This is a genomic window from Actinoplanes sp. NPDC021490 (genome assembly GCF_055562135.1).
Window position 1 is genome coordinate 54435 of sequence record NZ_JBVHFW010000006.1, and the last position, 55372, is coordinate 109806.

56 protein-coding genes and 1 pseudogene (2 of these 57 only partly in view) are annotated in these 55372 nt (G+C 69.2%); 28 read left to right on the plus strand and 29 right to left on the minus strand.

Annotated elements, in window-relative coordinates; translation table 11 throughout:
* Nucleotides 1–1391 carry the 5' portion of a hypothetical protein gene (locus ACZ3I4_RS18110; protein ID WP_465383086.1) on the minus strand. The gene continues 1318 nt to the left of window position 1, outside the view, so the window shows 1391 of its 2709 coding nt (coding positions 1–1391); the start codon lies at nt 1389–1391; its stop codon lies off the left edge, out of view.
* A gap of 165 nt (nt 1392–1556) precedes the next feature.
* Nucleotides 1557–2933, minus strand: a complete 1377-nt coding sequence (locus ACZ3I4_RS18115; protein ID WP_465383087.1) for an FAD-binding oxidoreductase — start codon at nt 2931–2933, stop codon at nt 1557–1559.
* A gap of 208 nt (nt 2934–3141) precedes the next feature.
* On the opposite strand from ACZ3I4_RS18115, the gene ACZ3I4_RS18120 reads away from it, so the two are divergent.
* The 3 genes from ACZ3I4_RS18120 (at nt 3142) to ACZ3I4_RS18130 (ending at nt 6742) form a co-directional block, all read left to right on the plus strand.
* Nucleotides 3142–3495, plus strand: a complete 354-nt coding sequence (locus ACZ3I4_RS18120) for a YciI family protein (protein WP_465383088.1) — start codon at nt 3142–3144, stop codon at nt 3493–3495.
* On the plus strand, nt 3492–4658 hold the full coding sequence (locus tag ACZ3I4_RS18125; protein WP_465383089.1) for an RNA polymerase sigma factor: 1167 nt from the start codon (nt 3492–3494) through the stop codon (nt 4656–4658). The genes ACZ3I4_RS18120 and ACZ3I4_RS18125 overlap by 4 nt, the downstream gene beginning before the upstream one ends.
* Before the next feature lie 200 nt (nt 4659–4858).
* Nucleotides 4859–6742, plus strand: coding sequence for an adenylyl cyclase (locus ACZ3I4_RS18130; RefSeq protein ID WP_465383090.1), 1884 nt, complete (start codon nt 4859–4861; stop codon nt 6740–6742).
* A gap of 159 nt (nt 6743–6901) precedes the next feature.
* On the opposite strand, the gene ACZ3I4_RS18135 is transcribed toward ACZ3I4_RS18130, so the two are convergent.
* Nucleotides 6902–7657 (minus strand): serine hydrolase, encoded by a 756-nt coding sequence (locus ACZ3I4_RS18135; protein ID WP_465383091.1) that lies wholly within the window; start codon nt 7655–7657, stop codon nt 6902–6904.
* Between the two features lie 65 nt (nt 7658–7722).
* Here ACZ3I4_RS18135 and ACZ3I4_RS18140 point away from each other — a divergent pair, with 65 nt between their 5' ends.
* Together ACZ3I4_RS18140 and ACZ3I4_RS18145 are read left to right on the plus strand one after the other, a co-directional pair.
* Nucleotides 7723–8253 carry an RNA polymerase sigma factor gene (locus ACZ3I4_RS18140; protein WP_465383092.1) on the plus strand — a complete coding sequence of 177 codons (531 nt, stop codon included), beginning with the start codon at nt 7723–7725 and terminating at the stop codon, nt 8251–8253.
* On the plus strand, nt 8250–9005 hold the full coding sequence (locus tag ACZ3I4_RS18145) for a hypothetical protein (protein ID WP_465383093.1): 756 nt from the start codon (nt 8250–8252) through the stop codon (nt 9003–9005). Before ACZ3I4_RS18140 ends, ACZ3I4_RS18145 begins: the two co-directional genes overlap by 4 nt.
* Here ACZ3I4_RS18145 and rho read toward each other — a convergent pair.
* Nucleotides 9002–10087, minus strand: coding sequence for a transcription termination factor Rho (rho, locus tag ACZ3I4_RS18150; RefSeq protein WP_465383094.1), 1086 nt, complete (start codon nt 10085–10087; stop codon nt 9002–9004). The genes ACZ3I4_RS18145 and rho overlap by 4 nt on opposite strands.
* A 387-nt stretch (nt 10088–10474) precedes the next feature.
* On the opposite strand from rho, the gene ACZ3I4_RS18155 reads away from it, so the two are divergent.
* A complete protein-coding gene (locus ACZ3I4_RS18155; protein ID WP_465383454.1) occupies nt 10475–11332 on the plus strand; it encodes a hypothetical protein in 858 nt (285 codons plus the stop codon).
* Nucleotides 11329–12855 carry a hypothetical protein gene (locus ACZ3I4_RS18160; RefSeq protein ID WP_465383095.1) on the plus strand — a complete coding sequence of 509 codons (1527 nt, stop codon included), beginning with the start codon at nt 11329–11331 and terminating at the stop codon, nt 12853–12855. The genes ACZ3I4_RS18155 and ACZ3I4_RS18160 overlap by 4 nt, the downstream gene beginning before the upstream one ends.
* A gap of 293 nt (nt 12856–13148) precedes the next feature.
* On the opposite strand, the gene ACZ3I4_RS18165 is transcribed toward ACZ3I4_RS18160, so the two are convergent.
* Together ACZ3I4_RS18165 and ACZ3I4_RS18170 are read right to left on the minus strand one after the other, a co-directional pair.
* Complete coding sequence (locus ACZ3I4_RS18165) at nt 13149–14018, minus strand: hypothetical protein (RefSeq protein ID WP_465383096.1); 870 nt, start codon at nt 14016–14018, stop codon at nt 13149–13151.
* Nucleotides 14019–14096: 78 nt separating this feature from the next.
* Nucleotides 14097–14378, minus strand: coding sequence for a hypothetical protein (locus ACZ3I4_RS18170; protein WP_465383097.1), 282 nt, complete (start codon nt 14376–14378; stop codon nt 14097–14099).
* A 230-nt stretch (nt 14379–14608) separates the two neighbouring features.
* On the opposite strand from ACZ3I4_RS18170, the gene ACZ3I4_RS18175 reads away from it, so the two are divergent.
* Nucleotides 14609–14983, plus strand: a complete 375-nt coding sequence (locus ACZ3I4_RS18175) for a hypothetical protein (RefSeq protein WP_465383098.1) — start codon at nt 14609–14611, stop codon at nt 14981–14983.
* A gap of 246 nt (nt 14984–15229) precedes the next feature.
* Here the strand turns inward: ACZ3I4_RS18175 and ACZ3I4_RS18180 are convergent, their stop codons facing one another.
* Nucleotides 15230–15988, minus strand: a complete 759-nt coding sequence (locus ACZ3I4_RS18180) for a hypothetical protein (RefSeq protein ID WP_465383099.1) — start codon at nt 15986–15988, stop codon at nt 15230–15232.
* Nucleotides 15989–16342: 354 nt separating this feature from the next.
* On the opposite strand from ACZ3I4_RS18180, the gene ACZ3I4_RS18185 reads away from it, so the two are divergent.
* On the plus strand, nt 16343–17017 hold the full coding sequence (locus tag ACZ3I4_RS18185) for a hypothetical protein (RefSeq protein ID WP_465383100.1): 675 nt from the start codon (nt 16343–16345) through the stop codon (nt 17015–17017).
* Nucleotides 17018–17534: 517 nt separating this feature from the next.
* On the opposite strand, the gene ACZ3I4_RS18190 is transcribed toward ACZ3I4_RS18185, so the two are convergent.
* Nucleotides 17535–17933, minus strand: coding sequence for a hypothetical protein (locus ACZ3I4_RS18190; RefSeq protein WP_465383101.1), 399 nt, complete (start codon nt 17931–17933; stop codon nt 17535–17537).
* 260 nt (nt 17934–18193) lie between these two features.
* Nucleotides 18194–18769, minus strand: coding sequence for a hypothetical protein (locus ACZ3I4_RS18195; RefSeq protein WP_465383102.1), 576 nt, complete (start codon nt 18767–18769; stop codon nt 18194–18196).
* Between the two features lie 337 nt (nt 18770–19106).
* Here ACZ3I4_RS18195 and ACZ3I4_RS18200 point away from each other — a divergent pair, with 337 nt between their 5' ends.
* Together ACZ3I4_RS18200 and ACZ3I4_RS18205 are read left to right on the plus strand one after the other, a co-directional pair.
* Nucleotides 19107–19769, plus strand: coding sequence for a DUF6461 domain-containing protein (locus tag ACZ3I4_RS18200; protein WP_465383103.1), 663 nt, complete (start codon nt 19107–19109; stop codon nt 19767–19769).
* 185 nt (nt 19770–19954) lie between these two features.
* Nucleotides 19955–20383 (plus strand): hypothetical protein, encoded by a 429-nt coding sequence (locus tag ACZ3I4_RS18205; protein WP_465383104.1) that lies wholly within the window; start codon nt 19955–19957, stop codon nt 20381–20383.
* Between the two features lie 125 nt (nt 20384–20508).
* On the opposite strand, the gene ACZ3I4_RS18210 is transcribed toward ACZ3I4_RS18205, so the two are convergent.
* Both ACZ3I4_RS18210 and ACZ3I4_RS18215 read right to left on the minus strand, forming a co-directional pair.
* The gene (locus ACZ3I4_RS18210) at nt 20509–20643 is read right to left on the minus strand and encodes a hypothetical protein (protein WP_465383105.1); all 135 of its coding nucleotides are present in this window, start codon (nt 20641–20643) and stop codon (nt 20509–20511) included.
* Nucleotides 20644–20899: 256 nt separating this feature from the next.
* A complete protein-coding gene (locus tag ACZ3I4_RS18215; RefSeq protein ID WP_465383106.1) occupies nt 20900–21268 on the minus strand; it encodes a VOC family protein in 369 nt (122 codons plus the stop codon).
* 93 nt (nt 21269–21361) lie between these two features.
* Here ACZ3I4_RS18215 and ACZ3I4_RS18220 point away from each other — a divergent pair, with 93 nt between their 5' ends.
* On the plus strand, nt 21362–22342 hold the full coding sequence (locus tag ACZ3I4_RS18220) for a helix-turn-helix transcriptional regulator (protein ID WP_465383107.1): 981 nt from the start codon (nt 21362–21364) through the stop codon (nt 22340–22342).
* Nucleotides 22343–22478: 136 nt separating this feature from the next.
* Here the strand turns inward: ACZ3I4_RS18220 and ACZ3I4_RS18225 are convergent, their stop codons facing one another.
* From ACZ3I4_RS18225 to ACZ3I4_RS18235, 3 genes are read right to left on the minus strand one after another with little or no spacing between them, the layout of a single operon-like run.
* Complete coding sequence (locus tag ACZ3I4_RS18225; protein WP_465383108.1) at nt 22479–23141, minus strand: DUF4190 domain-containing protein; 663 nt, start codon at nt 23139–23141, stop codon at nt 22479–22481.
* A 23-nt stretch (nt 23142–23164) separates the two neighbouring features.
* Nucleotides 23165–24259, minus strand: a complete 1095-nt coding sequence (locus ACZ3I4_RS18230; protein WP_465383109.1) for a glycosyltransferase — start codon at nt 24257–24259, stop codon at nt 23165–23167.
* Nucleotides 24252–25181: a glycosyltransferase family 2 protein gene (locus ACZ3I4_RS18235; RefSeq protein WP_465383110.1), complete on the minus strand. Its 930-nt coding sequence runs from the start codon at nt 25179–25181 to the stop codon at nt 24252–24254. The genes ACZ3I4_RS18230 and ACZ3I4_RS18235 overlap by 8 nt, the downstream gene beginning before the upstream one ends.
* 272 nt (nt 25182–25453) lie before the next feature.
* Here ACZ3I4_RS18235 and ACZ3I4_RS18240 point away from each other — a divergent pair, with 272 nt between their 5' ends.
* Nucleotides 25454–26320, plus strand: a complete 867-nt coding sequence (locus ACZ3I4_RS18240; protein WP_465383111.1) for an MEDS domain-containing protein — start codon at nt 25454–25456, stop codon at nt 26318–26320.
* Nucleotides 26321–26322: 2 nt separating this feature from the next.
* On the opposite strand, the gene ACZ3I4_RS18245 is transcribed toward ACZ3I4_RS18240, so the two are convergent.
* On the minus strand, nt 26323–26874 hold the full coding sequence (locus ACZ3I4_RS18245) for an NADAR family protein (RefSeq protein ID WP_465383112.1): 552 nt from the start codon (nt 26872–26874) through the stop codon (nt 26323–26325).
* A gap of 75 nt (nt 26875–26949) precedes the next feature.
* On the opposite strand from ACZ3I4_RS18245, the gene ACZ3I4_RS18250 reads away from it, so the two are divergent.
* Entirely contained in the window at nt 26950–27093 is a 144-nt protein-coding gene (locus ACZ3I4_RS18250) for a hypothetical protein (protein ID WP_465383113.1), read from the plus strand.
* A 32-nt stretch (nt 27094–27125) separates the two neighbouring features.
* On the opposite strand, the gene ACZ3I4_RS18255 is transcribed toward ACZ3I4_RS18250, so the two are convergent.
* On the minus strand, nt 27126–27983 hold the full coding sequence (locus ACZ3I4_RS18255; protein WP_465383114.1) for a sulfotransferase domain-containing protein: 858 nt from the start codon (nt 27981–27983) through the stop codon (nt 27126–27128).
* 137 nt (nt 27984–28120) lie between these two features.
* Here ACZ3I4_RS18255 and ACZ3I4_RS18260 point away from each other — a divergent pair, with 137 nt between their 5' ends.
* Nucleotides 28121–29206, plus strand: coding sequence for a type III polyketide synthase (locus tag ACZ3I4_RS18260; protein ID WP_465383115.1), 1086 nt, complete (start codon nt 28121–28123; stop codon nt 29204–29206).
* Nucleotides 29203–30681 carry a fatty acid desaturase gene (locus ACZ3I4_RS18265; protein ID WP_465383116.1) on the plus strand — a complete coding sequence of 493 codons (1479 nt, stop codon included), beginning with the start codon at nt 29203–29205 and terminating at the stop codon, nt 30679–30681. Before ACZ3I4_RS18260 ends, ACZ3I4_RS18265 begins: the two co-directional genes overlap by 4 nt.
* 338 nt (nt 30682–31019) lie before the next feature.
* On the opposite strand, the gene ACZ3I4_RS18270 is transcribed toward ACZ3I4_RS18265, so the two are convergent.
* A complete protein-coding gene (locus tag ACZ3I4_RS18270; protein WP_465383117.1) occupies nt 31020–31466 on the minus strand; it encodes a GNAT family N-acetyltransferase in 447 nt (148 codons plus the stop codon).
* A gap of 415 nt (nt 31467–31881) precedes the next feature.
* Here ACZ3I4_RS18270 and chvE point away from each other — a divergent pair, with 415 nt between their 5' ends.
* From chvE to mmsB, 3 genes are read left to right on the plus strand one after another with little or no spacing between them, the layout of a single operon-like run.
* Nucleotides 31882–33009, plus strand: a complete 1128-nt coding sequence (gene chvE / locus ACZ3I4_RS18275; RefSeq protein WP_465383118.1) for a multiple monosaccharide ABC transporter substrate-binding protein — start codon at nt 31882–31884, stop codon at nt 33007–33009.
* Nucleotides 33009–34541, plus strand: a complete 1533-nt coding sequence (gene mmsA, locus ACZ3I4_RS18280; protein WP_465383119.1) for a multiple monosaccharide ABC transporter ATP-binding protein — start codon at nt 33009–33011, stop codon at nt 34539–34541. Before chvE ends, mmsA begins: the two co-directional genes overlap by 1 nt.
* Nucleotides 34538–35773 (plus strand): multiple monosaccharide ABC transporter permease, encoded by a 1236-nt coding sequence (mmsB, locus tag ACZ3I4_RS18285; RefSeq protein ID WP_465383120.1) that lies wholly within the window; start codon nt 34538–34540, stop codon nt 35771–35773. Before mmsA ends, mmsB begins: the two co-directional genes overlap by 4 nt.
* Nucleotides 35774–35972: 199 nt before the next feature.
* Here mmsB and ACZ3I4_RS18290 read toward each other — a convergent pair whose 3' ends face one another.
* Complete coding sequence (locus ACZ3I4_RS18290) at nt 35973–36836, minus strand: alpha/beta fold hydrolase (protein ID WP_465383121.1); 864 nt, start codon at nt 36834–36836, stop codon at nt 35973–35975.
* Nucleotides 36837–37138: 302 nt separating this feature from the next.
* Nucleotides 37139–37261: a hypothetical protein gene (locus ACZ3I4_RS18295; protein WP_465383122.1), complete on the minus strand. Its 123-nt coding sequence runs from the start codon at nt 37259–37261 to the stop codon at nt 37139–37141.
* A 178-nt stretch (nt 37262–37439) separates the two neighbouring features.
* Between ACZ3I4_RS18295 and ACZ3I4_RS18300 the strand changes: the two genes are divergently transcribed.
* Complete coding sequence (locus ACZ3I4_RS18300; RefSeq protein WP_465383123.1) at nt 37440–38372, plus strand: alpha/beta fold hydrolase; 933 nt, start codon at nt 37440–37442, stop codon at nt 38370–38372.
* Here the strand turns inward: ACZ3I4_RS18300 and ACZ3I4_RS18305 are convergent.
* Nucleotides 38369–39061: a TetR/AcrR family transcriptional regulator gene (locus ACZ3I4_RS18305; protein WP_465383124.1), complete on the minus strand. Its 693-nt coding sequence runs from the start codon at nt 39059–39061 to the stop codon at nt 38369–38371. The two genes, ACZ3I4_RS18300 and ACZ3I4_RS18305, sit on opposite strands and share 4 nt — an antisense overlap.
* A gap of 86 nt (nt 39062–39147) precedes the next feature.
* Here ACZ3I4_RS18305 and ACZ3I4_RS18310 point away from each other — a divergent pair, with 86 nt between their 5' ends.
* Together ACZ3I4_RS18310 and ACZ3I4_RS18315 are read left to right on the plus strand one after the other, a co-directional pair.
* Nucleotides 39148–39993, plus strand: a complete 846-nt coding sequence (locus ACZ3I4_RS18310; protein ID WP_465383125.1) for an NAD(P)H-binding protein — start codon at nt 39148–39150, stop codon at nt 39991–39993.
* 156 nt (nt 39994–40149) lie between these two features.
* Nucleotides 40150–41775, plus strand: coding sequence for an alpha-amylase family glycosyl hydrolase (locus ACZ3I4_RS18315; protein WP_465383126.1), 1626 nt, complete (start codon nt 40150–40152; stop codon nt 41773–41775).
* Here ACZ3I4_RS18315 and ACZ3I4_RS18320 read toward each other — a convergent pair.
* Entirely contained in the window at nt 41721–42512 is a 792-nt protein-coding gene (locus ACZ3I4_RS18320; RefSeq protein WP_465383127.1) for a HEAT repeat domain-containing protein, read from the minus strand. The two genes, ACZ3I4_RS18315 and ACZ3I4_RS18320, sit on opposite strands and share 55 nt — an antisense overlap.
* 126 nt (nt 42513–42638) lie before the next feature.
* On the opposite strand from ACZ3I4_RS18320, the gene ACZ3I4_RS18325 reads away from it, so the two are divergent.
* Nucleotides 42639–44930: an ATP-binding protein gene (locus tag ACZ3I4_RS18325; protein WP_465383128.1), complete on the plus strand. Its 2292-nt coding sequence runs from the start codon at nt 42639–42641 to the stop codon at nt 44928–44930.
* Between the two features lie 51 nt (nt 44931–44981).
* On the plus strand, nt 44982–45347 hold the full coding sequence (locus ACZ3I4_RS18330) for an STAS domain-containing protein (RefSeq protein WP_465383129.1): 366 nt from the start codon (nt 44982–44984) through the stop codon (nt 45345–45347).
* Between the two features lie 9 nt (nt 45348–45356).
* On the opposite strand, the gene ACZ3I4_RS18335 is transcribed toward ACZ3I4_RS18330, so the two are convergent.
* Complete coding sequence (locus ACZ3I4_RS18335) at nt 45357–46994, minus strand: GMC oxidoreductase (protein ID WP_465383455.1); 1638 nt, start codon at nt 46992–46994, stop codon at nt 45357–45359.
* A 52-nt stretch (nt 46995–47046) separates the two neighbouring features.
* Here ACZ3I4_RS18335 and ACZ3I4_RS18340 point away from each other — a divergent pair, with 52 nt between their 5' ends.
* Together ACZ3I4_RS18340 and ACZ3I4_RS18345 are read left to right on the plus strand one after the other, a co-directional pair.
* A complete protein-coding gene (locus tag ACZ3I4_RS18340; protein ID WP_465383130.1) occupies nt 47047–47805 on the plus strand; it encodes an alpha/beta fold hydrolase in 759 nt (252 codons plus the stop codon).
* A 69-nt stretch (nt 47806–47874) separates the two neighbouring features.
* Complete coding sequence (locus tag ACZ3I4_RS18345; RefSeq protein ID WP_465383131.1) at nt 47875–49302, plus strand: flavin-containing monooxygenase; 1428 nt, start codon at nt 47875–47877, stop codon at nt 49300–49302.
* On the opposite strand, the gene ACZ3I4_RS18350 is transcribed toward ACZ3I4_RS18345, so the two are convergent.
* From ACZ3I4_RS18350 to ACZ3I4_RS18365, 4 genes are all read right to left on the minus strand, one after another.
* Nucleotides 49299–49925, minus strand: a complete 627-nt coding sequence (locus ACZ3I4_RS18350) for a hypothetical protein (protein WP_465383132.1) — start codon at nt 49923–49925, stop codon at nt 49299–49301. The genes ACZ3I4_RS18345 and ACZ3I4_RS18350 overlap by 4 nt on opposite strands.
* 67 nt (nt 49926–49992) lie before the next feature.
* The gene (locus ACZ3I4_RS18355; RefSeq protein WP_465383133.1) at nt 49993–50331 is read right to left on the minus strand and encodes a VOC family protein; all 339 of its coding nucleotides are present in this window, start codon (nt 50329–50331) and stop codon (nt 49993–49995) included.
* Nucleotides 50328–50969, minus strand: coding sequence for a nitroreductase family protein (locus ACZ3I4_RS18360; protein ID WP_465383134.1), 642 nt, complete (start codon nt 50967–50969; stop codon nt 50328–50330). The genes ACZ3I4_RS18355 and ACZ3I4_RS18360 overlap by 4 nt, the downstream gene beginning before the upstream one ends.
* Nucleotides 50970–51021: 52 nt before the next feature.
* On the minus strand, nt 51022–52338 hold the full coding sequence (locus ACZ3I4_RS18365; protein ID WP_465383135.1) for a citrate synthase: 1317 nt from the start codon (nt 52336–52338) through the stop codon (nt 51022–51024).
* A gap of 67 nt (nt 52339–52405) precedes the next feature.
* On the opposite strand from ACZ3I4_RS18365, the gene ACZ3I4_RS18370 reads away from it, so the two are divergent.
* Nucleotides 52406–53536 carry a citrate synthase 2 gene (locus tag ACZ3I4_RS18370; protein ID WP_465383136.1) on the plus strand — a complete coding sequence of 377 codons (1131 nt, stop codon included), beginning with the start codon at nt 52406–52408 and terminating at the stop codon, nt 53534–53536.
* 118 nt (nt 53537–53654) lie between these two features.
* Here the strand turns inward: ACZ3I4_RS18370 and ACZ3I4_RS18375 are convergent.
* A pseudogene (locus ACZ3I4_RS18375) lies at nt 53655–53897 on the minus strand (helix-turn-helix domain-containing protein); the annotation flags it as partial.
* Nucleotides 53898–54083: 186 nt separating this feature from the next.
* Between ACZ3I4_RS18375 and ACZ3I4_RS18380 the strand changes: the two are divergent.
* Complete coding sequence (locus tag ACZ3I4_RS18380; protein WP_465383137.1) at nt 54084–54311, plus strand: hypothetical protein; 228 nt, start codon at nt 54084–54086, stop codon at nt 54309–54311.
* A gap of 55 nt (nt 54312–54366) precedes the next feature.
* Here ACZ3I4_RS18380 and ACZ3I4_RS18385 read toward each other — a convergent pair whose 3' ends face one another.
* Together ACZ3I4_RS18385 and glgX are read right to left on the minus strand one after the other, a co-directional pair.
* Nucleotides 54367–54876, minus strand: a complete 510-nt coding sequence (locus tag ACZ3I4_RS18385; RefSeq protein ID WP_465383138.1) for an SET domain-containing protein — start codon at nt 54874–54876, stop codon at nt 54367–54369.
* Nucleotides 54877–54939: 63 nt separating this feature from the next.
* Nucleotides 54940–55372 carry the 3' portion of a glycogen debranching protein GlgX gene (gene glgX, locus ACZ3I4_RS18390; protein ID WP_465383139.1) on the minus strand. Its footprint extends 1676 nt past the window's final position, so 433 of the gene's 2109 nt are visible here — the last part of the coding sequence; its start codon lies off the right edge, out of view; it ends in the stop codon at nt 54940–54942.

Here is a 55372-nt window from a genome sequence, read left to right on the forward strand (position 1 = left end):
GCGGCCGGAGCGGTGAAGTTGACTACCTCCTGGCACAGGCGGCCATAGAGGTAGAGGACGTACTCCTTGGGCTCGTACGTGACCGGCACGCTCTCGTTGATGACGAGCTGGCGTCCGCTGGTGCCCGCCTCCGCTATGCGGCCCGCCCGATACTGGTCCAGCAGGGACGACTTGCCCGCGCCGCGCGGACCGGCCAGCCCGACAGCGCCGCCGCTGAGCCCGGCGATCTCGGCGCTGAGCCGGTCGAACGAGCGGGTGTGCACGATGTAGTCGGCGCCGCGCATCTGCTGAAGCCCATGCGGGCTGATCGGACCGAGCACGGTGTCGAACCCGGGGCTGACACGCTTGGCGATCTCGGCCTGAAGGCTCTGGACGAGCAGTGCCTTCGCCGCCTCGTCCCACCGCTGCAGGGCGTCCTCGATGTCCTGCTCCAGTGCCGTCACATGACGTTCGTGGTCGGTGCGGAGAACCATCGAGATTCCGCTGTGCGGCGCGATACGACTGGCCGGCCCGGCCAGACCCCGTCGGACGCCGGCGGTCATCAAGCGCAGCGTGGCGGGCCCGGCTGTTCCGGCCGCCAGGGCGGCGAGAATGGCCGCGACCTCGGGCAAGTGATCCGGCAACGGCTTCATCGGGGTCAGGATCATCCAGGTGAGTACGGCTACCCCGGTGCTCGTCAGCAGCACTCCGGTGCCTCGCCACTTCTGGGAACTGGTCATCTTGCTCTCACCGACAACGGCGATGGCGGCTCCGCCCAGGAGGGCCGCGATCAAGCCGGTTCCCGTCCAGATCACCGTCGCCCATACGGGACCGGCGTTCCGGCTGGTGATCTCCAGCGTCTGCCACAGAGCGACAAGATAGGCCACGACGATCGCTCCCAGCAGCGCGGCGCCGGCCAGGTCCGCACCGACGTCATCGTCGCGCGCCGCCTCCAGGAGGAACGCTCCGGCGCCGACGAGAACCAGGACGCCGACGGCCGACAGCAGCACGGCCCAGAAACCACCGATGGCCGTGGACAGTGCGGGCCACGTCTGCCAGACCGCCACCGGCGCGGCGAGGATGACCACCAGCCCCGAGCCGGTCCGGACCGGGTTCCCCGGGCGGCCGAGAACGGTCGTCGGACCGGCGGCGACCTCGGAGAGCACCTTCCGCTTCTGCCGCACGTCGTCCAGTTCGCGATTGGTGCGCGCTATCAGCATGGGAGCCTGCTGTTCGATGGTGGCCAGCAGGACAGGCGCCAGCAATTCGTCCTTCCACTGGGCGAGCGCCGACTTCAGCCCTGGATCGTCGGTGAGCGCCTTCCTGGCGATCCGGGACAGACGGTCGCAGAACTCCTCCGGGGCCGCCCAGAGCCGTCCGTCTTCGCCGGAGGCGTCCGCCGGGTCACTCATGCGCCGATGCTAGGAGGCCCCTTGCCGGAACCGGAGGACAGAAAGTCCGTCCCGGATCGGCAGAACGTTCCAGGGACAGCAGACGTGAACAATCCGCCGGGCCGCCCCCCGGCCCGGCGGATCGGCCGAGCCGTGACCCCGCCAGGTCACGGCTCCGGTTCTCGGTCAGGCGGCCCGGCGCACCGGCACCTGGCCCACCCGCAGGACGTTCGCGGGGTCGTAGCGGTCGGCGATCGAAATCAGACGGTCCAGCGTGGCCGGGTCGTAGGAGCGGGCGATTCGCTCCGCGCCCGTGCCGGCGCCGAGATTGGGCAGCGCGCCGCCGGTGAGCCACGAATCGAGGGCGGCGCGCACGGCCGCGGCGTGCGGGGCGATCGCGTCGGCGATCGGTGGCACCGGGACGCCGATCAGGATCAGGCTGTACGCGGCGTCACGGTGGCACAGGGCGGAGGGGTGCCCGGGCTCCGCGGCCAGGGCGCCGCCCAGCTGGCGCAGCTCGACGATCACCTGCGGCGAACGGGCGTCCGGGCCGGCCGTGGCCAGCAGGGCGTCCGCGGCCTCGGCGGGGAACGACGTGAGCAGGTCGGTCTCCTCGATGACGGGCATCGGGTCGGACGGGTCGGCGTGGACCATGCCGATGGCCGCGTACGGGATCGTCTGGACCATGTCGATGATCGGGGTGGCCGCGGCCCGCATGGGTGCGAGCACGGCCTCGCCCGACTCGGGGGACTCGGTCCAGGCGAAGCGCACGGCGACGGTGAACTGGCCGGCCAGCGGCTCGGGCACGCCGGGCATCGGCGGCAACTGCAGGAACGCCAGCGAGGTGGTGGCGGCCGCGGGGAGCGAGGACGACCATTCCCGCCAGCGGTGCAGCACCGTCGCGGCGTCGGCGCCGGCGAAGTACAGGGCGCCGGCGTACACCGAAGGCAGGGGGATCAGGTCGAACTCGAGCGCCGTCACGATGCCGAGCGCGCCCTTGCCGCCGCGGACGCCCCAGAACAGGTCGGGCTCGTCGGTGGCGGTGACCCGGCGCGGCACGCCGTCGCCGGTGACGATCTCGAAGGCCCGGACGCGGTCCGACGCCCAGCCGAACGTGCGCGCGACCGGGCCGAGCCCGCCGCCGGCGGTGTAGCCGACGACGCCCACACCCGGCGCCGAACCGCACAGCGGGGCCAGCCCGTGCGGGGCGGCCGCGTCGAGCACCTGCTGCCAGCGCACGCCGGCGCCGACGCGGGCCCAGCCGTCCGGGTGCACCACGCACTCGTCCAGCCGGCCGGTGTGCACGAGAATCGCGTCGTCGAGCGGGCCGGCCAGTCCGTGCCCGGTGGCCTGCACACCGGCCGCGCGCCCGGTGGCGGCGGCGAACCGTACGGCCTCGGCGACGTCCTGCGCGTCGCGGGCCTCGACGACCGCGGCCGGCTTGGCGGTGATCGCGACGTTGAAGCCGGTCGCCAGCTCGGCGTACCGGGCGTCGCCGGGCAGCGCCAGGGTGCCGGTGAGCTTGCGGCGTAGCGTGTCGAAGGACTCGACGGCGGTGGTCATGGTGTTCCCTCTCGGTCATCCGTGTTTCAACACCGATGACCCTGCCCGGCCCCACTTGCGATTCGCTTAAGAACGACCTCGGAGAACTCTTGCGAGCCTCATCCTGGCGGTGTTGTCGATTTCGGCGGAGGGCGCGCGACGTCCGGGTGACATCGCCGGCCGGGCGACAGGGCCGGCCGAGGGACATCGCCAGAGAGGATGAGGAGCCATGAAGTACGCACTTCTGATGTACGGGGCCGAGAAGGACTGGGCCGAGGCGGACGAGGCGACGCGGGAGAAGGTCTACGCGGCGCACGGCCGGTTCTCCGAGCTGCTGCGGGAGCGCGACGCCGAGCGGGGCGGCGAAGAACTGGCCCTGTCCAACACCGCGACCACCGTACGGCTGAAGGACGGCGAAGCCCTGCTGACCGACGGCCCGTACGCGGAGACGGCCGAGCAGCTCGGCGGTTTCTACCTGATCGAGGCGCGTGACCTGGACGAGGCGCTCGGGTTCGCCCGCGAGCTGGCCACCATGGAAGACGTCATCGAGGTGCGCCCGGTCGTCGAGCACCCGCCGGCATGAGCGTGGTCGAGGCCGCCTTCCGCGAGCACCGCGGGCCGCTGCTGGCCACGCTGGTCGCGGAGCTGCGCAGCTTCGACCTGGCCGAGGAAGCGCTGCAGGACGCCTTCGCCGCCGCCGCCGGTCAGTGGCCGGGCGAGGGCGTCCCGCGGCGCCCGGCCGCCTGGCTGCTCGCGGTGGCGCGGCGGCGGGCCGTCGACCGGCGCCGCCGCGAGGAGACCCTGGCCCGCTACCTGCCCCGGCTGATCACCCCGGACGCGGGCACGACCAGTGACACGGACGACTCGCTCGGGCTTCTGTTCGCGTGCTGCCACCCCGCGCTGGGTCTCCGGGCGCGGGTCGCGCTCACCCTGCGGTTCGTGGCCGGTCTGACCGTGCCGGAGATCGCCCGGTTGTTCCTGGTCTCCGAGGCCACGACGGCCGCCCGGATCACCCGGGCCAAGCAGAAGATCCGGACGGCCGGGATTCCCCTGCGGCTGCCTGCGCCGGACGACCTGCCCGAGCGCGTCCCAGGCGTGCACTCCGTGCTCTACCTGCTTTTCACCGAGGGCTACCGGTCGTTCCGCGACGAGGTGGCGGGGGAGGCGATCCGCCTGACCCGGCTCCTGCACGAGCTGCTGCCGGCCGGGGCCGAGACGGCGTCGCTGCTCGCGCTGATGCTGCTGCAGCACTCCCGGCGACGCGCGCGGCGGCGGGACGGCCGGCTTGTGCTTCTGGCCGACCAGGACCGTACGCAATGGAACGCTCCGGAAACGGCCGAAGCGCTCACCTTGCTGCAGGCGCCCGCCCCGGACGGCCCGTATCGGCTGCAGGCGCTCATCGCCGCCCGGCACGCGACGGCCGGACGCGCGGAAGATACCGACTGGGCCGCCATCGCCCGGCTCTACGAGCAGCTGGAGCAGGCGACCGGCTCGCCCGTCGTACGGCTGAATCGGGCCGTCGCCGTGCTCGAGGCCGAGGGGCCGCAAGCCGCGCTGAAGCTGATGGACGGCCTCGCCGCGCAATTGCCGCGAAACCATCACGTTCCGGCCGCGTACGGCGAAATGCTCCGGCGTCTCGGCCACTTCGAGGCAGCCCAGAAGGAGTTCACCCGGGCGGCCGAACTCGCACCGACCGCTACCGAGCGTGACTTTCTGATCGGCCGGGCCGGTACCGGTACCGGCTGAACTCCGGTACCGGTTTCGGAGCACGAAAACCCAGGCGTCTGGGCCATTCGGGCAAGGTCCGTTCCGGAACCGCGGCGCTATGTCCGAAGCCTGTGCGAATGCCGCACCCGGCCAGCAACCGGACCCTTGACATGCGCACCGGTCTATTGCTTTCTGTGATCCAGTTTGTTGCCTCCCCGTTACGGAAGGGACCTTCCCGCATGACGACAACTGCCGGGCGGCCGGCCGGTCGCCGGCACCTGCGACGGATCCTCGCCGCTGGGCTCACCGCGGTGACCGTGGGTGCTCTCGCGAGCGCCCCCGCTGCCGCAGCCCCCGCCGCGGCCCCCTCGGCCGCACCCAATTTCGGAACCAACGTCACCATCTTCGACCCGAGCATGCCCGTCGCCGACATTCAGGCGAAGCTCGACGCGGCGTACGCGCAGCAGGTCAACGCGGAGATGGGCACCAACCGCTACGCCTTCCTGTTCAAGCCGGGCACCTATGGCACCGACGCCCAGCCGCTGCAGATCAAGGTGGGCTACTACACCGAGGTCTCCGGCCTCGGCGCGTCACCGAACGATGTCGTGATCAACGGCAAGGTGGAGGTCTACAACCGCTGCCTGACCGAGAACGGCACCGCGAACTGCCTCGCGCTGGTCAACTTCTGGCGCACGCTGTCGAACCTGTCCATCAAGGTCAACGGAACGGGTCAGGAAGGGTGCCGCGCCGGCGCCAACTTCTGGGCCGTCTCGCAGGCCGTGTCGCTGCGCCGGCTCAACGTCGACGGCAACTTCACGCTGATGGACTACTGCACCGCCGGCCCGCAGTACGCCAGTGGTGGTTTCATCGCCGACTCGCAGTTCGGCAATGTCACCAACGGTTCGCAGCAGCAGTGGCTCACCCGCAACAGCAAGGTGGGCGTCTGGTCGAACGCGGTGTGGAACCAGGTCTTCGCCGGTGTCGAGGGCGCGCCGGACGACTCGGCGTTCCCGAACCCGCCGTACACGACGCTGGCGCAGACCCCGCTCAGCCGGGAGAAGCCGTACCTGTTCGTGGACGCGAAGGGCAAGTACGCCGTACGCGTGCCCAACGCGCACCGCAACACCAGCGGCGTCTCGTGGGACGAGGACCAGACCAGCGGCCGGACGATCCCGCTGAGCAACTTCTTCGTTGCGAAGCCGTCCGACCCGGAGTGGCTGATCAACGCGCAGCTGCTGCTCGGCAAGAACCTGCTGTTCACGCCGGGCGTCTACAACGTCGACCAGACCATTCACGTGCTGCGGCCCAACCAGGTCGTGCTCGGAATCGGTCACGCCACGCTGACCGCGGTCAACGGGGTCACGCCGATCAAGGTCGCCGACGTCCCCGGGGTCGTCATCGCGGGTGTCACGATCGACGCCGGCGCCAAGGAGTCGAAGAACCTGCTGCAGGTCGGCAACAAGAACGGCCTCGGCATCAGCTCGGCTTCCAACCCGACCACGCTGTCGGACGTCTACTTCCGGGTGGGCGGCCCGCACATCGGCAAGGTCGACACGGCCCTGGAGGTCAACAGCGACAACGTGCTGATCGACCACACCTGGGTGTGGCGCGGTGACCACGGCGTCGAGGGCTTCACCGAGGGCGTGAACGGCGACACCCAGCGGTGGCGCACCAACACCGGTCGCTACGGCGCCGTGATCAACGGCGACAACGTGACCGCGACGGGCCTGTTCGTCGAGCACTTCCAGAAGTACAACACCGTCTGGAACGGCGAGAAGGGCACGACGGTGCTCTACCAGAACGAGCTGCCGTACGACCCGCCGACCCAGGCCGACTGGATGAACGGCAAGGTCAAGGGGTACGCGGGTTACAAGGTCGGGGACAAGGTCCGCAACCACCAGCTGTACGGCGCTGGTGTCTACGTCTTCAACCAGAACAACCCGTCGATCGTGACCGAGAACGGCTTCGAGGTCCCGAACCGCCCCGGTGTGAAGCTGCACCACATCATGACCGTCAACCTCAGCGCCGGCGTGATCAACCACGTCGTCAACGGGGTGGGTGGACCGGCCGAGACCTCGGCCACGGGCACCCCGGTCTTCATCACCGACTACCCGGCGTCCTAGGGCTGGTCACAGGGACGGGCCGGGATCTCACGATCCCGGCCCGTCTTTCCTGTCTAGGGGACGGATGCCTCCTGGCGGGGATAGGCACCCATCCCGTTCGCCATTCTGCCGCGCCGCGGGCCGGGCGCCATTGTCCGAACAGACACGGCTCGGACGGCTTTACGACAGTGCCGTCCCGATCGATCGCATCCCGTCCATGACCAGGGCGGTGTCGGCCGGATCGAATTCGGCCAGGACCGCGTACGCCTGGTGTCCGAGATAGCCCACGTCGGCCCGGATGCCGTCGTCGGTGCCGGTCTTGTTGCGCACCGACCGGGTGTGGGCCAGCGGGTCGGCGTCGAAGCCGGACGCCACCATCGACAGGTCGGCGCTGGTCGCCATCCACGCGTCCATCCGCTCCGAGACCGCGGGGGAGAGCAGCTCACGCCGGGCGATCCGGCCCATCAGCCCGGCCAGCTCGCCGGCGGCCCCGGTCGAGAGCGTCGGCGGATCGCCCGGACCACGCTTTTCCCGTACGCGGTCATGCAGCCCTGTCTCCCGCAGGCCGAGCTCGCGAGCGATCGCCGCGACCGGGTCCAGCCCGATCCGCCCGAGCAGCACGTTCGTCGCGTAGTTGTCGCTCACCGCGGCGATCAGCACCGCGAGGTCGGCGATCGGCAGCGCGCCCACGGCCAGGTGCTGCCACAGCCCCGAGTCGGCGACCGCCACTGCCGGGTCCTTGGCCAGCATCTCGCCGGCGTCGAGCGAGCCGTCCTCGAGGCGCCGCGCGGTCTCGATCAGCAGAAGCAGCTTCCCGATGCTGGCCGTCCGCAGCCGCCGCCCCGGCTCGTGCTCGGCCAGCCCGGGAACGGCAATGGACCAGCGGACACCGGGGGTGCCGGCGACGACCTCGTCGACCACGGGCTGAAGACGCATGCGACGAACCCTATGCTCGGGCCGCGACCGCGTAACAAGGCGGTGCGGGCCGGACAGGTAGGGATGTGAGGACACCGCAAAACGATCGGGAAACGCGCTTCCGGGCGCTCTATGCCGACGCGTACGCCGACGTCTTGGCCTTTGCTCAGCGCCGCGGGAACGCCAGTCATGCCGAGGACGTGGTCGCCGAGGCGTTCCTGGTGGTGTGGCGGCGGTTCGGGGAGGCGCCCCGGAAACGGGACGACGCCCGCGCCTGGATCTTCGGGATCGCCCGGCACTGCCTGCTGAACGCCCAGCGCGGGCAGGGCCGCCAGGAGGCGCTCGCCGTCCGCATCGCTTCGGTTCCGTCCGCCGTGGGCGCGGAACCGTCCGCCGGCCTGGTCGACCTGGCCGCCGCGTGGAAGAGGCTGAGTCCCGGCGACCAGGAAACCCTGGCCCTGACCGTCTTCGAGGACCTGTCGTCGGCGCAGGCCGCGCGGGTGCTCGGGATCAGCGCCGCGAGCTACCGGATCCGCCTGATGCGCGCCCGGCGGGCCCTGCGCGGCCACCTCGCGCCGGCCGCCTTTCTGACCGAGCTGATGGAGGCCCAGTCGTGAAGTCCCTGCGTGCCCTGGATGTTGCCACCCCGCCCACCTTCGAGCAGTACGAGCGGGCCGCCGACACGCTCGACCGGATCGTCGCCACCCCGCCCGGCCCGCCGCGGCGGATGGCGTTCCGCGGATGGATGCTGGTTCCGGCCCTGGCCGCCGCGGTCGCCGTCCTGCTCCTCGTCGTTCCCTGGGGCAAGAGCGGGCGCGCGTACGCCACCTGGACGCCGATCCCCGTCGCTCTGAGCCCGGCCGAGATCGGCCTGGTCGGCTCGGCCTGCCAAGACGATATGCGCATCTATGCCGGCCTCGATGGCGACCGGGCCGAGCTGGTGCTGGCGGAGCGCCGGGGCGAGATCGTGGCGATGCTCTACCGTTACGACAATCCCGGGTCGGTCGGGTTCTGCCTGGCCCGCAACCGGCCCGGAGCCGACGACGTCGACGACCTCAAATCCGCTAACACGAGCAGTTCCGGCCCGTCCGACGAGGCTCCGGCGGGCCGGTTCAAGGCGGGGGCCTTGGCCGTGTATCCGGAGGGCTTCTCGATCACCGAGGGCGTGGCCGGGCCGGGTGTGGCCGGGCTGACCATCCGTACCGGAGGACTGACCGTGCAGGCCACCGTCAGCAACGGCCACTGGGTCGCGTGGTGGCCGGGCAAGGCCACCGTCGAGGAGAAGGGCCAGTGGCGCGACGCGCCGCGCGCCTACGACGTTCTGCTCGAGGACGGGCGGACCGTCAAGGACGCGAAGCCGGCACGTTAGGCGGCCAGGGAGTGGGCGACGCGGCGCAGGAACTCGTTGTTGGAGGCGGTGCCGCGCAGCTGATCGAGCAGCTGGCGCATGGCGTCCGGGGTGCCGAGCACCCGCCGCACCTGGGTGACGATGGCCAACTCGGCCGGGGACAGCAGGGTCTCGTCGTGGCGGGTGCCGGTCGACGAGAGGTCGATGGCCGGGAAGATCCGGCCCTCGGCCAGCCCGCGGTCCAGCTTGAGCTCGGCGTTGCCGGTGCTCTTGAACTCCTCGAAGATCAGGTTGTCCATCGCCGAGCCGTTCTCGACGAGCGCGGTGGCGATGATGGTGAGCGAGCCGCCGCCGTCGATGTTGCGGGCCGCGCCCAGGAAACGCTTGGGCGGATACAGCGCGCTCGCGTCCAGACCGCCCGACAGCGTACGGCCCCGGCCCGGCGCCATCAGGTTGTAGGCGCGCCCGAGCCGGGTGATCGAGTCGAGCAGCACGACCACGTCCCGGCCCTGCTCGACCAGGCGCTTGGCCCGTTCGATGGCCAGTTCGGCCAGGGCGGCGTGCTCGTGCGGCGGGCGGTCGAACGTGGCCGCGATGACCTCGCCGCCGACCGTACGGGAGAAGTCGGTGACCTCCTCCGGCCGCTCGTCGACGAGCAGGACCATCAGGTGGCACTCGGGGTTGTTGCGGGTGATCGCGGTGGCGATCTGCTTGAGGATCGTGGTCTTGCCGGCCTTGGGCGGCGCCACGATCAGCGCCCGCTGGCCCTTGCCGATCGGCATGGCCAGATCGATGACGCGGGTGGTGAGCAGCTTGGGGTCGGTTTCGAGCCGCAGCCGCTCCTGCGGATACAGCGCGGTGAGGTCGTGGAAGGCGGGCCGGCGGCCGATCGGCTGGTCCAGCCGGAGGGTGGCCGGCTTGCGGCCGTTGATGGTGGCCAGGCCGGTGACGCGGTCGCCGCGGCGCAGGCCGAGCCGTCTGACCTCCGGCATGGCGACGGGGATGTCCTTGGGGCCGGGCAAGTAGCCGTCCAGGCGTAGCCAGGCGCGGTCGTCGACGATGTCGAGCAGGGCGTCGACTGAGATTTCCGAAATTTCGGTCATGGTGGTGCTCCAGTGGGGTTCTGTGAGGCGCGGGTTCCCGCGGGGATGAGTGGGCCGCTCGATTGGGCGGCGTTGTGTGCCGCTTGTACGCGCGGCGGGGATGCCAGTTGTGGTGCGGCGCCGAGTGTCGTTCGCTCGTGCGGCTTGTGTGGCGCTTACTCAGGCGGCGTAACTGCGGCGAAGTCGCGTTGTCGCGACTTGATCGAAGCAATGGCCGGGAGGCTTCACGACCAGTGGTTGGCGCTCCGGGGGCTGAGCCGCATCCGGAAAGCAACTGCGGCCAAGATAGCACCCACCGGGCGAAGATCACAGCACCGGCACGCCACATGACACCTTGCGGACACCGCAGGTTTGCCCGCCGGTCGTCTGCCCGGTATGGAATTCGGCGTGCACCACGCCAACCACTACTACGGGCATTCGCACGTCCTGGCGCGCTACTGCGGGCTCAGCGACGCGGAGCCGCCGCGCCTCCACGGCTACCTGCAGCACGGCTGGAACATCGGCGACGGCATGGCCCCCGACCACGAGTACGTGCCCGGCATCGCCAAGTTCGTGTGGTCCGAGCGGGTGCGCCGCCGGGCCTGGTCGCTGGGCCGCCGCGAGGTCTATGTCGTGGGCGCCCCGTGGGCGTACCTGCTCTCGATGGAACCCGATCCGGCCGAGCCGCGCGAGGGCACCATCTGGTATCCGTTCCACGGCTGGGAGGGCCAGCACATCGTCGGTGATCACGACGCCCTGATCCGCGAGATCCGCGACACCGAGACGGGCCCGGTCACGGTCTGTCTCTACTGGCAGGAGTTCCGCGACAAGCGGGTGCGCGCGCTCTACGAGCGGGCCGGCTTCCGGGTGATCTGCCACGGCTACCGGGGCGGCTGGTGGAAGGACCTGGACCCCGGTTTCCTCTATCGGCAACTCGCTGAGCAGCGCCGACATTCCCGGGTGGCGTCGAACCGCCTGTGCAGCGCCATCATGTACGGCACGCTCGCCGGCTGCGAGCCCGCCGTCTACGGCGACCCCATGCAGCTCGAGGGCGAGAAGTCCGCGTTCGGCGGCCAGGCCCGGATCGTACGGGAATGGGGAGCAATGCACGGCAAGTCGATCAACGTCCCGTACGCACGCGAGCTGGCCACGGCCGAACTGGGCGCCGACCGCCTGTTGCCCCCCGCCGAGCTGCGCCGCCTGTTCCGCTGGCCTTCCCTGCGTGAAGATCCCCACCTCGAGCTGACCGGAGTGTTCACCCGATGACGACCCTGATCGGCGGGGAGATGCTCTCCTGGTCCGACCTGGACGGCAGCCACGGCCCCGCTCCGGCCCACGGCGACGCCCTGCGGTCGCTCCTTTCCACCGCTTTCGGCCGTACGCTCGTGGCCGGCCCCCACGCCCCCGAGCTGGTGGCCGCACTGCCGTCTGCCGACGTAACGGTCCTGATCCGCGGCGACCAGGACGCGGCCGCCTTCCCGAAGGCCACCGTGCTGTGCGGCAGCCTGGAGAAGCTGAGCCCCCGTCCCCCTTTCGACACCGTCATCGCGCTGGACGGCCTGGACCGCCTGCACTCCGCCGAGTCCCCACCGTTCTCTTGGGACGAAACGTTGGCCCAGCTCTTGGCCGTCCTGAAGCCCGACGGCCGCCTGCTGCTGGGCACCGAAAACCTGTTCGGCCTGCACCGCCTGACCGCCCTGCCACCCACCCCGACCGACGCCGACTGGATCGTCCCCGACGACCACGACCCCTCCCGCCCAGCCGGCCGCGCCCGGTTGCTGTCCCACTTGACGACCGCAGGCCTGCGAGTAGTAACCGACTACGCCGCGTACCCGACCGTGTCCTCACCGTCTGTGCTGCTGGGCGCTCCGGCACTCGCCTCACGTGAGGTGTTCGGCGCCTTGGAGGCCGCAGTCTGCGCAGCCTCTCGCCCGGCCTCCGACGTCTTGCTCGACCCCGCACGCCTGGCCACCGCGGCGTTCCGCAACGACCTGGCCGCAGCCTTGGCCCCCGCCTGGTTCGTCATCGCCGACCGCGGCACCCCACCGGCGGCCGCACCCCCCGAGGTCGTGATCGGTTCCACCCCGGCCGCCCTGACATCGTTGCCGCCCGGCCCCACCTTGGAAAGCGTCTTGCTGGCCGCCGCCCAGCGCCGCGATCTACCCGCCATGCGCGCCCTGCTGACCACCTGGCAGTCCGGCCCCGCCGCCGGAGTCCCCGCCACCCAGATCGTCGTCCGCACCACTGCCACGCCCGCCGACGGCACCCCGCCCGACCCGTCCGTCACTGTTGCCCTTGGCTCCGCCCGCACTCCCACGCCCGGCGGTGCCAGCCCTGCGGGTGGCACTCTTGTGCCCTTGGCGCCCGCCGGGGAGCCGCCGCTGAAGGCGTTGCGGGCCTTCGCCGAAGCCGCGATCGCCGGGGGATACGCGCACCTGTGGCCGATCCCAGCCGACGAAGCCGAACTGACCGCCGTCCTGGCCGGCATGACCGGCCGCGAACTGGACCCGTCCGAGGTCCCACCGTCCGACCGTCCCGCGTTCCACGCGGTGAGCGACCTGCTGGCCGACCGCGAACGCCTCACCCGCGAGCTGGCCGAGGCCCGGGCCAAACACGACTGGTACGAAAAGATGCTGCTCCACCGCGAGGCCGAGCTGAAGCGGGTCCGCCAGATGAACGCCCTGCTCTCAGCCACGGTCCCCGGCCGAGCCGCCACCAACCTGGTCGGCGGCCTGCGCGCCGGCAAGCGCGCCGTACGCTCCATCGTCCGCCGAACCCGAGGCAACTAGCCGTCGCCGGCCGCCACCCGAACTTCCACAATCCGCCGCGCACCGCGAAGATTCCTTGGCCGCGAGCGGGAACTCGCCGATGTGTCCGACGTGCTGCGTCGCGAACTAAGCGAGGTCATGCGGCCAGCGAAGTCCTCAGGCAAGCGGCCGAATGCGGTTGGGGCACGCTCCGCCCGGCCTGAACCGTAGCGCCGGATCCGGGGCTTCGGGGGGCCGGTGAGCGCGGCGATGGCGGCCGTAGCTACGGCAACGAAGCCGCATCAGAGGTCAGCCCGGCGGGAACTTCGCACCGGTCATGCGTTCTTGCCCGGGAACCTGCGGGCGACGGGCTTTCGCGCGATGGTACGCAGGGCAGCCTTCCGTTCCTCGGCCGGCGCTGCGGCCGCGGGTGGCTGCTCCGAAGCCCGATAGGTAAGGGCGGCTCGCCTGACCTGCTCGTCGGGGTCGGCCATGAGAGCCTCGCGGATGTGCTGCGGTGTGCGGTCGGAGGCGGCCATCGCCTGTCGTACGTCGGCTGACCGGTCGTCCAGCAGGGCACGAAGGTCGGCTTCTTCGAGGTCGAGGGCGCTCACCAGCGTGGCCCGGATCTCAGGCGAGAAGTCCGTGGCGAGCCGGTGCCGCTGCTCCGGGCTGGTCCACTCGTTGACGGCGAGGCCCTTACGCACACGTACGGCGCGGTCCTCCAGCAGGGCATCGATGATCTCGGGAATGGCGGTGTGCGTGGCCAGCCGCTCGCGAACCTCGGACGAGGCGTCCCCGACGAGTTCGGCGGCGGAGTCGGGCTCGAGCGCGGGCATCTCGGCGAGCAGGCCCCGCAACTCCTTGTCCTGGGCTTTCAGCATCACGCCGCGGATGCGCTCGTCGCAGGACGGGTTCGTGGCGACGGCCCAGCGCACCCGACGGTCGGCGTCGCCGAGCAGGCGCAGCAGGTCGCCCTGCGAAGCGGCGGCGTTGCGCGCGACGATCTCCCGGACCCCACGGTCCCGGTCGCGGGTGAGGGCGCGCAGCACCTGCGCCGTGGCGTCGGGGCGGGCGGCCAGCGCAGCACGCACCTGCACCGACGGGTCCGCGACCATGCTGTAGAGCTTCTCCTGCGAGGTCTTGCGATTGCGCGCGAGGGCGACCCGCTGTTCGACACTGCCGGTCACACTCTGATCTGCCATGGTGGGATTCTCCCACGAGCCGTGACGACGGCTTGCAGTGAGCAGCCGGGCCCGCGGGCACAGCGCTGCGCCCGCGGCTCAGTCGAGCGGGCACGGTGCACGAAGAGCACGGCCCGCAGCCTGTGCTCGCAGGTCGACTTTCAGCAGGATGCGGCTGACGTGCATCATGCCGGTGCCGAGGCGTTTCCAGAAGTGGTCGTAGCGGCGTGAGGTCAGTGCTCGGCCGTCGCGGTAGCGCAGCAGAGGGTCCTGGTCGTCGGTGGTGCCGCGGTGCTCGGCGTGTGCGGCCAGATGCTGCGCCGGTTCCAGAGTGAGCAGCGGCCGGCGCACGGTCCGGATCGCCGCCCGAAGCATCTCCACCCACTGGCTGCGCCACACCACCTTGACGTGGGCCGAACGAAACTTCGGCTACGGCCTCCCTGCTGATCACCAAGGCCCGCGATCTGCGCACGACGATGAGCAGGCCTCGCACACTTCACCGTAGGTGGGCGCTACGTCCGGCTTCGGAATCAGGAGCTGATCCGGTCGGAACCACTGACCTGGACTGAAGGATGTTTCGTGGCAAGATCCACGGATGCTGTACTGGCAGCATGGAACCATCCACCACCTTGGGTTCGCCCATAGAGCCCAAGACACCGTCGCCCACTCGGCCGTTCTGGATCGCGACGGCCGTCTACGTGCTCATCGTTCTGGGCATGCTGACGTTGTCCCTGCTGACCGACGAATCGGCCGTCCTGTTCGTTGGAGCCGAGCTCGCGACTCTGCCCACCGGTATTGGCTGGTTCACCGGCGGTCTGTTCATCGTGGCGGCGGTTGGTAGCGAGTTGGGCTGGGCCGGCGTGCCTCTGCTGTATGGAGCCTTCGCCACGGCGGCTGTCGTCAACGCTGTCGTACTGCGAGAAGTGTTCCGCTTCTTCCAACAGCGGCGCCGGTATCGCAATCGACCTAGATTGCAGCGCTCCTGACCCGACCGCAGTCCATACCGCCCGGCCCGCACGGCCAGCCGTGACTGGCTACGAACGAGAACGGAGCCCGGCTGGCGTTGAGGTAAGACGATGGCGGCACGTCACGCCTGCGAGGCGCACGTGACTTTGACGTTTTGCTGAGCCAGAGCCTGATGGCGCCTGGTTATCAGTGTCGTTCGCAGATCAAAGAGCTTCTGGAAGCCGATCACGACGTTAGTAGGGGCTGGCAGGAGTCAGGACTCCGCATCATTCCCGCAGCCGAGGCCTAGGCGGCGCCATGTTCCAGCGCGGACGCTGCCGCTGAACAAGCAATTCGGCTTCGACTCGCTCCCACAAGCTCGGTGGGGCCGGCAGCGTCGCCGCCCACTTGTGCCAATAATCAGCAATTCCACTGCTTTGCCGCACGACCATGTCAAGTGACAGCAAGCCTGCGGCCGCCGTCGCTTCTTGACCCAATGGGGCATCAACGCGCCGCCTAATGCCCGCGGTCTGGGCCTGTGCCGCCCGGTCACCGCCGGTACTGTCCGGCCAGAAGCTCAGCAGGTAGCGGTCGGGACCCTGATCCACCCTGGTGTCGTCGTCGCCGATCTCGTTCGGCTCGAACGAGCCAGAGGGATCGTTGCCCTCGTCCATGCCCTGGGCGCAGTAGCGGACGCGAAAACGAGGCAACAAAGGTGTATCGGCGGTGAGTGGTAGATCAGCCAGGGCACCCTCGCCCCATGGCACCAGCGCGACGGTTGCCGACCTCAGGATGAACGGCGCTTCGACGACGTCCTGCCACTCCTCCGCCGCAGCGGGCGGCTCGGCCTCGTGTAGTTCGACAGTGAAACGGACGTCTCCGTCACGTGTGCCGACCATCAAGAACAGGTCGCCCGGTATGACGGCGCCGCATAGTCCGTTGCGCTGACCGGCGAAATGGTCCTCCATGGCACGCGGGCCGTCGAAGCTGGTCACGTATACCTGGCCGTACGCGACCGGAACCAGCCCATCGAAGAGCACCCGCATCAACCGATCATCTCACCAAGCCATCTCGTCTTGAAGAGTGGGTCTAGCGGAATCAGCGGTAGGTGGCACAGGAGGCTGTTTGCAAACCTGCCCGCAGGCCGTCACCCGGCCGGTCGAGAGCAGCAGGTCGAGCAGATCGGGCAGCGGCGCCGCCCAGTACAAAAACGTTTCGGTATACCAGGTGATCTGCTAGTCGTAAGCGGTGCCCGGTCGGCGTAGCAGGTACGATTATCGCCGACCGGGCCCCTGCTGGAATTAAATAAAGTAGGGACTGCATGTAATTACAATCAAGAACTGATAGGCCGGCCCGACCAAAATTAACGCTCCGGACTTGCTCTAGATAGAGGTAAGGTCATGAGCCCTGCGGCAAGGCGGCAGAACGCATGGAAGGCGGCCGCTCAAAAGTATGCGTTACCGAACCTGCCGGGAGAGTGGAAAGTCGTGGGCAGCAGGCAGCTGATGCTACGCCCATTTGGTCTCATCCTCAGGGGTGTCACAGCTCAATCTTTCTCCATATTTCCCATCCTTGAGCCTCTGTTCATGCCGATGAATTACCCTCAAGCGAGTTGGTTGATCGCCTTTGATGGTGACGTCCCCCGCGAATTTCCATACAATACCCTCAAGCTCAGCGAAGAGCATGCCGAGAAGTACATGCGCGACCTAGTCGAATCTATCAACGATATGGTGTACCCATTTCTAATGAAGAACGGCAGCCTGGAAGGCTACTTCGAACGCTGCCAGCGAAGTATCAACACTCACCCGAACGGGCTCGGAGACCCACACGAGCTGTACATTCAGGCGGCGACAGCTGTCATGCTGCAGCGTCCCGAAAATGCTATAGAAGCACTCAATAAAGTACGTAAGGTAATCGATTCGGACCCGACCGATGAGCGTGACTGGGTGCGAGATCTTTACCAACAGGCCGGCGGATTCCGCGACCGGATCGGCGCCGATCCGGCGGCCGTCCGAGAGGAATTGATTGCGGGTGTGGACGAACAGAAGCGTCGCCGAAAACTTCCACTCTCCTGACGGTTACTGCTGAATTGCCGTCATTGTCCCAATTGCGCCGTTCACAATGGCGTCCGCACAGCCCTTCGGTCCGACGTGGGCGGCGATCAATGCAGACCACGCCGCTCAGCCCTGAGCATCGCCGCTTTCGCGGTCGGCCTGGACGTGGCGGTCGAGGCGCCGCCCATCGCCACCTCGGCGTGGCGGTCGCTGCTGGTAAGCGACCATGACCGGCACGATAAGACGCGTCTTCGCCCGCGTGCAGGTTGCGCAGCATCGATGGTGCTCGGCTTGGAGGCGGATTCGCCGTCGCTAACTCGAGGATCGAGGCTGGAACAAGCGACTAGGGTGGCGACAGCTGAGATGGTGGCTGGCTCGAGGCGATGCGCAAGCAGCGGCAGATCCAAGTCGCTGCAGACGGCGCCGCCGCCAGGTACGCCCTTCGCCCGAAAGTAAAAGAAACTGCAGGGTGATGCGCCGGGCAACTCTCCGCGTCCTCATCTGGCCGCCGATCGTGCGCGTCGGACGAGCCCCACAATCACTTGTCGCGTCGTCGGCTTGGCCGTCGTGCTCCGCCGTAAAGGTGGACGCGGTGGTCGACGTGATGGTCAGGCTCGCGTGAGACGAACCCGTCGGTCTTCATCTCGCTGTTCGCGATGAGTATCAGCCAGTCCTCGTAGTACCAGCTGGGGTTGCAGGCGCAGGTAGTGACGGTGAATCGGAAATTTGCCCGCCATCGGCCGATCTCCCCAGGCTTGAGCGTGAAGAGACGGGCCGGGCCACTCTGCCGTGGGTAGGCGGCCCAGCCCGGCAAGCGGTCGACGACCAACATTCCGCTCTCTGCAGACAGCCAAAGGCCGAGGTCGCGGGCTCGATCCAGGCCACCGCTGCCTACGCCGTCATGACGCACGTACCGGGCCGCCTCGTCGGCGAGCACGTCGTGAATGGCCACATCATCGGCTGGCATTGACGGCGGAAGCACTGCTGGGCTGCACAAACCTCGCCGGGCGTTCGCCGCGGGCGCTCCACGCGCTGACGCACTCCAGCGCACACGCACTCGCTGAATAGTGATCACGACTCACTCTGACGTGCCACACCACCGGACCACCAGCCGTTATCCGGATCTGCCGCCGTCCGTTCGCGTTGTAGCCCGAATGCTTCCAGAGCTGCGGTGGCTCACAGGAGTCCGGTTGACGATCACACCAGTCGTGGTTTGATGGCGAGCCAAGCGCGGAGCTCGTGGCTCGTGGCTGGATCGTTGAGGTCGGCCAGGTGTAATTCGGCAGCGTTGACCAGACTCCTGGCGCGCCGCGAATCAAGCAGAGCCTGAAGTTCCAGGGCGCGGATGCTCTTCCGATCGGTCAGCACAGCGACCTGGTCGATGGGGACGGCTATGGCGTCCAGGCATGCCCGAACCACGGTGTCCGCCGATGGCAGAGCCGACTCTGCCATTCCGGCGTCGCGCATCTTCGAAACGAAATACGCCATTCGCTCTGCGACCTCGCCCTGGCCGAGTGCGGGACGGGCCTCGACCAGCACCCAAATCTTCAGCTGAGTCCATGCGGCACGCTCAGCCGCCCGGTTCTCCCATCGCCCATCTATCAGCAGTAGCAGGTGCAACCACCAGTTCGGCTCCTCGCCTACGGCCTGACGCCGATCCAGCCATCGCCTGCGCGCATCCTCGTCCGACTGCAACAGCCGATCGAGCTCCGCGCCGGAGACCGTTTCATCTCGCACCCCGCCAACAGTGACGCCGCCGGCGACGAGAATCAAGAACGCCACCACGGAGCTGTTTCAGCGTTCGGATGTGACATCCGGATCTGCCGCGTATAAGGCGCGCGCCGAGCTACCGGACTCGAACCGGCTCATACCTCGCGGTCGTCAGCATAAGTAGGCACGAAATTTCCTACCCGCCTTTGCCCGGCGCGCCGCACCAGCTCAGCTGTCGGCCAGCGCCGATGCGCGGGAGCTTCTGGGCGTGCGCACTCATGCCGCTGAATGTGCGCGCCCGGGCCGGCCGGCCAGTATGACCGTGAAAGCGGCACATCTGTGGTCGACGTTCGGTTACGGTCGTTCGGACTCGACAGATTGATCACCGTGCGAGGTCGGGATGAGCCGCGACATGACGCCTGAGGACCGCAGTCGTGAACCGGGAGGTGAGCGAGGTGCGGGGCCGCCGGAAGACGGGTACCGGTGGGTGGCAGACAGCTCCCTGTCTGAGGCGGCAACCGTCAGTGCTGTCACCGGCTCATCAGTTGACGAGGTGCTGAGAGTCTTCGGTGCTGACCCTCAAGATCCTCAACCGGTCGACGACCTTGTGCGGCTGCCCGAGAGTCCGCATCGATATGTTGGCGGGCATTCATACACGTTGGCCAGTTTGCTTGTTCCGGATCCTTGGATCACCGTCTTGGACGCCGGTAGGGCAGTTCTGGTCGTGGAGTACAACAGTTACGTCGGCGCTGATAGCGATGTCATTCGAGCTGCCTCCGAGGGTGGGCGAGCGGCCAGCATGTTCTGGAACGTCAATTCCGTTACTCGGGTGACGTTCGCCGAGAATGGCAGGCTCTTGGCATCCTTCGAGCCCCTTATTGACTACGAGGAACGGCCGGTCGAGGTGCGGGCAGCCATGGCCGGCCTGGATTTCGAGACGAGGCACAACTGGGCCGGGCAGGGGCTCGTCGCAGTCGAGCGCTTCACCGGCTATGGCATCACAGAAGAGGGGCTCGAATTGATCGAGCAGTCCGGGACCGGCTACCGAGTCAGCAGGCGATGACGCCGGCACGAAGCTCGGGAAACCAGCCGACCTTCAGCCTCAGGTTGTGGACCTCCTGAGGAGCACTCATCTGGCACCGCGATGCGGCCGCCCAGTAACCGGCGTTACCCTTCACCCTCAAACGCTCACGCTGCGGATGCCGGAGCTCTCTCGGGCTGCCGGTTGGCTGGTCTACCCTGCATTTCGTGCGCACAGTGTTGGCTTTTCCGGCTGTGGGGCGTGAAGAGACGATCGCCATCCTAGATCGGCATCTTCCCGGGCAGCGCCGACCGTGGTTGTTCGAAGGCGCGTTGTACGTAGATATCGAGGAAGAAGTGTCCGGTTACCTGTACGTCGATTGGGAACCGGAGGACCTCGCCGCGCTCGCCGCGGCCACCGGCGAACGCCCGACTTGGGCGGTGCAGATTGATATCTCCGGGCGGATCGACGGGACTCAAGAGGCTCGCCGGCTCGTCGCACTCCTGCTTGATAGGGGCGGAGTAGTGTTCGACGACTACACGGATCACGCGTGGACCCTGCCGGAAATTCAGGCTGAAGCTTCGTTCGACGGACTGCGCTTCTTCGACTTTCGCGCCGCCTACGCCAAGCATCATGGCCTACGCGCGGCTGACTGATGTCTGCGTACGACGAACCGCTGGATGCCCGGGCACACCCATGAGCTCGTTGCGCACATCGGCCGCTGACGGCGCTCGCCGACCGGGGGAGCCTGTCACGATCAGGGGAGCGAGGCCAGCGGCTATCAAGACTTCTTGTTGGCCTTACGCCGCTTTTCCTCGGCGTCGGCGATGCCGTGGGCAACGGCCGTTCGGATAACCCGGTACAGCACTGCGACGCTCAGCAGCGAAAGCAACACCCATCCGAACCCAGCGTCCACGGCATGAGACTAGATGATCTCGAGCGTCAGCAACGCCAAGTTCACGGTTCACTGCGGCCCGGTGGCTTCGACGACGCACACCGCCTCAAGAGTGTTGCCCCTTGCACCTTCGGGCGACCTCAGCATTCGGATCTGCCGCGAGTTGCGCCCTGCCGATACCGCGTTGTGTGAGTCAGAACAAGCCGAGTTTGGGGCACTCGATGGCAGACAACGGCAGGCGCGACACCCGACGTGCGCGCCTGCCGGGACTGTGCACTTAGTCTTTCGGTGCGACCCGGATACGGTTCCCGTCGGGGTCGCCTGCGAGGAAGGTCGGGCCGAATCCGGCATCGTGAGGCTCTTGCAGGATCGTGACGCCCTTGGACTGCCACTGCTCGAAGACCGCGGTGATCCCATCGGCTCGTCCGCCTTCGATGGCCAGGCAGATCTCACTGGTACGTGGTACGTCGGGCGACAGGTTCTCGAACTGGCCGGACCACAGCGCGAGGGCAGCGCCTGGCCCGAGGGCGAAGGTGATGTACCCCGGAGTCTCCAACGAGGGGCCCATGCCGAAGAGGTCGCCGTAGAAACGAGCCGCGGCGGGAGCGTCGTTCACGTAGACGATGGACACGACGGATGTGGTCAACGTTGTTCCTTTTCGCTGGTCGCAGGTGAGCCTCCACCAGCCTGGCCGGAATATGCGCCGCACCGTGTCGCAATATCTTGAGAAGCTTGGTGGGTGACCCCGGACCGGTTCTTCGCCCTGATGCTGCTTCTCGAGTCCAGGGATGGCGCGACCACGCAGGACCTTGCCTCGGCGCTCGGGGTGTCCCTGCGAACCATCAACCGGGACCTGAACTGGCTCCGTGATGCCGGTCTGCCGGTGACCGCGCACCGGGGCCGGCTCGGTGGCGTGGCCATGCTGCCCGGGTCGGGGCTCGACCTCACGCGACTCACGCCTGGCGAACGCGATCATCTCTCGCTCATCGGGCTGGATGAAAGGCAGCGCGCGGAGCTCGACGCATCGGTCGAAAGCCGGCGCGTGCTCGCCAAGATCGCCGCTACCCGGTCGCCTCGAGTTCAAGAGCTTGTGCCGCTCACCGACGTCGTGCATGTGGACAGCCGTCCCTGGCTTCAGACACCAGCGTCCGGTACGACTCCGGCTTCGCTGATCGGCTCGGTGCGGCGAGGCCGCCGGCTACGGATCGAGTACGACAGCCCGCGCGATTCATGCCCGCGCGAGCTGGTCGTGGATCCGTACGGGCTGTTGGCCAAGGCCGGCATCTGGTATCTCGTCGCCGACTGTGCCCGAGTGCCACGGATGTATCGACTCGAACGGATCACGACGTGGAAAGAAGTCGACCGGCCACGACGGATCCGCGAGAACCAGACCCTGGCCACCGTCGCCGCAGCGCTCCTTGATCAGTGGGCGGACAACCACGCGATTGAGGTCAGCGCCACCGTCGACCAGACCCAGATCGAGCGAGCGCAACGGATTTTCGGCCTGCGGCTCGTCCGGGACGACCGTGAAGAATCCGCCGCCGGTCACAAGGTAACCATTCGCTTTCAGCATCTGGAGGACGTGCGAGCATTGCTGCCGTTCGGAAACGCCATCACGGTGCACGGCCCCACCGAAGTCAGGGCTCACCTCCGTGCCCTCGCCACCGACCTCGCCCGCCACTATGCGCCGCCGACCGTGCGGGTTGACAGTTCCATTTGACGAACGCGTCTGCGCCGCAGCCAGACGTCGCGGTTAGCGCGGACCGGCGAACCCCCGCGATGTGTTGATCAGTGGGCGTGAAGCTCTCGGCGAGTTCGGGAACGAGCGAGGAGGCCTGGCGTTTGCGGCAGTCGGGTCAGCCGCGGAGAGAGCCGGTCACGTTGCTGTGGAGTTGGTGGGCGAAGCACACCACGCCGTGGCTCGAGGTGCTGGTGACGTCGGAAAGCCGTACCGTGAAGATGAGGTAGTCGGCGTCCTCCGGCTTCTTCTTGCCCGCGTACGGCTCGAAACGCTGCTCGCAGCCGGCCTCGGCCTTGGCCTGGGTGTCACCGGAGGCGGGCAGCTCGTACGTTGCGAAGACCTCGCTGCTGTGGGCCGAGGTGCAAGGTAGTACGTCGACTCGGGTGCCGCGCTGCTCCTCCAGGTCCTTGGCGCAGTCGCCGGCACGCAGGTCGCGCAGGGCGATCGACCGTTCGCCGCGGAGGGCGCCGTTCGCGTCGCGGTCGGGGCCGTCGGCGGCGTCCCGTACGACGGCGACGATCACGGCCGTGGCGAAGGCGGCGATCCACAGTGCGCAGATGCTCAGCGCGATGATGGCGAAGATCTTGCCGCGCTTGTCGCCGTTGCGCCGGCTCTGGCTGAGGCCGATGAAGCCGAACACGAGGCTGAGCACGCCCGTGCAACCGAACAGCGCGAGCGTGAGCGCGGCGATCGAGAAGCCGTTCGTCTTGCCGTTCCAGGCCGGCTTGACAGGCGGCGGAAAAGGCGGGGGCGGCGGCGGGTAGCTCTGAAGATCCACCGGCGCACCGTACAGAAACCGGCCTAGATGCGCTGCCCCATGACCTCGTCGTACACGTCCTCGAGGCGGTGGCTCTGCTTGACGACGTCGAACTCGGCCACGGCTCGCGCGCGGGCCGCCGTACCGAAAGCCGCTTGAAGGTCTTGATCGTCGAGAAGTTTGCGCAGGTTGGCTGCGAGCGCCGGTCGGTCGCCCTCGTCGCTGAGCAGGCCGGTGGCGCCGTCGGCGACCGCCTCGGGAATCCCGCTGTGGCGGGTCGACACCACGGGCAGGCCCAGCGCCATCGCCTCGACGATCGTGGTCGGCAGGCCCTCGCTGTCGCCGTCCCGGGCCGTCCGCGAGGGGGCCGCCAGCAAGCGCGACTCACCGAGCAACTGGTACACCTCGGCGGCCGGCCGGGCGCCGAGGAACGTCGCGTCCACGCGCAGTTCGCGAGCATATTCGCGCATCTCGTCCAGCCGCGGTCCGTCACCGATGAACACGGCCTTGGCGTCGAGCGTGGCCAGCGCGGCCAGCAGGTCGTCGGCGCCCTTCTTTTCGACGAAACGGCCGACGAACGCCACGTCCCAGCGCTTCGGCCCGGCCGGCACCTCGGCCGGAATCGGCACGCCGGTGTGATGCACGCGCACCTTGGCCGGGTCGGCCCCCCAGTCGATCGCCCGTTGCCGGATCACCTCGGAGACGGCGATCAGGCCGGCGGCACTCTTGAAGACGCTGCGCAGGTTGCGGCGGTAGCGGACACCCTTAGCGCCCGTGCTCGCGGGCTGGCGGGTGACGTCGTGACCGTGCAGCGTGACGATCAGCGGAATGCCTGCGCGCGCGGCCTCGCCGCTGATCAGCCAGCCGTCGCCGCCGAAGTGGGCGTGCACGAGATCGGGCTTCTGGGCCGCCAGCGTCCGGCGGAGCCGGGGGGAGCGGCCGAGCAGGCGCAGGCGCAGGAAGTCCGGATCGCGTTGCGCCCGGAACAGGGTGATGTCGCTGTCCCGCGCGAGCGTGGAGCCGATCTTCGTGGCGCCCAGGTAGACCGGCTCCCAGCGGCTGAGCGAGTCCGCCTGGTTGCGGATGAACGTCTCGGAGGCCGAGATCATCGCGCTGCGCCAGATGGCGACCTTACGCATGGGCCTTCTTTCCCACGACCAGATCCCGTACGCGGTGACGCACGTGCGGTGGCAACGCCCAGATCTGCAGGAAGGTGACGTAGTCGAGCGCTCCCGGACGTCCGTGTGTGCGCGCCTCGCTCAACAGCTCCCGGAAGACCCTGGGATTGCGCGTCGGCGCGGCCATCGAACTGATCACGCTCATCGTGACGGCCGCGTACGCGCGCGGGGTGAACAGGTGGCGGCTCGCGCGCACCCAGGCGAGCTGCTCCTGCCACGGGTTCTGCAGGCTGATCCGGTCGCGGTTCTCGTCCTGGTGCCAGAGCACGAGCGGCTCGGCCGCGTACAGCAACTCGACGTCCTCGTGTTGCAGAGCGCGCAGCGTCCAGTCGAGTTCCTGCTGGCGGCGCAGCCCGACGGTGAACGGGACGCGGCGCAGCAACTCGGCCGGCGCCAAAATCGTCGAGGTCTGGATGAAGCCGTCGCCGTAGAACAGGCCGCGGCGCACGGTCAGATATTCGCTCAGCGGCTCGCCCGGCTCGGGCAGGCGCCGCGGCATCACGGTGTCGGCCCGGGGCGTACGGCTGATCATGCGAGTCGCCACGATCGGCAGCGGCCGGGTGGCCGTCGCGGCCAGCGCGAGCTGCGCCTCGATCTTGTTGGGCATCCACTCGTCATCGTCGTCGAGCAACGCCACCCACCGGCCCTCGGCCGCCTTGACGCCCTGGTTGCGCGCGTTGGGAGCCTTGCCCCGCTCGGGAAGCACGATCGCCCGGAGCCGATCGTCGCCGATCTCCGCGAGCGCCCTGACGGTGGCGTCGTCCGGTCCGTCGACCACGACGATGACCTCGAGACTGCGGTGCGTCTGACCGAGCGCGCTGCGCACGGCGCGGGTGGCCAGCTCCGGGCGATTGCACGTCGGAATGACGACGCTGACGTCCATGTGTGGGATACCTGCTTACCGTTTTGCCGGGCTTGTGTCCGGTGACTGCGCCGCACAGTAGGACGCCCCGGCGGCGTAACGGTGAACGTGACTGAACGCCCGGACGAACCGCCCGTGTGCAGGCGCGGTCCGGCCGGTCGGGGAGGCACCGGTGGGGTCACTCGTCCGAGGTAACGCGGGGGAAGCGTTTCGAAGCGTACGGTGAACGGCACCTTTGCGTGGTGGGGTGCGGTGCTGCATGGCGAAGCGACGCGCATCGGAGGGGAGGCCCGGTGGCGTTGCTCGATCGCCTGGAACTCGGGGACCACGTCTGCTGGACCGTCGACGACGATGACGTCCGCCGCGACGAGATCGCCGGGATCCTCCATGCCGGACTGCTGTCGAAGCACAAGGTCGTTTTCTCCGGCGACGATCCGGACGCCGTTCTCACCGTGCTGGAACGCCGCGGCGTCGAGCTCCGGGCGGCGCTCGGCTCGGGGCAGTTGCAAGCGGTGACGCCGGAGGGCAGCTATCTGGCCGGCGGGCTGTTCGACCCCGAGGGCTGTCTCGCGCACTGGCACGTCCAGAAGGCTCGCTGCCGCGCCGAGGGCTATCTGGGCCTGCGCGTCGTCGGCGACATGACTTGGGCGAAACGGCAGGTGCCGGGCTCGGAACGGCTGGAGTGGTACGAGGCCAGGGCCAACGCGGTGTTCTCCGACGGCTATGTGATGGGCATCTGCACGTACGACCGGAGGCTTTTCGACCCGGTGCTTCTGCGGCGCCTGGCGCTCGCGCATCCGGGGGCGGCCGGGCCGCTGCTGCCGTTCGACCCCGAGACATCACTCCGGATCCGCCGGACCGAGGAGCCGTACGGGCTGTGGCTCTCGGGTGAGGCCGACATGTCGAATCAGCATGCGCTGCAAGCCATGATCGAGGAGGTCTACCTGACGCGCGAGGCCGAGCCCGTGGTCACTATCGACCTGACGGCACTCCGTTTCGCCGACACCGCCGTGGCCCGCGTGCTCCTGCGGGCCGCCGCCGACCGCGGCCGCATGCACATCGTGGGCTGCTCACCCGTGCTCGTCCGCCTCCTGTTCTTCCACGGCGCCGGCCAGATTCCCGCCCTCCTGGTGACCGCCGGCTACGCCATCGGCGCATGACGTCACGACAGGCTTTCCCGTACGTCCATCAGCGCGAAGCCGAGCAGGTTGGTGCCCCGCCAGCGGCGCGGATCGGCCGCGCGCGGATCGTCGCGGCCCAGCCCGATGCCCCAGATGCGGTCGAGCGGGCTGGCCTCGACCAGCACCCGCTCGCCGGTCGTCAGCAGGAAGTCGCGCAGCTCCTCGTGCTGCCCGAACTTGGCCAGGTTGCCGGAGACGACGATCTCGTACCGGTTCTCCTCCCACACATCCTGTTCGAAACCGGCCACCCGCCCGCCGAGCGTCTTGGCGACCCTCGGATGCGGCGCGGCCAGGATCCGCTCGCCCATCGCCTCGTCGCCGAACAGGATCGCCTTGCGCCACATCATGTAGTGCTCGGCGCTCGCGAACTCCCGTCCGTCGGCGGTGAACCGCGACGGCCACCACTGACTCAGGCAGCCCGCCCCGGCGCTGCCGTCACGTTCGGGCTGGTGACCCCAGAAGAACAGGTATTTCACCCGGTTCTCCGAGGCGTACGCGGTCAGATCGTCCACGCTGCGGGCCATGACAGACATGCCCGCGAGTCTGCCTCACTTCCGGCCCTCTCCGGGAGCCCTTTTCTGTCGTACCCCGGGGCTAGATTTCCGGCCATGAGGACCGACCCGAAGCCCGCCACCCGTCCCGTCTCCCCGCCGGTCGTGCCGGTCGTGCCGGCCGTCCTGCGTGCGCGCCGGGCTCGCCGGGCCAGGCTCCGAGCCGCCGCGGCCGCCGCGATCCGGAGGGCGGCGCAATGAGGGCCCTCTGACGGCCCGGAAGCGCCGAGCGGTCAGTGCGGGGCGGCGTGGCCTTGGAAATCGTGCGTCCTGACCGGAGAGACGTGGCCGTGCAGCCAGGTCAGGACCTCCGGCGGGGCCAGGGTGGCGGCCCGGTTGTGATAGGTGGCCAGTTCGGCCGGGGTCAGCAGTTCGGCGCCCGCGCCGGGGGTGCCGCGGCGGAAGAAGGACCTGGTGTCCTGGAAGAAGCCGGGGACCAGGAAGTCGGCCCGGTTGCGCATGTGGGTCAGGGAAGCCGATGACGTGAGGACAGGCCACAGCGCTTCGGGCACGGCGATGCCCAGGCGGGCGGCCAGATAGCGCATCTGGCCGGGCAGGTCGGCGGCCAGCCGGTCGTAGTGCATCAGCACGACGTTGGGCAGCCACTGCCGGTGCCACGCGTCGGTGGTGTGGTGCAGCACGGCGGCCAGCGACTCGGTGCTCTCGTCGGTGGAGATCCAGCGCACCAGGGCGGCTCGCACGTCGGCCGGGGGCGTGCCGTGCAGGTTGGCCCAGTGGTGGCAGAGCGAGACGTGCGTGTCCAGCGGGTGCCGGCCGCTCACCACGTAGGTCACCCGGGGGTCGTAGGGCAGGGCGGCCAGCGGCGTGTGGGTCTTGATGAAGCGGCGGTGGGGTTGCGCGTCCAGGCGGGCGTGCATCTGCGCGGCCGGCTCGATCTGGTGGTCGAGCCAGGGGGAGAGGTGCCAGAGCGGCGCCGGCAGTTCGGGCGCCTGAAAGATCAGCAGGCCGCAGATCATCTGCAGCCAGGTCGTGCCGGTGCGCCGCCGGGTGCTGATCACGATGTCGCCGGGACGGAACCGGAAACCCTGCCAGCGGGCACTGTCCTCTTCGGAGGTGAGGTAGCGCTGCACGCCGGGAGATTAGCAGACGCCCAATAGTCCGGAAAACGCCACGAATAAGCGATCAAAGCCCGGTATGAAAGGCGGGACAGCGGGCCCGTCCCCGACCCGATAACGTCCTCCCGAGTCACACAAGCGGGGGCGCTTACATGATCATAAATGACCGGGATAATGCGTCGATCATCGCGGTGGGCAGCGCCTTTCCCGAGACGTCGTATACGCAGTCCGAGGTCGGCACGCTGCTCGGCCTCGAGAACCGGGTGGCCCGCAAACTGCTGGCCGCCCCGCACATCCGCACGCGCCGTCTGTTCCTGCCGCCGGCCGACCCGGTGACCGGCCGCGTCCCCGACGAGACGCCGGCCGAGCTGCACGCCAAGTTCCGCCGGGGCGCCCTCGAGATCGGCGGTCGCGCGATCGCCAACGCGCTCAAGGCGGCCGCGCTCACCCCGTCCGACGTGGGATATCTGGTCTGCGTCACGTCGACCGGCTTCCTCGTGCCCGGCCTCAGCTCTCTGTTCTCGCGCGAGCTCGGCTTCCATCCCGGCCTCGTCCGGGCCGATGTCGTCGGCATGGGGTGCAACGCCGGCCTCAACGGGCTCAACCCGCTCGTCCAGTGGGTGCGCAACAATCCGGACAAGGTCGGTCTTCTCGTATGCTGTGAAATCAATTCCGCCATGTATGTCCGCGACGAAACGGCACGCACTGGAATAGTGAACAGCCTCTTCGGTGACGGTGCGGCCGCGGCGGTCGTCGGCGGCGGAAACACCGGCAGTCCGGTCGTGCTCGATTTCGAAAGTTTCTGCCTGCCCGGGCGGTGGGACGCAATGCGCTTCGATTGGAACGACGACGCCGGGAAATGGAGCTTCCATCTCGACCGCGACATTCCGTACGTGATCGGAACGAATGTGGTGACGCCGGTGAGCCGATTGCTCGAGCGCAACGGGCTACGGCCGGAATCGATCAGGCATTGGGTGCTGCACACCGGCGGCGGCGCGGTCATCGACACCGCGCGGCAGAGCCTCGGCCTGACCGAGCACGACGTCCGGCACACCCGGTCGGTGCTGCGCGACTTCGGCAACATCTCCAGCGGCAGCTTCCTGGTCAGCCTGGAACGCCTGCTCGACGAGGGGGTCGCGCGGCCCGGCGAGCGCGGCGTGCTGATCACGATGGGGCCGGGAGCGCAGATCGAGGCGGCGCTGATCGAGTTCACCGCCGCGCGGAAGGAACCGTCATGACCGACGACGTGCGCAGCTCACCTCGCACCGGCACAGCCCTGCCGCAGGGACGTCCGTTCTGGATCGTCGACGGCCGCGCCTACGACTTCACCGAGTGGGCGAAGATCCACCCAGGCGGCGCGACCTGGTTCGGGCCCAGCCAGGGACGCGACATCAGCGCGCTCATCCACACCTACCACCGGGATCCCGTACGGCTGCGGAAGTTCCTTTCCCGGTACGAGATCGAGGGCTTCACCGAACGGGACGTGCTGCCCAAACTCGGCGTTCCGCCGTTCCTGCTCGAGCCCGATTTCGACGCTGCCCGCGACCTGCCGCGGCTGAACTACGCCGATGAGGGCAGCCTGCTCGCCGACATCCGGACCGCGGTCAACGCCCGGTTCTCCAAGCGTGACCTCAAGCGGTTCGACCGCCGGTTCGACCTGGTCACCGGGGCCATCGGGCTCGCACACGTCGCGATGCTGGCCCTGTTCGTCGGCGGGTTCGCGCCGGCGTGGGCGTTCGTGGTCGTCATGGTGCTCACGCGCACCGCGCTGTCCGGCGCCGGCCACTACCACCTGCACCGCCGCTGGAACGACCGCAAGCGGTTGCAGACGCCGCTCGGCAAGGCCCTGTTCGACATGAACTACGTGGGCACGAGCCTGATCGGCACGGACGGGCATGTGCTGCTGCACCACCCGTACATGGGCTCGGGCGCCGACGTGAAGAAGACGTTCTTCGACGGCATGCTGCGTCTGCATCCGTTGTTGCGCGTTCCCGGCTACACCCTGCACAAGCTGGGCATCTGCCTGCTCGGCCTGTCCATGCGAGCACGCGAGATCGCGCGTTTCGAGCAACGTGGCGGCGGCGCGGCGATCCGCGCCGACTTCTGGCTCGTCCGCGCCTGGCTGCTCGTCGAGTTCGTGGCCTGCCTGGTGACCGGGCACTGGCTGGCGTGGTTCGTGCAGTTCTTCATCACGCTGTGGTTCAACACGTTCCTGGTCGTGTCGAGTCACGACTTCGAGGACGACGAGCCCGACGATCTCACCGTGATCCCGGTCGCGCTGCGTAACGACTGGGCGGCCAACCAGGTCGGCCTCAGCTACGACCTGACGATCGTCGGCAACCGCTGGATCGACCTGTGGCTGAGCGCCGGCCTGAGCCCGCACCGGGTGCATCATGTGCTGCCCTATCAGGCGTCCGGCTTCGCCAACCTCGAGACCGAGGCCACCGTACGGGCGGTGTGCGAGCAAGCCGGCATGACGTGGGAGCGGCCGCGCAACCTGCTCTTCGACCGCTTCCCGGCCGTGATCCGTCACTATCTGTTGTGCCCGGCCAAGGCGCTGCCGCCGCCCCCACCCCCGCCCGGCGGCGCGCCCATCATGTCGGCCGGCGGCGTGCCGATTCCGCCGGGGCCCGAGGTCCGTCCCGTCCGGCTGGGACAGGTCGGGATGCTCGCCCGCTACACCGCGGACGGTTTCCGGGGCGTCGGAGTGTGAGCTGGTGGCGGTGGCCAGGGTCGTCGCGCCGGTCCGAAGCGGCCGGCCAGGGCGGACCAGGCCGGTGGCGGTGGCCGTCGTCGTCCCGTTTCCGCGACCGAGTTCGCCGGCCTGCGCGCCGCCTGCGCTTCGCGCAGCTCGCGACCCCGGGAGCATGCTGCGAGCTCAGGCGCGCCCCCGAGCGGTCAGCCTGGATGGCCCGGCGCGGTCTTGTGCCGGCAATCGGGCACGAGGCATGGCCGCTGAAATGCGCGTGCTTCGGTCGGCCCACGCCCGCAACCCGGCGAGCCGTTCCGGGCCTGGGCCGACCGCCAGGCGCGTCAGTGCGGGGCGGCCGGTCAGAGGCGGATCAGGCCGGCGGCGGTCGGACGAAAGCCGCACCGGTCGAGATAGAAATGTTCCAGGCGCGGTTCGAAGTCGACGTGCAGCCATGCGCAGCCGGCCGCCCGGGCCTCGGTGATGGCCGCCTCGACCAGCGCTGTCCCGAGGCCGCTATGTTGTGCTGACGGGTCCACGGCCGTGTCGAGCAGGAACGCGTGGGCGCCGCCGTCCCAGCAGACCTGAATGAAGCCGACCAGCCGGCCGCCCCGGTCGCGGGCGGCGGTGTCGCCCTGCTGCTCGTGGAAAGCGTCCTCGGCGAAGGCGCCGATCCACGTCAGCGCGTGCCGCGACAGTCGCGCAGCCCAGGGCGTCACCACTTCCGGGTCGCTGCCGAAGGCCCGCGCGTGCAGTCTGCTCAGCGCCGCGTCGTCGACCGGAAACCGGGGCACTAGCGTGATCGTCATCCGCTCACCAGCGGGATGGTCATCGGGTTGGCCCACGACGTGCTCGACAGCGCACGACCGGGCTGGTCGCCCTGGACCAACGGGATGGTCGTCGGACTACCAGCGGCATGGTCATCCGTGCGCAAGCGCCATGGTCATCGGGCACGGGCGTGGTCGTCGTCGGGCACCGGCGTGGTCGTCATCCGGTCAGCTGACCACACATGCCGGCGGAGCGGCCACTCGAATTCCGCGGGCGTTGATCGACAGCTCTCGTCGTGCCGTCCTGCGTCGGCGTGACGATCCGAGACCTCGCTGTTATCGATAACAACGTTTCGGCCAAATGTCGGCAACGTTGCTCGGAACGGTTGACACCCGTTCGTGTGACCGTTCACACTCGACCGCACCCCGCTCCATGGACCCGATGAAGGAGTACCGCATGAGAATGTCCAGGATGGGTGCGGTGGTATCCGCCACCGTGCTCGCCGCCTCCCTGGCCGCATGTGGTTCCAGTGAGAAAACTGTCGACCAGCAAGCCGGCACCGGCGACAACACGGGCGCCCTGATCGGTGTCACCATGCCCACCCGCTCGAGCGAGCGGTGGATCAGCGACGGTGACAACCTCAAGAAGCAGCTCGAGGCGCTCGGCTACAAGGTCGACCTCCAATACGCCGAGGACAAGATCCCGACGCAGACCCAGCAGCTCGACAACCAGATCACCAAGGGCGCCAAGCTGCTGATCATCGCGTCGATCGACGGCACCGCCATCACTACACAGCTGGAGAGCGCGAAGACCAACAAGATCCCGGTCATCGCGTATGACCGCCTGATCCGCAACAGCCCGAACGTCGACTACTACGCGACCTTCGACAACTTCAAGGTCGGTGTGCAGCAGGCGACATCGCTGCTCACCGGGCTCAAGGTGCTCAAGGCCGACGGCTCGGCGGGTGACGCCAAGGGCCCGTTCAACATCGAACTGTTCGCCGGCTCGCCCGACGACAACAACGCCACGTTCTTCTTCAACGGCGCGATGAGCGTGCTCAAGCCGAAGATCGACGACGGCACGCTGGTCGTGAAGAGCAAGCAGACCGAATTCAAGACCGTGGCCATCCTTCGCTGGAAGGCCCAGGTCGCCCAGGACCGCATGGAGAACCTGCTGACCTCCACGTACCGGAGCGGGGCCAAGGTCGACGGCGTCCTCTCGCCGTACGACGGCCTCTCGATCGGCATTTTGTCGGCGCTGAAGAGCAACGGCTACGGGACGGCCGCGCAGCCCTATCCGATCGTGACCGGGCAGGACGCCGAGCAGGCGTCGGTCAAGTCGATCCTGCGCAACGAGCAGTACTCGACGATCTACAAGGACACCCGTGAGCTGGCCAAGACCACGGTGTCGATGGCGGACGCCGTCCTCAAGGGGCAGGCGCCGCAGACCAACAACACGACCGACTACGACAACGGCGTCAAGGTCGTCCCGTCGATGCTGCTCGAGTCCGTGATCGTCGACAAGGCCAACTACAAGAAGGAACTGGTCGACACCGGCTACTACACCGAGTCCCAGCTCAAGTGATGACGGATTCCATCCTTCGCATGCGGGGCATCTCCAAGACCTTCCCGGGCGTACGCGCCCTGGACGACGTCAACCTGGAGGTGCTCCGCGGCGAGATCCACGCGATCTGCGGGGAGAACGGCGCCGGCAAGAGCACCCTGATGAAGGTGCTCTCCGGCATCTACCCGCACGGTGACTACGCCGGCGAGATCACCTTCGAGGGCGAGGAGTGCCGGTTCGCGGGCATCCGCGACAGCGAGCACCGCGGCATCGTGATCATCCACCAGGAGCTGGCGCTCGCGCCGAACCTGTCGATCGGCGAGAACATCTTTCTCGGCAACGAGCAGTCGCGGCGTGGCCTGATCGACTGGAACCGGACGAACGCCGCCGCGGCCGAGCTGATGCGCCGCGTCGGACTGCGCGACAACCCGGTCACCCAGGTGCTCGACCTCGGCGTCGGCAAACAGCAGCTCGTCGAGATCGCCAAGGCGCTGTCCAAGCGGGTGAAGCTGCTGATCCTCGACGAGCCCACGGCCGCGCTCAACGACGAGGACTCGGCTCATCTGCTCGGGCTGCTGCGCGGCCTGCGCGACGAGGGCATCACCTGCGTGATCATCTCGCACAAGCTCAACGAGGTGCTGGAGATCGCCGACCGGGTGACCATCCTGCGCGACGGCAAGACGATCGCCACGCACGAGGCCCGCGGCCTGACCGAAGACAAGATCATCAGCGGCATGGTCGGGCGCGACCTCGACCACCGGTTCCCGCCGCACGAATCGCACGTCGGCGAGGAGATCCTGCGCGTCGAGAACTGGACCGTGCACAGCCCCACCCAGCACGGCCGGCTGCTCGTGTCCGACGCGAGCTTCACGCTGCGCCGCGGCGAGATCGTCGGGCTGGCGGGCCTGATGGGGGCCGGGCGCACCGAGCTGGCGATGAGCATCTTCGGACGGGCGTACGGCACCGGCATCAGCGGGCGGATCTTCAAGGACGGCCGGGAGATCCGGTTGCGGTCGGTCCGCGAGGCCATCGCCCACGGCATCGCGTACGCCACCGAAGACCGCAAACGGTACGGGCTCAACCTGATCGAAGACATCAAACGCAACGTGTCGGCCGCGGGCCTGGGCAAGCTCGCCCGGCGCGGCTGGGTCGACGACAACGAGGAATACAAGGTCGCCGAGTCGTACCGGAAAGGCCTGAACATCAAGGCGCCCAGCGTCGCGAGCATCACGGGCAAGCTCTCCGGCGGCAACCAGCAGAAGGTCGTGCTGTCCAAATGGATCTTCACGGATCCGGACGTGCTGATCCTGGACGAGCCCACCCGCGGCATCGACGTCGGCGCCAAGTACGAGATCTACACGATCGTCAACCGGCTTGCGGACGAGGGCAAGGCGGTGCTGCTGATCTCCAGCGAGCTGCCCGAGCTGCTCGGGCTCTGCGACCGCATCTACACCCTCTCGGCCGGGCGGATCACCGGTGAGGTGCCGCGCGCCGAGGCCACCCAGGAAGGGCTCATGACCCTCATGACCGCCGGACAGGAGGCACCCCGATGAGCCTCGACTTGGATGTCGCCAAGACCTCGATCCCGGACTCCGGATCGCGTGGTGGCCGGCGCTTCTCGATCAACCTGCGGCAGAGCGGCATCTACATCGCGTTCGCCGCGATCGTGCTGCTGTTCACGATCCTCACCGGCGGCGACATGCTCGCCCCGCAGAACATCAGCAACATCATCGTTCAGAACTCGTACATCCTGATCCTGGCCATCGGCATGATCCTCGTGATCATCTCGGGCCACATCGACCTGTCGGTGGGCTCGATCGTGGCGGCCACCGGCGCGGTCGCGGCCGTGCTGATGGTCAACCTGGACGTGCCGTGGCCGCTGGCCGTGCTGATCACGCTGCTCGTGGGGGCGGCGATCGGTGCGTGGCAGGGCTACTGGGTGGCGTACTTCGGCATTCCGGCCTTCATCGTCACGCTCGCCGGCATGCTGCTGTTCCGCGCGGTCACCTACAACATCCTCGGCAACCGCGGCATCGGGCCGTTCCCCGACGAGGTGCGTACGCTGTCGAACGGCTTCACCGACGGCTATCTGGGCAACATCGGCCTCGGCGCGCTCGGCGGCGCCGACCTGCTGTCGCTGCTGGTCGGCGTGGCCGCGGTCGCCGGCATCGTCATCTCCCAGTGGCGCTCCCGGGCCGGCCGCGTCCGCTACGGCCAGGTCGTCGAGCCGTTCCCGCTGTTCGTGGCCAAGATCGTGGTGGCCGGCGTCGTCGTCATGTTCGTGATCGTGCAGCTCGCCCGTTTCCGGAACCTGCCGTGGGTGCTCGTTCTGCTCGCCGCGCTCGTGCTCGGCTATTCGCTGCTCACCAACCGCGCAGTCTTCGGCCGCCAGATCTACGCGGTCGGCGGCAACCTGCAGGCGGCGACCCTCTCCGGCGTCAAGGTCAAGTCCGTAGTCTTCTGGATCTTCGTCAACATGGGCGTCCTGTCCGCGCTGGCCGGCATCATCTTCGCGGGCCGGCTCAACCAGGCGAACCCGACCGGCGGCGACCAGTTCGAACTGGACGCGATCGCCGCCGCCTTCATCGGCGGCGCCGCCGTGCAGGGCGGTGTCGGCAAGGTCGTGGGCGCCATCACCGGCGGCCTCATCATGGGCGTCATCAACAACGGCATGAGCCTGATCGGCGCCCCGAGCGAACAGGTCATGCTCGTCAAGGGAGCCGTGCTCCTGGCGGCGGTCGCCTTCGACGTCTGGACCAAGCGCCGGGCCGGCGCCAGCCGCTGACCCCACAGCCCCGCCCGACGTCACCCAAGCCCGCGGTCTCGCGCCCGAATGGTCGTTGAGCCCGCGGGCTGGTTCGCGGGTGCCGGCGCCCGGCCGGCTGCATCGCCGTGAAACTGGCTGCCGCCGGCGTCAGTCGATTCCGCCATTCCGGCGCTGACCCAGCTCTACCGCTCGCTCGGGGGTGACGACGTCGTGCGGTTCAGCGTTCGCGGAGGAAGCCGGTCAGCGCCTCAGCGACCGCGGCCGGGTTCTCCTCGGCCATGTGGTGACCGGATTCGATCGCCACGCCCCGGACGTCGGCGGCCCACTCGCGCCAGATCGCGAGCGGGTCGCCGTACAGGTCCTCCATGTCGTCCTTCGTCGACCACATGAACAGGGTCGGACAGTCAACGTTGCGTCCTTGTGCGCGATCGGCCAGTTCGTGCTCATGGTCGACACCGAGGCCGGCTCGATAGTCCTCGAGCATCGCGCGCACGGTCCCGGGATCGCGTGTCGCCGCGCGGAACTCGTCGTGGTTCTCGGCGCCCATCCGCTCGGGCGTGCCCTTGTACCAGGCGTCCGGATCGGCGTTGATCGCCCGCTCCGGCTTGTCCGGCTGGGCGAAGTAGAACCAGTGATACCAGGCCGTCGCGAACTTGGCGTCGCACCGGGCGAGGGCCTCGCTGATCGGCACGCCGTCCATGACGACCAGCTTCCGTACGGCCTCCGGGTGGTCAAGCGCCAGCCGAAGCGCGACGTAGCAGCCACGATCGTGCCCCGCCGCCGCGAATCGCTCATGACCGAGTGCGCGCATCAGCCGCACCATGTCGCCCGCAACCGCACGTTTCGACTGTTGCGAGTGGTCATCGCGCAGCGCCGGCTTGCTCGACCGTCCATAACCGCGCATGTCCGGGCACACCACGCTGAAGCCGGCCGCCACCAGCCGCGGAGCCACCAGGTGCCAGGTCGATCCCGTACGGGGATGCCCGTGAACCAGCAGCACAGGCGGCCCGTCCCCGCCGTAACGCACGCGCAGCGCCACCTCGCCGACGTCCACCAGCTCATCCCGAAAGCCTTCGAACATGAGCGCTCGTTACCCCGAGCATCATCGCTCAACCAGCGCGCATCTTTTGCACGTCCATGCGCGGATGCTCAGTGCGCGGCTTCTCGGTTGCGCACGTGCTGGGCGCCGGCTGTTCGGCTCTGCACGTTGCGCACGTGTTGAGCGCGGGCTGTTCGGCTCTGCACGTTGTACACATGCTGAGCGCCGGCTGTTCGGCTCTGCACGTTGCGCACATGTTGAGCACGGGATGTTCGCCTTCGCCTCTGCACGTTGCGGTGGGGGTCGGGGTTGGCCGGCAGGTGGCGGGCAGCGGTTGTGCCGGTTCAGGCCTCGGGCTGGCGGGCGACCTCTGCTGCTGTCGGCTGCTCGCGTTGTTGCAACAAGACGAGGATGGCCATCAAGCGGTCGGCTCGCACTTTGCCGGCACTCAACGTAAATGCGGTCACGAGGTGACCGTTTTTGGTCGCACGATGGCGGCATGACCTCACCGGCAAGGCCGACCAAGCACGATCGCATCGGCCCTCGGTCTGTCGGGGCTGTGCCGCTGCTGCCTTCGGCCGGCTTTGTTGCCTGATCACCCTCAAGAGTCGCTGATCAATCCCGAAGAGATGCAGAGGAAGTGCGATGTTCGAATCTACTGATTTCCCCGAGCCGACCCTTATTTCGGTCAACGGTGTGGAGCTTGAAGTCTTTGAAGCAGGACGGCGCAATGCGGGAAGGCCCATTGTGCTCTGTCACGGCTGGCCGGAGCATGCGTTCTCCTGGCGCCGTCAGATGCCGGCCCTTGCCGCGGCGGGCTATCACGTCATTGTTCCGAACCAGCGAGGTTATGGGAACTCGTCCCGGCCGGTCGAGGTGTCGGCGTATGACATTGAACGTTTGTCGGGTGATCTCGTGGGGCTTCTCGATCACTACGGGTACGAGGATGCCATCTTTGTCGGGCACGATTGGGGGGCTATGGTTGTGTGGGGCCTGACCCTGTTGCACCCGCGCCGCGTGCACAAGGTGGTCAACCTGAGCCTGCCGTATCAGGAGCGCGGGGAAAGGCCCTGGATCGAGTTCATGGAGGAAATGCTTGGCGGCGACTTCTATTTTGTTCACTTCAATCGGCAGCCAGGTGTGGCGGACGCCGTGTTGGAAGAGAATACGTCTCGGTTCCTTCGTAACATGTACCGGAAGAACCAGCCGCCCGCAGAGCCGGAGCCGGGGATGGTGATGATTAATCTCGCCAACGCCGAGACCGCCCTGGGTGAGCCCTTGATGAGCGACAGCGAACTGGCCGTCTTCGTCTCCGCCTTTGAGAAATCGGGGTTCACGGGTGGCATCAATTGGTATCGGAACCTGGACCGCAACTGGCATTTGCTGGCGGACGTGGATCCGGTCATCCAACAGCCGGCACTCATGATCTATGGGGACCGGGATGTGATCCCCAGGTCGGCCGGCCTCACCAGGTTCGTGCCCAAGGTGGAGGTCGTCGGCCTGGATTGCGGTCATTGGATCCAGCAAGAACGGCCGGAGGAAACGAATCGGGCGATTCTGGGATGGCTGGAGCGCTAGTTGCGCAGCTCGGTCAGGGAGCGGGTCAGCCACTCGGACATCAGCGCGCGCTCGGCGTCGGTCAAGGCGGGCAGCGACGGCAGGGCGGTTGCGAAAGTTACGGCGATGCCGGCGGTGTCGGTCTGGGAGACTGCGGGCTTTGTGGTCAGGATCGAGGCCGCCACTGCTTGAAACATGGCGTCGGCGAGGCCGGGGTCGCGGGTGTCGGCGGGCATTCCCAGCAGGGCCAGGACGGTTCCGGTGCCGGCGGCGTGGATCATCGAGACGGCTCGCTCCTCGTCGACGCGGAGGAGGCCGGCCTCGGCCAGGCGGCGTACGCGGGCCTGCAGCACCTTGAGGCCGGTGGCCGTGGCCGGCGACTGAGCGGCCCGGTCGGGGTTGTTGAGCAGAGCGAACAGGCCGGGATGGGCCAGGCCGAAATCGACGTGGGCCCGCCAGCCGGTGCGCAGATCGGTCAGCGGGTCGTCGTCCGCCTGCACGGCCTTGGACGAGACGTAAGTGGCCATGACCTGTTCGGCCACCGCGTCGATCAGGCCGTCCTTGTCGCCGAACAAGCGGTAGATGGTCGGCGCCTGCACCCCGGCCAGTTGGGAGACGGCGCGCGTGGTCACGGCGCGCGCGCCCTGCTCGCGGAGAAGGCTGGTGGCCGCTTCCACGATGGCGGCGCGCGTGTCGTCCCGAACCTGCATGTAGCGATGCTAACACTCACCTGTTAGCGGAGCTGATAACAGTGCTAACGTGGCGATCGTATCCACGGAAACAAGGGAGCTTCGCCATGATCGTTGTTACCGGCGCCACCGGGCAGCTCGGATCCCGGATCGTTGAACTGGTTCTCGACCGGATCCCCGCGGCGGAGGTGGGCGTGAGCGTGCGGGATGTCGGCAAGGCGGCCGCGCTGGCCGGCCGGGGAGTGCGGGTGCGGGCGGGGGACTTCACGTCGCCCGGCGGGCTGGTCCAAGCCTTCGAGGGCGCCGACCAGGTGCTCATCATCTCGGCCTCGATCGCCGGGCCGGCGGCCGTCGACGCCAACCGGGCGGCCATCGACGCCGCTCGTGAGGCGGGAGCGCGGCGCATCCTCTACACCAGTCACCAGGCGGCGTCGCACGACTCGCTGTTCGCGCCGCAACTGACCCACGCGGCCACCGAGGACTACCTGTCCTTGACCGGGGTGCCGTTCACGGCCCTGCGGAACGGCTTCTACACCAGCACGATCGGCTACTACCTGGGTGCGGCGCTGTCGTCGGGGCAGCTGGTCGTCCCGGAGGGCGGGCCCTTCTCGTGGACCGCCCACGACGACCTGGCCGCCGTGGCCGCGGCCGCCCTGCTCGAGGACGGTCTGTTCGACGGCGTCACACCGCCGCTGACCGCTCCCGAGATGCTCGACTTCGCGCAGGTCGCGGAGCTGGCCGGGGTGAACCATGTCGTGGTGGCGGACGACGAGTGGAAAGCGGCCGCGGTCCAGGGCGGCATGCCGGCGGGTGCGGCCGAGTTCACGCTCGGCATGTTCCGGGCGGCCCGGCGCGGCGAGTTCGCCGTCACCGACCCGGCGCTGGAGAAGGTGCTCGGCCGCCCGGCGATCCCGGCCCGTACGGTGATCGAGCAGTTGATCCGCCGCCACTGACCCGGATGGCCGAACAGGCCCGGATGCCCGACGATCCGCAGGCGATGTCCGCCGCGGCGTGGGTCTCGAACACGATCTCGCGCGGTGGTCCGCGCCCCGGCCGGACCACCGCGGGGACCGGGTTTAGGCCGCCCTCTCGTGGTTAGCCTTATGACCATGGGACGTGAATGGCTGGCCGACGCGGTGATGTACGAGATCTATCCCCAGTCGTTCGCCGACTCCGACGGTGACGGCGTCGGCGACCTGCGCGGCGTGATCGAACGCCTCGACCACATCGCCTCGCTCGGGGTGAACGTCATCTGGTTCAACCCGTGTTTCGCGTCGCCGTTCGTCGACGCCGGCTACGACGTGTCCGATTATCTGACGATCGCCCCGCGCTACGGCACCAACGACGACATGGCCGAGCTGGTGGCCAAGGCCCGCGAGCGTGGCATCCGCGTCCTGCTCGACCTGGTTGCCGGGCACACCTCGATCGAGCATCCGTGGTTTCAGAAGGAACTGGCGGCCGACGGTCCCGATCCCGAGGGCGACCGCTACATCTGGTGCGAGGAGCTTCCCGTACGGTCGTGGACGCGCGACATGCCCGGAACGCCCGCCTGGGTGCGTTCGCCGGGGCCGCGCAAGGGCTATTACCTCAAGAACTTCTACGACGAGCAGCCCGCCCTCAACTTCGGCTGGGTCGGCGCGAACGCGGACGAGCCGTGGCGCGACCCGATCGACGCGCCGGGGCCGTTGCGCAACCGGCGGGCGCTGCGCGACATCATCGCGTACTGGCTGGATCTGGGGGTGGCCGGTTTCCGCGTCGACATGGCGTTCTCGCTGGTCAAGGACGAGGAACTGGTGCAGGGGTACGCCGAGACGGTCGCGCTGTGGCGGGAGATCCGCGAGTGGCTCGAGGCGGAGCATCCGGACGCGGTGCTGATTCCCGAGGGCGCCGAGCCCCGTACGGGCGGACCGCTCGCCTTCGACGCCGACTTCTTCCTGGTGATCAAGGACGCGCACGCGAGCCTGTTCAACAACCACTACGCGGGCCGGCTGCCGTTCCAGGCGCCGCGCGAGCCGTTCTTCGACGCCGACGGCAAGGGCAGCACGAGGCCGTTCCTCGAGGCGTGGACGGCCGCCCGCGACGGGCACGCCGACCGGCCGATCATCCTGTCCACCGCCGACCACGACTTCGACCGGCTGTGCTGCGGCCCGCGCACCGCCGACCAGCTCGGCACCGCCCTGATCTTCCTGTTCACCTGGGGCAACGTGCCCTGCCTGTACTACGGCGACGAGATCGCCATGCGGTATCTGCCCGGGCTGCCGAACGTGGAGGGCTCGATCTGCAACCCCGGATACAACCGGGCCGGCTGCCGTACGCCGATGCAGTGGGACTCGGGCCCGAACGCCGGCTTCTCCACCGCCGACGCGTCCAAGCTGTACCTGCCGATCGACCCGGCGCCCGACCGGCCGACCGTGGCCGCGCAGGAGAACGACCCGGGGTCGACGCTGGCCTTCGTCCGCAAGCTGATCGCCCTGCGCCAGGCCACCCCGGCCCTCGGCACGCGGGCGTCGACGCGGGTCGTCTCGGAGGGCTACCCCTTCGCCTACGTCCGCGGCGAGAGCCACCTGGTCGTGCTGAACCCGCGCCGGGAACCGGCCACGCTGACGTTCCCCGCGGGCGAGCCGATCTGGACCTCGGGCGTGACCAGGCAGGACGGTGAGCTGCGGGTCGACGGCTTCGGCTACGGCATCTTCGAATCGTCGGGAAGCACCAGCCGCAGCGCCAGCGACGCGTAACCGGAGAGGTCGCCGTCGCGGAACGGCACCTCGGTCGTCTCGCCCGGGCCCGACCAGCGGCGCAGCTCGTCGACGACCCCGGCGGGCGCGTCCTCGCCGTGCCGGCGGGCCAGGGCGATGGCGGCCGCACCCCGCAGCAGGACGCGCGGACCGGCGAACGACGCCGCGAGCGCCTCGCCCGCCAGCGGGGCGCCCCCGCCGACCAGCCCGAGGGACAGCGCGGCGGTCGCGGCCACGGAGTCGTGGGCGTCGAGCAGGGTCCAGGCCAGCGCGGGCACGCTGAGGGACGCGTCGGCCGGGAACCAGCCCAGCGCGTACGCGGCCATGCGGCGTACGGAAACCTGGTCGTCTTCCAGAAGCGTGACGAACAGCGGCACCCCCTCGGCCGCCGCCTGATGGACCCGTGACTCGAGGCCACCCGGCCCGGCCGGCGGGAAGCCCCGCGGCAGCCACGACTCCTCGGAGCCGATGGCCAGGACGACCAGCAGCTCGATCAGCTCGGCACGCTCCGGCGTGGACGGCGACTCCAGCATCTCGAGCAGGAACGGCACCGCGTAGGCACTCGCCTCGTAACGCCGGCCCTGGTGGGAGAGGGTGCCGTAACAGGCCGCCCGGGCTTTCCGGCGGATCTCGGCGTCGTCGGACAACAGCGCCCGCAGCTGGGCCGGGACATCAACAGCGGAACCATGAGCGTGGTGAATTTCGGACCAGGGCACGTCATCGAGGGTTTCGAACACGGGGAGAAACTACCGCCCGGGTATGACACTTTCGGCCGGTGATCACCTCGTGATGCTCAGAATCCGACATCACCCGATCGGCTAACGGCATGCGCCGCACGCTGCGGCTGCGCATAGGTTCATGCGATGGACGCTCGCACGGCGCAGTCACGACGACTCCGCGGAAACCTGCCGGCGGAGCTGTCCAGCTTCGTCGGCCGCAATCGTGAACGGGCCGAGCTCAAGCGGCTCCTGGCCACCTCCCGGCTGGTCACGATCACCGGCATCGGCGGGGTCGGCAAGACCCGTACGGCGATCCGGGTCGCCGCCGAGCTGCAGCGCGCCTTCCCCGACGGGGCGTGGCTGGTCGACCTCTCGGGGATCGCCGACCCGATGCTGATCTGCGAGGCGGTCGGCCAGGCGCTGGGTGTGCACGACCAGTCCGTCCGCCCGCAGTCGGTCGGCCTGGCCGGCTACCTCTCCTCGCGCCGCCTGCTGCTCGTCCTGGACAACTGCGAGCACCTGGCCGGGGCGTGTTCGTCCCTCGTGGAGACCTTGCTGCGGGCCGCGCCGGGACTGCAGGTGCTGGCCACGAGCCGCCAGCCGATCGGCGTCGACGGCGAGCACATGTTCCTGCTGCACCCGCTGCAGGTGCCCGACCCGGCCGCCTCGCCCGCCGACCACGAGGTCGACGCCGCGGTCATGTTGTTCGCCGAGCGGGCCGCCGCGGCCGCTCCCGGTTTCACGCTGACCCCCGGCAACCAGGACGCGGTGGCCCGGCTGTGCCGCCGCCTCGACGGCATCCCGCTCGGCATCGAGCTGGCCGCCGTCCGCACCCGCGCCCTGCCGGTCGAGCGGATCGCCGACCTGGTCGAGGGCTGGTACGCCGACGAGTCCGGCCTGCTCAGCCGGCCCGGCGGCGGCCGGCACGAGTCGCTGCGCAAGGCCATCGACGGCAGTTACGCGCTGTGCAGCCCGGGCGAGCGGACGGTCTGGGCGCGGGCCTCGGTGTTCGCCGACGGGTTCGCCCTCGAGGCGGTGCAGGAGGTCTGCGGCGAGCCGCTCGACCTGGTGGCCGGCCTCGTCGACAAGTCGATCCTGGTGCTCGACGGGCACGGACCGGCCGCCCGCTACCGCATGCTCGGCACGATCCGCGAGTACGGAGTGGAGATCCTGCGGGCCTCGGGCGAGGAGCGCGAGGTGCGATGCCGGCACCGCGACCACTATCTGCGGATGGCCCGCCGGTTCGACGCCGAGTGGTGCGGCCCGGGTCAGGCCGGCTGGTTCGAGCGCCTCACCCTCGAGCACCCCAACCTGCGTACGGCGCTGGAATTCAGCCTCTCCGAACCGGGCGAGCATCGAGCCGGCCTGGAGATGGCCGCAGCCCTCCTCTACTTCTGGTTCGCCTGCGGGCACCCGCGTGAGGGACGGCACTACCTCGAGCGGGCCATGGCCCTGGCTTCCGAGCCGGGCCCGGCGCTCACACATGCGCTGTGGGTGTGTGCCTGGATCTGCGCGTTGCAGGGCGACATGACAGCCACGGCGGAATACGTGGAGCGGTGCCGGCCGCACGCCGATCCCGAGGCGCGGGGCTGGCTGGCCTTCCTCACCGGCGTGTCGGCGGCGCTGCGCGGCGAGCCGGCCGTAGCGGTGTCCACACTGCAGGAATCGGTCCGGCTGCACACCAACGGCGGTGACCCCGGCATGGGGTTGCTGCTCGCCCTGTCGGCTCAGGCCCTCGCGCTGACGTTCCTCGGCGAGCACGACCGCGCCGTGGCGGTCACCGAGGAGCACTTCGCCGTCTGCCAGCAGAAGAGCGAGCAGTGGGCCCGCTCGTACGCGGAGTACGTGCGCGCGGTGATCGAGCTGAACCGCGACAAGCCGTCCGCCGCGGCCGCGCACGCCCGGGCCGCGGTGCGCATCAAACGGCGGCTCAGCGACCGCGGCGGCAACGCGATGGCCATGGACGCGCTGGCCTGCGCGGCGTCCTCGCTGGGGGCCGCGGAGCGGGCGGCCCGGCTCTTCGGGATCGCCCACCGGCGCTGGGAAGCGGTCGGGCTGCCCCAGATGGGCTCGCCCGACCTGTGCGCGAGCCGCGTGTGGGCCGAGAAACAGGCCCGCGACGTGCTCGGCGACCAGCGGTTCGACGCCCTGCTGGCCGAGGGGCTGGCGCTCGACTTCGAGGCCGGGGTGGCCTACGCGCTGGAGGAACAGAGCGCCCCGCCGCCGGTCGGCGTGCTGCCCGACTGGGCCCCGCTGACCCGGCGCGAACGCGAGGTGGCCGAGCTGGTCGCGGCGGGCATGACGAACCAGCAGATCGCCGACCGCCTGGTGATCAGCCGCCGGACCGCGAACACCCACCTCGAGCACATTCTCACCAAACTGGACTTCAACGCCCGGACCCAGATCGCGGCGTGGGTGACCGCCCGGCGGAGCTAAATCGGTCAGGTGACCGATTCCCGGGCGTATTGCCGCCGCGACAATGAGTTCATGACCGTCGAGAACACGCCGATGTTGCTGCAAGTGCGCACGATGTCGGCGGGCGCCGCCGCGGTGCACGTGAGCGTGACCGGAGAGCTGGATGTGGGTAACGGCGCCTGGCTGCGCGGCTGGATCGTCAGCACGATCGACCGCTGGCGTCCGGCCGGCCTGATCCTGGATCTCGGCGGCCTGCACTTCATCGACGTGGCCGGCGTGCGCACCCTGTACGGGCTGCACGCCACCGCCCGGTCCCGGGGCTGCCTGCTCGACGTCGCCGCCGCCCATCCCGCGGTGTGGATGACCCTCGACCGCATGGGTCTCGTGCCCGAGTTCCTACCTCAGCCGGCCCCGGCCGGCATCCGCCGCTGCGTCTGACCGGCCAGTTCAGAGCCGCAGCGCGCCCGGCGCCGTCGCCGGGACCGCCGGTTCGCGGGGCACGATGGGCGGGAGACGTTCGTACGTGGCCCCCAGCGGCGGGCGCGGGTCGGTCTCGCCGGCGTTGGGCCACAGGGAGACGGCGCGTTCGGCCATCGCGGTGATGGTCAGGGACGGGTTGACGCCCAGGTTGGCCGCGACCGCCGACCCGTCGATGACGTGCAGGCCCGGATGGCCGAAGAGCCGGTGGTACGGGTCGATCACGCCCTCGGCGGGGGTGGCGCCGATCGCGCAGCCGCCCAGGAAATGCCCGGTGACCGGACGGCCGGCCAGCTCGGTGATCGCGCCGAGCGGGACGCCGTCAATCTCGGCGGCCACCTCGCGGGCCACCCGGTGGGCGGCCGGCACCCAGGCGGGGTTGGGGGCGCCGACTCCCTGGCTGGTGCGCAGGCGGCCACGGCGGCGGCGCACGGTGATCGAATTGTCGAGCGACTGCATGGCCAGCAGGACGACGGTCTGTTCCGACCAGTGCCGCGGCCAGGCCAGCAGGCGCAGATGGCGGCGGTCGCGGACCAGCTCGCGCAGGCCGGCCTTCCAGCGGGCGCCGGGCGTGTCGTCGACCAGCACCGTGGCCAGCAGGGCCAGCAGGTTGCTGCCGCGCCCGTAGCGGACCGGCTCGATGTGGGTGTCGGCGTCGATGTGCATCGAGGACGTGATGGCCACGCCCCGGCTGAAGTCGGCGTCGCGGCGGCGGGTGCGGGCGCCCAGGATCGACTCGGAGTTGGTGCGGCTCAGCTCGCCGAGGCGGGGCGAGACGTGCGGGAGGCTGCCCTTGTCGCGCAGCCGGTGCAGCAGGCGCTGGGTGCCGAGCGCGCCGGCCGCGAGAACGACCTGCCCGGCGGTGAAGGTGCGGCGGCGCGGTCCGCCGGTGCGGTGGGTGCGCACCTCGTATCCGCCGGCCGGGCGGGGGCGTACGTCGTCGACTGTGGTCAGCGGAAAGACCGTCGCGCCCGCCCTCTCGGCCAGGTACAGATAGTTCTTGACGAGCGTGTTCTTGGCGCCGACCCGGCAGCCCGTCATGCAGGAGCCGCAGAAGGTGCACGATTCGCGGGCGGGGCCGCTCCCGCCGAAGTACGGGTCGGCGCCGCCCGCGCCGAAATGGACACCGACCGGCGTACGGCGGAAGGTCTTCCCGGCGCCGAGGCGTTCGGCGACCGCCTGCAGAGCGAGGTCGGACGGCGTCCCGAACGGGTTTTCGGCCACGCCGAGCATGCGCTTGGCCTGGTCGTACGCGGTAGTCAGCTCGGCTTTCCAATCGGTGATCCCGGACCAGCGCGGGTCGTCGAAGAAACGGTCCGGGGGTTCGTAGAGCGTGTTCGCGTAGCCGAGCGAGCCACCGCCGACACCCGCCCCCGACATGATCAGCACGTTGTCGAGAAGGGTCAGGCGCAGGATGCCGAAGCAGCGCAGCGCGGGCGCGTACAGGTAGCGGCGCAGGCGCCACGAGGTGCGCGGGAACTGATCGTCGGGAAAGCGGCGGCCGGCCTCGAGGACGGCCACCCGGTAGCCCTTCTCGGTCAGGCGCAGCGCGGTGACGCTGCCGCCGAACCCGGATCCGACGACGAGGACGTCGTAGTCGTACGCCATGGCGTACGGTGACACCGTTGTTGACGGTATGTCAATAAGGAGCGGGTGGGCGATGCGGTTCCATCGGGAGGGCGCGGGCAGTCCGCTCGTGCTCGTGCACGGTCTCGGCAGCCGCTGGCAGGTGTGGAAGCCGATCCTGCCGGCGCTGGCCGCGCGTTTCGACGTGATCGCGGTCGATCTTCCCGGGTTCGGGGAATCGCCGGTCGACGGCGGGCCGGGCGACGTTCCGTACTTCGCCGATCGCGTCACTGCCCTCCTCGACTCGCTCGGCGTCGTGCGGCCGGCCGTGGGTGGCAGTTCGCTCGGCGGGGGAGTGGCGCTCGAACTGGGGCGCCGCGGCCGGGCCCGTTCGGTGACCGCCTTCTCTCCGGTCGGGTTCTATGGGCCCGGCGGCGCGAAATGGTGCCAGGGCGTGGTCAGCCTGGCGCGCGGTGGTGGCGCTGCTCTGGGGCCGGTTCTGCCCGGACTGCTGCGGACCCGGGCCGGGCGGGCCGCGCTGTGCGGAATCTTCTACGCGCGGCCGGTGCGCCTCGACCCGGCCGGCTGTCTGGCCGACGCGCGGGCGCTGGTGGCGGCGCCCGGATTCGCCGGCGCCCGTCGCGAGCTGGCCACCTGGCGGTTCGCCGGCGCGGGCGGCGTCCCGGTGACCATCGCATGGGGAACACGCGACCTGGTGCTGCCCTACCGCCAGGCGGCGCGCGCCCGGCGGCTGCTTCCGGGGGCCCGGCACGTACGCCTGCCCGGCTGCGGCCATCTGCCGTTCAGCGACGACCCGGCGACCTGTGCCCGGCTGCTGATCGAAGCGGCCTGAGTCCTATTGGCACACCGCCAATAGGCTGCTAGTTTCGGGCCAACGTCCTCCAGGCCAAGGCGGTGAGCCATGAGCCAGCCCCGCGTGGTCGTCATCGGGGCCGGGTTCGGCGGGATCGCGGCCGCGGCCGCCCTGCTCGAGGCCGGCTTCGACGACGTGGTGCTGCTGGAACGGGCGGCGTCGATCGGCGGCGTGTGGCGCGACAACACGTACCCGGGCTGCACCTGCGACGTCCCCGCGCCGCTGTACTCGTACTCGTTCGCGCCCAATCCGGGCTGGACCCGGCGGTTTCCGGCCCACGACGAGATCCTGGCCTATCTGCGCCGGACGGCCGGATCGCTGGGTGTGGACAAGCGCGTCGTGTTGAACGCCACGGTCACGTCGGCCACCTGGACCGGGGGTCGCTGGCTGGTCGGGACCGCCGACGGCGCTTCGTACGAGGCCGACGTGCTCGTGCCCGCGGTCGGGCAGCTCGGCAATCCGGTGCGGCCGCCGATCCCCGGATCGTTCGGCGGGCTGGTTGTCCACACCGCACAGTGGAGCGACGACGTGCCTGTGGACGGCGCCCGGATCGGCGTCATCGGCACCGGCGCCAGCGCCATCCAGCTGGTGCCGGCCATCGCCGGCCGGGCCGCGCACATCACCGTCTTCCAGCGCACCGCCCCGTGGACGTTGCCGCGCCCCGATCGCCGCTACGGCGCCGGACGTCGTTTCGCGTACGGGAAAATGCCGCGGCTGATGCTCCTGCCGCGAGCCGGGGTGTGGGCGATGACCGTGGTGACCGGGCGCGCCCTCATGGGTGGCCGTCTGGCCGGGGCGTTCGTCCGCTCGGCCTCGCGCCTGCAACGCCGCCTGCAGGTGCGCGATCCCGGACTGCGGGCGCGGGTGACGCCGGACGACCCGATGGGGTGCAAGCGCGTCCTGTTCACCAATGCGTGGCTGCCCGCCCTGACCCGCCCCGACGTCTCGCTGGTCACCGAGAAGATCCTCGAGACGACCGCTTCTGGCGTACGCACGGCCGACGGCACGCTGCACGAATGCGACCTGCTGGTCTACGCGACCGGTTTCGCCGCCACCGACTTCCTGGCCGGCATCCGGGTGACCGGCCGGGACGGCCGCGCGCTGGCCGACGAATGGGCGGCCGGGGCTTACGCACACCTGGGGATGACGGTTCCCGGCTTCCCCAACCTGTTCCTCATCTACGGCCCGAACACGAACAGCGGCAACACCTCGGTGCTGTACTTCATCGAGCGCCAGGCGGCCTATCTGGTTCAGGCCGTGCGCCGCCTGGCGTCCGGGTCAAGACCTTTGGCTGTACGCCGGGAGGTCGCCGCCGCCTACGACGAGGAGATCCAGCGGCGTCTGGCCGGCAGCGTCTGGACCTCCTGCCGGAACTGGTACCGCAACGCGGCCGGCCGGGTCGTCACCAACTGGCCCGGCATGGCCTCGGAATACCGCCGGCGGGTCGCCCGTCTGCGGCCGTCGGACTACGACTAACGCTTGCCCTTGCCCTCGGGCGGCGGGGTCGGAAGTTTCGGGGCGCTCTTCGCGTAGTCGACGACGATCGGCTTGGCCACCTGGACCAGCTCGCGGGCCCGGCGGCGGACGTCGTCGGCGTTGGTGTGGCGGCCGGCCGGGACGTGGATCGCGACGTTGCCGACGAACCGGATAAGGTCGTTGACCGTACCGGGAAAGATGTTGCAGAGTTCGGCGGCGGCCAGCAGTTGCGACTCGGGCACCCCGGCGACGTGCTCCGACATGCCCGCGTTCCACGCCTTGGCGTGCACCAGGTAGCCGGCCGGGAGCAGTCCGGGTCCCCCGAGCTCGCGGAGCGCCTGGCTGCGGTCGGCCTTGGCCGGTCTGGCCTGGCCGGCCATCCACAGGAAGCCCGCGCCGCCGAGCACGCCGCAGGTGACGAGCGCGGCCGTGACCGACTCGGCGCCCTTCATGATGACCAGGAACAGAACGACCAGGATGAGGGCGCCCGCCATCATTTCCGCGGTGCCGTCACGGGCTTCGGAGTCCTCGGAGTTGTCGAGGGCCCGGGCGATCAGGCCGTCGTAGATCCGGTCCTCCGGCTGCCAGCGATCGTCCCGGACCGGCAAAGTCCGTTGCACCATGGGCGGGGTTCCCTTCCGTGGGATGGGTGTTTCGATACCCCGCTATCGGCCGGCGCCCCACCCTTCTTTACTCCTCCACGCAGAATTCATTGCCTTCCGGGTCGCGCAGCACGGTGAGGCCGCCGGCCTCCCAGGCGAACGTCGCGCCGAGCGCCTTGAGCCGCTCCACCTCGGCCGGGATGTCGCCGCCGGGCGCCCGCAGGTCGAAGTGCATGCGCAGCTTGGCCTCCTTGGGCTCGGGCACCCGCTGGAACCACAGGTTGGGCCCGCCCCAGCCGGGCGCCTCGACGAACGCCTTGGCCGGGGTGCCGGACTCGTCGAGCTCGCCGCCGAGCGCGGCCGCCCAGAAGCGGGCCACGACCAGCGCGTCCTGGCAGTCGATGGTGATGCTCTTGATGTACGTCACGACGCCGTGTACCGATCGTGGAAGACGACCTCCTCCAGCGGGCGGCGCTTCGGCTGCGCCCATCGTCCGCGTTCCGGATAGCCGAGCGGGATCAGCGCCATGGTCAGCGCGTCCTCGGGCAGACCGAGCAGTTCCCGTACGTCGTCCTCGTGGCCGGCATAGAGAGTGGTCAGCGTGGAACCGATGCCGTAGGCGCGCGCGGCCAGCATCAGTTGCTGCACGGCGCCGTAGATGGACGAACCCAGCCGCGGATTGCTGGACCGCTTGGCCCCCAGCAGCACCGGGAAGATCCAGACGGGCGCGTCCTCGAGGTGGTTGGCCAGGTGGTCCGCGGCCCGGAAGGAGGCCGCGCTCATGCCGCCCGGATCGTCGGCGCTCAGGATCTGCTCGCGCCGCGAGCCGTAGTTCTTCTCCCAGCCCTCCCGGTACCACTCGGCGATCTGCCGCTTGACCTGCGGATCGCGGACGACGATCCAGGCCCAGCGCTGGCTGTTGCCGCCGCTGGGCCCGCGCACGGCGGCATCGAGGACGGCGGTGATGACCTCGTCGTCGATGGGCCGGTCGGACAGGTAGCGCCGTGCGGGCGTGGAGTGCAGGCCGTCGAGCAGGGACAGGCTCAGGGGATCTTCGGTCGACATCTTCGGACCCTATCGCGCGTAATCTCCGGGGGCTGGACCCCCTGACGCGCCGTCATGCCGGGGCCTGGCCCGCGTATTCGCCGGACGGCCGGAACCGTGACGGCCGGTCGGCGTACTCCTCCAGCGCGTGCGCGATCCAGCCGGCCGTGCGCGCCACGGCGAAGATCGTCTCCCCGGCGTCGGGGGCCATCTGATGTTCGAGGGTGAGAGCGGCCAGAGCCAGATCGACATTTGCCCGTACGCCGGACCGCGCGCGCATGACCTCCTCGAGCCGTTCGGCGGCGTCCCGGGCCCGCGTGTCGCCCAGCATGTCGAGCAGGGCGCGCGCCCTGGGGTCGCCGTCGGGGTAGAGCCGGTGCCCGAAGCCGGGCACGGGCTCGCCGGACCGCAGCCGTTCCGCGATGGCGCCGACCGGATCGGGGCGTCGCAGAACGTCGGCCAGCAGGGGATAGGCGAGGCTGCTGGCCGCCCCGTGCAGGGGGCCGTCGAGCGCGGCCAGCCCGGCGCCGACCACCGCGTACGGGTGGGCCCGGGTCGACGCGGCGACGCGCGCCGCGAGGGTGGACGCCGCGATGTCGTGATCGGCCAGCAGGATGAGCGCGGCATCGAGCAGGTTGTGCTCGCGCGGGGCCGCCTCCCAGGCCGTGAGGCGGCTCCAGAGAACTTCGGCAATCCGCGGGCGGCCCGACTCCGCGGGGGTGCGGGCGGCATCGTCTTGGTCGTCGCCGGTCTCGCCCTGGCCGCGTTTCGCCACGCCGTGTCCACCACGACCGTCCTGAACGTCCCGGCTGTGGGCATGTTGTCCGGCTGGGTTATGCGTGTTTTGTCCGGTCGCTGCCCGGGGGAGCGCGGTGACCATCGTGCCCAGCAGGGCCCGGGCTGTCGCGGTGACGGCGGCGGGGGTGGTGTCGAAGCGCAGCGGGTCGCCGGCCGCGGCCGCGGCGACGATGACGCGCAGGCGGTCGGTGTGGCGGGCCGTGCGGGGGAGCGGGGCGATCACGGCCTCGGCCAGCTTCAGCAGTCGCGGATCGGGTGCGAACTCCTCGTAGCGCCGCGTGCCTGTCCACAGCAGGGACACGACCTCCTCGAAACTGGCTACTCTGGCCAGCTGCACGACGTCGTGACCGCGATAGTGCAGCGTGCCGTTGCTGATCAGCGTGATGCCGGTCTGGATGCCGGGAGTGGTCGGACGCCGGCGCGAGGCCAGGAAGGCGTCCACCTCGCGCCGGTCGAACAGGCTGTTCTTCCCGTCGGCGTTGCGGCGGCTGCCCAGCAGCCCGCGGCTCACGTACGCGTAGACGGTCGCGGGTTTGACGCCCAGCAACTCGGCGACTTCGGCGGTGGTCAGCGGGGGCGGGGAGGCGGGCATGTGCAGATGCTCTCATATTGACTGGATCAACGTTGACGTCAACATGTAGCCGTTCCATGGTGTTGACATGTTGACTGTCAATCCAGGGCTGTCCGGGGTCGTCGCGTTCGACACCGAGATCGCCGAGCCCGACCGCGATGGCGGTGCCCTGCGCTACCGGGGTGTCGACATCCGCTCGCTGGCCGGCACCGTCTCGTTCGGCGACGTCTATGGCCTTCTCGCCGACGGTTCGTTCGAGTCCCCGTTGACCGCGGGCGGGCCCGGCCAGTTCGCCCCGTCCGACGGGTTCCCCCTGCGTACCGGGGACGTGCGTGTCGATGTGCAGGCGGCCGCAGCGGCTCTCGCACCCTTGCTCGGCTTGCGCCCGTTGATCGATATTGACGACTCGACGGCCCGGGCCGACGTCACGCGGGCCTCCGCGTCCATGCTCGCCGTGGTGGCGGCCTCGGCCCGGGGCGACTCGCGGCCGGCGGTCCCCGAGCGGCTCGTCGCCGAGGGCCGCGATGTCACGTCGCAGTTCATGATCCGGTGGCGGGGTGAGCCCGACCCGCGGCACGTGGCGGCCATCGACCGCTACTGGGTCTGCGCCGCCGAGCACGGGATGAACGCGTCGACGTTCACCGCACGCGTCGTGGCCAGCACGGGGGCCGACGTCGGGGCGTGCCTGTCCGCAGCGGTGGCCGCCATTTCGGGTCCGTTGCACGGCGGGGCACCCGCACGCGCGCTCGGCATGGTCGCCGATGTCGAAAAGGGCGGGGACGCACGGGCGTACGTGAAAAAGGTCTTGGACAGCGGCCGCCGGTTGATGGGATTCGGGCACGCCATCTATCGGGCCGAAGATCCCCGCGCCCGCATTCTGCGGGACGCGGCCCGCGAACTCGGCGCGCCGCGCTACGAGGTGGCGCTCGAACTCGAGAAGGCCGCACTGGCCGAACTCCGCGAACGCAAACCCGACCGGGTGCTGGAAACCAACGTCGAATTCTGGGCCGCGATCGTGCTCGATTTCGCCGAGGTGCCCGTCGACATGCTGGCGGCCATGTTCACTTGCGCGCGGACGGCCGGTTGGAGCGCCCACATCCTCGAGCAGAAACGCCTGGCCAAGATTATCCGGCCATCGGCGGACTACGTGGGCCCGCCCGAACGCCGGGCCGCCGACCTGCCCGGCTGGGACATGGCCGTCAAACGCCACGCAGCCTGAACCTGTCGAAGCGGGTTCAGTCCGGCCGACCTCGCGCTCGCGTGGTCGGCCGTATACCCGTGCCTGTGCGGCCGGCTCCGCCGGGTCACCGTCATTGAGGACCAAACCGAGAACGATGGCGTTCCGCGATCACCGTCGCCGGCATCGACGGTGTCTCGGCCGGCAACGCCCGGATCTGCAGTTCGACGGCATCCACGATCGAGCCCTTCGCCGCACGCCGATACGACGGCGGCTGCGCCGCCGTCAATGCCTTGCGCACCGTGTTCCTTGAGATCTTGAGCCTCCTGGCGATCACCTTGATCGGCACGCCCTCTGCCCGGTGAAGCCGGCGGATCTCCGCCCAGTCCTCCACGTTCAACACCTCCTGATCTTCAGGAGGGGTCAATATTCGGGCGTCGCTAGGGCGTCAGTTTTCACGCGTCGCCGACGCGTCGCCGCGTGATCGGCGTCCACCGATGGTCTGTCTCGCCGGCTTTGCTGCCGCGTGGCCGGCCGGACGGGCACTAAATCGTTCGCCTCCGGGCTCGCGCGCGGGGACGATACGGCGATGGGGGGCACACCGGAGGGATTCACTTATCAGGTCCGCAAGAACGGCGACATCGAGATGCAGCATCACGGCCGGCCCGCGGGCGTTCTACGCGGAGCGGCCGCGGCGCGTTTTCTGGTCGAGATCGAGGAGGGCGATCCGCAGGAGTTGATGGCCCGTTTGACAGGCAACTATCGCCATGGCAACGAACGTACGGCCAAGAATCACCCGCGTAACCGCCGCCGCTGATCGTGTCCGTCTGTTCTCTCAGTGCGTCGCGGCCGGTCCGCTTCGCCTGATCGAGTCAGCGGCGCAATCGGGACAGCAACGCCGGCACCCAGTGGTCGCCGTAGGCGGCGCGCAGATCCAGTCGCGTCCAGTCGTCGCCGGTGACCACGCCCCGGCAGCGTTCGGTTCCGCAGCGGCAAGGCATGGAGAACTCCGGAACGCCGGTCGACGTGGCGTAGTCGTTGGTCAGCTCCTCGCCGGCCGCGATGTCCCGGCGTGCGACCAGCGTGTACGGCCCGTCCCACCACAGGTTCGGGTCGCAGCTGTGGTTGCCTTTGCCGTTGGGTGAATCCGGCGGCAGGATCAGATGGACGTCTTCGTCAACATTGATGGTGTCAACATATGCGGTCGCGGTGGACAGCAACTGGCGCAGCTCAGCCGTGGACACCAGCCGGCCGCCCAGCCGGGAGACCTTGGCACCGGCCGAGATGGGCGCCCGGGCGAACAGGCCGGAGCCGTCGATGGGGGAGGAGCGCACTCCGGCGGCGGGATGCAACCAGCAGGCCGGTTCGGGCGGAGGCCACATTCGCCTACCCTCCACCGAGCCTGCACGGGTCGCAACCCCGCCGCGAAGCACACCTGGCCGGCCTCAATAGCGGCAGCGCAACACCACCAGCGTGTGACCCATGACCTCCAGCTGGGATGCGGCCTTGGCCGTTCGCCGCCGGATCGCCAGAAGCGGATCGGCCGTGTTGACCACGATTTCCCAGGTCCGGCCGAAACTGCGATCCGGCAGGGTGAACTGAACGTTCTCACCGAGCGGATTGAACAGCAGAAGGAACGAGTCGTCGGTGATGGGCTCGCCCAGCGCGTCCCGTTCCGGAATGCCGTGCCCGTTGAGGAAGACCGTCATCGTCATGCCGCTGCGGGTGTTCCAGTCGGCCTCGGTCATCGGCTGGCCGTCGCGCCGCAGCCACGCGATGTCCGGCACCTTGTCGTCGCCGATCGGGTCGCCGGTGAAGAAACGCCGCCGCCGGAAAATGGGATGCTTGGCCCGCAGTTCGGTCAGGCGGCGAGTGAAT

Coding starts and splice junctions, on each gene's coding strand:
- ACZ3I4_RS18235 (WP_465383110.1), bottom strand. CDS start 25,181: ATGGACGTCAGCGTCGTCATTCCGACGTGCAATCGCCCGGAGCTGGCC.
- ACZ3I4_RS18270 (WP_465383117.1), bottom strand. CDS start 31,466: ATGACGATCACGCTAGTGCCCCGGTTTCCGGTCGACGACGCGGCGCTG.
- ACZ3I4_RS18340 (WP_465383130.1), top strand. CDS start 47,047: ATGCGGTTCCATCGGGAGGGCGCGGGCAGTCCGCTCGTGCTCGTGCAC.
- ACZ3I4_RS18325 (WP_465383128.1), top strand. CDS start 42,639: ATGGACGCTCGCACGGCGCAGTCACGACGACTCCGCGGAAACCTGCCG.
- ACZ3I4_RS18370 (WP_465383136.1), top strand. CDS start 52,406: ATGTTGACTGTCAATCCAGGGCTGTCCGGGGTCGTCGCGTTCGACACC.
- ACZ3I4_RS18290 (WP_465383121.1), bottom strand. CDS start 36,836: ATGTTCGAAGGCTTTCGGGATGAGCTGGTGGACGTCGGCGAGGTGGCG.
- mmsB (WP_465383120.1), top strand. CDS start 34,538: ATGAGCCTCGACTTGGATGTCGCCAAGACCTCGATCCCGGACTCCGGA.
- ACZ3I4_RS18130 (WP_465383090.1), top strand. CDS start 4,859: ATGACGACAACTGCCGGGCGGCCGGCCGGTCGCCGGCACCTGCGACGG.
- ACZ3I4_RS18360 (WP_465383134.1), bottom strand. CDS start 50,969: ATGTCGACCGAAGATCCCCTGAGCCTGTCCCTGCTCGACGGCCTGCAC.
- ACZ3I4_RS18230 (WP_465383109.1), bottom strand. CDS start 24,259: ATGCGTAAGGTCGCCATCTGGCGCAGCGCGATGATCTCGGCCTCCGAG.
- ACZ3I4_RS18115 (WP_465383087.1), bottom strand. CDS start 2,933: ATGACCACCGCCGTCGAGTCCTTCGACACGCTACGCCGCAAGCTCACC.
- ACZ3I4_RS18160 (WP_465383095.1), top strand. CDS start 11,329: ATGACGACCCTGATCGGCGGGGAGATGCTCTCCTGGTCCGACCTGGAC.
- ACZ3I4_RS18315 (WP_465383126.1), top strand. CDS start 40,150: ATGGGACGTGAATGGCTGGCCGACGCGGTGATGTACGAGATCTATCCC.
- ACZ3I4_RS18260 (WP_465383115.1), top strand. CDS start 28,121: ATGATCATAAATGACCGGGATAATGCGTCGATCATCGCGGTGGGCAGC.
- ACZ3I4_RS18345 (WP_465383131.1), top strand. CDS start 47,875: ATGAGCCAGCCCCGCGTGGTCGTCATCGGGGCCGGGTTCGGCGGGATC.
- ACZ3I4_RS18165 (WP_465383096.1), bottom strand. CDS start 14,018: ATGGCAGATCAGAGTGTGACCGGCAGTGTCGAACAGCGGGTCGCCCTC.
- mmsA (WP_465383119.1), top strand. CDS start 33,009: ATGACGGATTCCATCCTTCGCATGCGGGGCATCTCCAAGACCTTCCCG.
- ACZ3I4_RS18365 (WP_465383135.1), bottom strand. CDS start 52,338: ATGCCCGCCTCCCCGCCCCCGCTGACCACCGCCGAAGTCGCCGAGTTG.
- ACZ3I4_RS18250 (WP_465383113.1), top strand. CDS start 26,950: ATGAGGACCGACCCGAAGCCCGCCACCCGTCCCGTCTCCCCGCCGGTC.
- chvE (WP_465383118.1), top strand. CDS start 31,882: ATGAGAATGTCCAGGATGGGTGCGGTGGTATCCGCCACCGTGCTCGCC.
- ACZ3I4_RS18385 (WP_465383138.1), bottom strand. CDS start 54,876: ATGTGGCCTCCGCCCGAACCGGCCTGCTGGTTGCATCCCGCCGCCGGA.
- ACZ3I4_RS18120 (WP_465383088.1), top strand. CDS start 3,142: ATGAAGTACGCACTTCTGATGTACGGGGCCGAGAAGGACTGGGCCGAG.
- ACZ3I4_RS18265 (WP_465383116.1), top strand. CDS start 29,203: ATGACCGACGACGTGCGCAGCTCACCTCGCACCGGCACAGCCCTGCCG.
- ACZ3I4_RS18125 (WP_465383089.1), top strand. CDS start 3,492: ATGAGCGTGGTCGAGGCCGCCTTCCGCGAGCACCGCGGGCCGCTGCTG.
- ACZ3I4_RS18380 (WP_465383137.1), top strand. CDS start 54,084: ATGGGGGGCACACCGGAGGGATTCACTTATCAGGTCCGCAAGAACGGC.
- ACZ3I4_RS18305 (WP_465383124.1), bottom strand. CDS start 39,061: ATGCAGGTTCGGGACGACACGCGCGCCGCCATCGTGGAAGCGGCCACC.
- ACZ3I4_RS18300 (WP_465383123.1), top strand. CDS start 37,440: ATGTTCGAATCTACTGATTTCCCCGAGCCGACCCTTATTTCGGTCAAC.
- rho (WP_465383094.1), bottom strand. CDS start 10,087: ATGACCGAAATTTCGGAAATCTCAGTCGACGCCCTGCTCGACATCGTC.
- ACZ3I4_RS18330 (WP_465383129.1), top strand. CDS start 44,982: ATGACCGTCGAGAACACGCCGATGTTGCTGCAAGTGCGCACGATGTCG.
- ACZ3I4_RS18185 (WP_465383100.1), top strand. CDS start 16,343: ATGAGCCCTGCGGCAAGGCGGCAGAACGCATGGAAGGCGGCCGCTCAA.
- ACZ3I4_RS18200 (WP_465383103.1), top strand. CDS start 19,107: ATGAGCCGCGACATGACGCCTGAGGACCGCAGTCGTGAACCGGGAGGT.
- ACZ3I4_RS18180 (WP_465383099.1), bottom strand. CDS start 15,988: ATGCGGGTGCTCTTCGATGGGCTGGTTCCGGTCGCGTACGGCCAGGTA.
- ACZ3I4_RS18335 (WP_465383455.1), bottom strand. CDS start 46,994: ATGGCGTACGACTACGACGTCCTCGTCGTCGGATCCGGGTTCGGCGGC.
- ACZ3I4_RS18310 (WP_465383125.1), top strand. CDS start 39,148: ATGATCGTTGTTACCGGCGCCACCGGGCAGCTCGGATCCCGGATCGTT.
- ACZ3I4_RS18350 (WP_465383132.1), bottom strand. CDS start 49,925: ATGGTGCAACGGACTTTGCCGGTCCGGGACGATCGCTGGCAGCCGGAG.
- ACZ3I4_RS18135 (WP_465383091.1), bottom strand. CDS start 7,657: ATGCGTCTTCAGCCCGTGGTCGACGAGGTCGTCGCCGGCACCCCCGGT.
- ACZ3I4_RS18175 (WP_465383098.1), top strand. CDS start 14,609: ATGGAACCATCCACCACCTTGGGTTCGCCCATAGAGCCCAAGACACCG.
- ACZ3I4_RS18245 (WP_465383112.1), bottom strand. CDS start 26,874: ATGTCTGTCATGGCCCGCAGCGTGGACGATCTGACCGCGTACGCCTCG.